Here is a 56,013-nt window from a genome sequence, read left to right as displayed (position 1 = left end):
CCGGAGGCCGTCGCGCTGCTGGACCGGTCGAGCCCGTCCTCGGTGGCGGCGCAGCTCAAGGCGCCCACGCTGGTGGTGCAGGGGCAGCAGGACTCGCTGTTCCCGCTCGACCAGGGCGACCGGATCGCCCGGGCGGTGGCGGCCAACGGCGCGCCCGTCGCGGTGGACTGGTTCGCGGGCGGGCACGACGGCGGGACGGACACCAGCGCGCGGGTGGACGACCGGGTGACCGCCTGGTTCGACCACTATCTGAAGGGGCGCGGGAACGACACCGGGCCGGCCTTCCGGGTGACCAGGAGCGGCGGTGTCGACTCGATCGGCTACCAGGCCGTGCTGCGCGAGGCGACCGCCGACCGGTACCCGGGGCTGGACGGGACGGCCACGCGCTCGATCGAGCTGACGGGCGGGGAGAAGGCCCTCGCCAACCCGCCCGGCGGCTCGCCGCCGGGGATCTCGACGGTGCCGGGGATCGGCGCGCTCAGCCAGGCCGCCTCGCTCGGGGTCGGACTGTCGCTGGACTTCCCGGGGCAGAACGCCGCCTTCGACTCCGCCCCGCTGGACCGGCCGCTGAACCTGACCGGCCAGCCGACGGTGCCCGTGAGGGTGACGGCGGACCGGCCGGACGCGGTGCTGTTCGCGAAGCTGTACGACGTCGGGCCGGACGGCAACGCGGTGCTGCCGGAGCAGCTCGCCGCTCCGCTGCGGGTGACCGGCGCGGACGCGGGGAAGACGGTGACGGTCGCGCTGCCCGTGGTGGACCACAGCTTCCCGGCCGGGCACCGGGTGCGGCTGGTGCTGGCCTCCTCCGACCTGGCGTACGCCTCGCCGGGCGAGCCGGCCACCTACCGGGTCGCACCGGCCGGGCCGCTCACCGTGCCGACCGTCGAGCAGCTGGTCACGGGGTCGGCGCCGCTGCCCGCGCGGACCTGGATGCTGCCGGTGGTGGCCGTGCTGGTGGCCGCCGGGCTGGTGCTGGTGCCGCTGGTACGGCGACGGCGCTCGGCCGCCGGCGGGCCCGGGTTCGATCCGGAGCTGGCCGGGGTGCCGTTGCAGATCAGCGGGCTGAGCAAGCGCTACAAGGGAGCCCAGGACCGCTACGCCGTACGGGAGTTGAGCTTCCGGGTGGAGCAGGGGCAGGTGCTCGGCCTGCTCGGGCCGAACGGTGCGGGCAAGACCACCACACTGCGGATGCTGATGGGCCTGATCAGGCCGGACGAGGGGGAGATCCGGCTCTTCGGGCACCTGGTGCGGCCCGGGACGCCGGTGCTGTCGAGGGTCGGGGCCTTCGTCGAGGGCGCGGGCTTCCTGCCGCACCTCACCGGGCGGGCCAACCTGCGGCTGTACTGGCAGGCGACCGGCCGACCGGAGGCCGACGCGCACTTCGACGAGGCGCTGGCCATCGCCGGGCTCGGGGAGGCGCTGGACCGCGCGGTGCGGACGTACTCGCAGGGCATGCGGCAGCGGCTCGCGATCGCGCAGGCGATGCTCGGGATGCCGGACCTGCTGATCCTGGACGAGCCGACCAACGGGCTGGACCCGCCGCAGATCCGCGAGATGCGCGAGGTGATGATCCGCTACGCGGCCGGAGGACGGACCGTCATCGTGTCGAGCCACCTGCTGTCCGAGGTCGAGCAGAGCTGTACGGACCTGGTGGTGATGGACCGCGGGCGGCTGGTGACGGCCGGGCCGGTCGGGGAGATCATCGGGGCCGGTGAGCTGCTGATGATCGGGCTCGCCGACTCGTACGACCCGGAGCCGGTGGTCCGGAAGGTGGGCGCGCTGGCCGGGGTCGCCTCGGCGGAGGCCGTCGAGGGCGGGCTGCTGGTCCGGCTGGACGGGCTCGCCGCGAGCGGGCTGCTGGCGGAGCTGGTGCGGCTGGAGGTGCCGGTGGAGAGCGCCGGGCCGCAGCGGCGGTTGGAGGACGCGTTCCTGTCGTTGATCGGAGGTGGTGCGGCGTGAGTTCGGTGACTTCGGCGACTTCGGCCGATCACGCGCAGGGGTACCGGGTGGGCCGGACGCTCCCGCTGCGCGTGGAGGCGATGCGGCAGCTGCGCAGGCGCCGCACGCTGGTGATCGGCGCGGTGCTGGCGACGATGCCGCTCATCATCCTGGCCGCGTTCCAGATCGGCGGCACCCCCAGCCGCCAGAACCGGACCACCTTCATCGAGTTGGCCACCGCCTCGGGGCCCAACTTCGCGGCCACCATGCTGTTCATGGGCACCGGTTTCATCCTGGTGATCCCGGTCGCGCTGTTCTGCGGGGACACCGTCGCCTCGGAGGCCAGCTGGTCCTCGCTGCGGTACCTGCTGGCCGCGCCGGTGCCGAGGGCGCGGCTGCTGGCCCGCAAGTTCGCGGTCGGGCTGGCGTTCTCGGCGGTGGCGGTGATCATGCTGCCGGCGATCGGGCTGGTCGTGGGGACGGCGGCGTACGGGTGGGGGGACCTCAAGCTGCCCGCCGGGATGAGCCTGTCGGCCGGGGAGGCGCTGCCCAGGCTCGCGATCGCGGTGGTGTTCGTGTTCCTGAGCGAGATCGTGATCGCGGCGCTGGCGTTCTGGCTGTCGACGGTGACGGACGCGCCGCTGGGGGCGGTCGGCGGGGCGGTGTTCGCGTCGATCCTCACCGGGGTGCTGGAGGCGGTCACGGCGCTCGGCGACCTGCGGGAGTGGCTGCCGGCGCACTGGCAGTACTCGTGGGCGGACGCCCTGCAGCCGCAGTTGGAGTGGGGCGGCATGCTGCAGGGCGTCTCGCTGTCGCTGTCGTACGCGGTGGTGCTGCTGGCGCTGGCGTTCCGCGGGTTCGCGCGCAAGGACGTGGTGTCCTAGGCGCGGGGACGTGGTGTTGTAGGGCCGTTCGTCAGGCCGGGTCCGTGACGTCGCGGCGGGTGGCGCGGACCACCAGGGCGCCGAGGACGGCGAGGGCCAGCAGGACGGCGGCGAAGACCGTGGCACCGTCGGTCAGGCCCACCGCGTCGCTGAGGTAGCCGGCCGAGACGGGCAGGAGGCCCGCCGGGAGGTAACCGCCCACGTTGAGCGCGGCGTTGGCCTCGGCGAGGCGCTGCGGCGGGACGCCCGCGTTGAGCAGCGACAGGCCGCCGAGCTGGCCCAGGCCCTGGCCGGCGCCGGCCAGCAGCGCGGCGGCGAGCAGGACCGCCACCGCCTCGACGTGCACGGCGAGGACCAGGGTGGCCATGCTCAGCGCGGTGCTCAGTGCGCCGAGCGTGAGGATGGTGCGGCGGCGCAGCCGCTGGACGGCGAACTGCACCCCGGTGGCGGTGAGGAACATCGCGAACGCCATGGCGCCGGCCAGGATCCGGTCGGTGGTGCCGAGCAGCCCGGACAGCAGTGAGGGGCCGAGCGAGAGCACGAACGAGGTGGCGGTGATGCCGGGCGCGAACACCGCGATGCCCAGGGCGAGTTGACGGCCGTTGCCGCGCGGGACGCCGGGCACCCGGACCCACGGTCCGTTGCCGCGCGTCTCGGGGCGGCGCGTCTCGGGGCGGCGCGTCTCGGGGCGGCGCACCTTCGGGCGGTGCACCGGCATCCGCAGGACGACCAGCAGCGCGGTGGCCAGCAGCACGGCCTCGACGAGGAAGACGGTGGCGGTCGGCGCGGGTGCCAGCTCGGAGAGCACCCCGGCGAGCAGCGGGCCGAGCCCGGCGCCGAAGACCATCGCGCAGGAGGCGAGCAGGGCGGCGGTCCGCCGACGCTCGGGCCCGGCGACGTCGGTGACCGCGGCCATCCCCGCCGAGACGACGGCGCCGACCGCGATGCCGGTGAACAGCCGCGCCACGATGAGCGCGGCCACGCTGGTGGCGGTCGCGAAGATCAGGCAGGCGGCGAGGGCGAGCGCCAGGGCGGGGAGCAGCACGGGCTTGCGGCCGAGCCGGTCGGAGACCACGCCGGAGACCAGCAGCGAGCCGATCAGGCCGACGATGTAGAAGGCGAACACCACGGTCAGGGTGCCCTTGGAGAAGCCGATGTCGTGCTGCCACAGGACGTAGAGGGGGGTGGCGGCGTTCGACAGCACGAAGACGGCGGTGACCGGCCAGGCGGCGAGCCAGACCCACCACAGCGGGGCGGGGCGGGCGGGGTTCCGCTCGACGGCCTGGACGGGCGCGGTCCGGGTTGCGGGCATGACGGTGTCTCCCGATCGGTGGGCGGGCTGGGCGGCTGTGCAGCAGTACGAGTTGAGTCGAACTTAGCATGCAGTACGATTTGACTCGTACAGCGCGAGCGCGTCAAGAGGGATCAGTCAGGAGGAGTCGTCGATGTCAGCGACCACGGGTGCCGCACCCGCCGTCAAGGTGCTCCCCGAGCCGCCCGGCCTGCCCGAACCGCTGCCCGAGCCGGGCGTCGACGAACTGCGCCTGGAGACCGTGCTGGGCGCGCTCAGCGACCCGCTGCGGCTGACGATCGTCCGCAAACTCCTCCTGGAGTCCGAGGACTTCGACCACACCTGCGGCTGGTTCGGCCTCGACCGCCCCAAGTCCTCGCTCACCCACCACTTCAAGGCGCTGCGCGAGGCGGGGATCACCCGGCAGCGGCAGTACGGGCTGGAGCGCCGCAGCCATGTGCGGGTCGAGGACCTCAACGCGCGGTTCCCCGGGCTGCTCGACCTGGTGGCGGCCTGGAGCCCGCAGGGCTGACCCCGCCGGGCCCCGGCCGGTGCTCCGGCGGGGGATGCGGGATCATGGGTGGGTAGCTGACCTCCCCGTCGAAGGACCCCCAACCGTGGCCCAGATCGTCCTCTTCCACTCCGCCCACGGCCTGAGCCCGGTCGTGCACGCCGCCGCCGACCGGCTGCGCGCCGCCGGGCACACCGTGCACACGCCGGACCTGTTCGAGGGAAAGACCTTCGACGACAACGAGGCCGCGCAGGCCTACCAGGAGGAGATCGGCGGCAGCGACGAACTGCTGCGCCGCGCGGTGACCGCCTCCGCCCCGCTCTCCGAGGGCGGGCTGGTGTACGCGGGCTTCTCGCTCGGCGGAGCGATCGCGCAGAACCTGGCCCTCGCGGACGAGAAGGCGCGCGGGCTGCTGCTCCTGCACGGGACCTCGGACCTGCGGGAGGACGCGGCGACCTCGATCCCGGTGCAGCTGCACATGGCGGAGCCGGACCCGTTCGAGCCGGAGGACTGGCTGAACGCCTGGTACCTGCGGATGCTGCGCGCCGGGGCGGACGTGGAGGTGCACCGGTACCAGGGGGCGGGGCACCTGTTCACGGACCCGGACCTCGCCGACTACGACGCGGAGGCGGCGGAGCGGGCCTGGGCGGCGGCGCTGGACTTCCTGGCCGAGCTGGAGGACTGACGACCGGCCTCCGGGGCGGGCGGGTGTCGGTGGCCGGGAACGGGCGTGGATATCATCCGACGATGCTGAAGCTTCGCGCCCGTACGGTGGTCTTCGATATTGACGGCACGCTCTGTTTCGACGGGCGGACGATCGACGAACGGATCCTGGCGGCGATCGGGGAGTGCGAACGGGCCGGGTTCCGGCCGGTGTTCGCGTCGGCCCGGCCGGTCCGGGACCTGCTGCCGGTGCTGGGCGGGGCGTTCCCCGAGGCGATGCTGATCGGCGGGAACGGCAGCCTGGTGTCGGCCGACGGGCGGGTGGAGGCCCGGGCCGCGTTCGGCGCCGCCGGATTCGGTGCGCTGATGGAGGCCGTCGGGCGGCACGGGGCGACGTACTTCGCGGACGGGCCCTGGGACTACGCGTACACCGGCCCGGCCGACCACCCGATCCGCGGCCGGGTGGACCAGGGCGGTCTGGCGCGTCGGGTGGAGCTGGCGGAACTGCCCGAGGTGGTGAAGTTCCTGGTCGTCGGGGCCTCGGACATGGCGGGGCTGGCCGAGGTCGGGCGGGGGCTCGGGCTGACCGTCAACCACCACCTGGACGAGGCGATCATCGACTTCGCGCCCGGGGCGACCAACAAGTGGGAGGCGCTGCGGTCGGTGGGGATCGAGGAGTACGTCGCCTTCGGCAACGACATCAACGACCTCGACCTGCTGCGCAACGCCGAGCACTCGGTGCGGGTCGGCGCGCACCCGGGGCTGGACGGGGTCGCGCGGGTGACCGTCGCGGCCGAGCCGGCGGCGGTGGCGGCGGAGATCGCCCGGGTGGCGGCGGCCTGACGGCTCCGGCGGCCCTCCGGCAGTTCTACGGCAGGTCTACGGCAGGTCTACGGGCGGGCGGGGTCGCGGCGGGGGAGGGTCTGGCTGTAGACGACGCTGGTGGTGGTGCTGCCGAAGCCGGCGAGTTCGTCGACGAGGACCTCCAGGTGCTCCATGGAGGTCGCGGCCAGCTTCAGGGTGTAGCAGTCGTCGCCGGTGGTGCGCAGGCACTCCAGGATCTCCCGCCGCTCGGCGAGCAGCTGGTGCAGCGGTTGGTGGCGGTTGCCCGGGTACTTGAGGCGGACGACGGCGAGCGCCGGGTAGCCGACCTTGGCCAGGTCGACGGTGGCGTGGTAGCCGGTGATGACGCCCAGCGACTCCAGGTTCCGCACCCGTTCGGTGGTGGCGGACGGGCTGAGGTTGATGCGGCGGCCCAGCTCGCTGAGGGAGATCCGGGCCTCCCGCTGGAGCTGCTCGATGATGGCCCAGTCGACGTCGTCGAGATTCGCGGTCATCGGAGGATATTACCGGGGATTTCGCGGGTGACGGGGGTCCCTGCCGGGAGGATCGGGTTCCGTGCGGCATGATCGCCGCAATAGCCTCGGGGCATGCAACTTGGCGTCAACGTACCGAACTTCGGGCCGGGCACCGACCCCGGCGTGCTGCGCGAGTGGGCGCGGGTGGTGAAGGGGCTCGGGTTCGACCTGCTGATGGTGTCGGACCACGTGGCCGTGACGGCGGATGTGGCCGAGCGGTACCCGGAGCCGTTCTACGACCCGTTCACCACGCTGTCCTGGCTGGCGGGGGCCGGCGAAGGGCGGCTCCGGCTGGGGACGACGGTGCTGGTGCTGCCGTACCGGCACCCGCTGCTGGTGGCGCGGATGGCGAGCAGCCTGCACCGGCTCAGCGGCGGGCGGTTCGTGCTCGGGGTGGGGGTCGGCTGGGCGCGGCAGGAGTTCGAGGCGCTCGGGGTGCCGTTCGCCGCGCGGGGGCGGCTGACCGACGAGTACCTGGGGGAGCTGCGGAAGGCCTGGGAGGGCTCTTCGGCGCCGCAGGTGTGGGTCGGCGGGCACAGCGGGGCGGCTCTGCGGCGGGCGGCCAGGTTCGGGGACGCCTGGCATCCGCTGCGGCTGCCGATGGCGCGGATGCGGGCGGCCCTGGCGGAGCACCGGCTGCCGGGGTTCGCGCCGCGGATCGCCTTGAAGGTGACCGACGCTCCGGTCGATGAGGGCGAACGCCCCGCCGGGGTGGGGGACCTGGCGCAGGTGACGGGTGATCTCCGGGAGCTGCGCGAGCTGGGGGCGGAGAGCGTGGTGCTGGATCCGTACCACGGGGATCCGGAGGAGACCCGGCGGCCCGAGGCGGCATGGCGGGCGCTTGAGCAGGTGGTTTCGGGATGGGGGGCGGAACGGTGATCACGGCTGTCGACGAGGCGCTGCTGCGGCGCGCGATCGGGATCGCGGCCCGCGCGGTGGAGGCCGGGGACGCGCCGTACGGGTCGCTGCTGGTAGGGCCGGGCGGGGACGTCCTGGCGGAGGCCCACAACACGGTGCGGCGGGACGCGGACATCACGGCGCACCCGGAGTTGAAGCTCGCCCGGTGGGCGGCGCGGGAGTTGGCCCCGGACGTGGCCGCCGGTACGACCGTGTACACCAGCTGCCAGCCCTGCGGCATGTGCGCGGGGGCGCTGGTCCGGTCGGGGATCGGGCGGGTGGTGTACGCGCTCGCGACCGAGCAACTGGTCGAGCTCAACCCGGAGTCGGGTGCCTGGCCGGTGGTGGCGCAGGACGGGCCGGCGCTGTTCGAGGAGGCCCGCAGGCCGATCGACGCGTACTACCGGGCGGGTTGACGGTGGCGGACGGGCCCGACGCGGGGTGGAGTCGGCAAGGGGCGGGTGCGAGAGGCCGCGGGATCGTGGGGCCGGACGGTCCGGGGTCAGTGTTGGCCCGGGCAGGGGAAGTCGGGGTCCATCGCGTGCAGGAGCCGCGCGGAGATTTCGCCCAACTGCTTGATCTGCTCCGGCTCCAGTACGTCCACCACGAGTGACCGCACGTTGTTCAGGTGGCCGGGCGCGGCCTCGACCACCTGCCGGTATCCGTCCTCGGTGAGGACGGCGTTGGTGTAGCGGCCGTCGTCCGGGCAGGGTTCGCGGCGCAGGTGGCCGCGCTTCTCCAGGCGTGTGACCACGTGGGACAGGCGGGACAGCGAGCCGTTGGCCAGGGCGGCGAGCACACTCATCCGCATCGTGCGCTCCGGGGCCTCGGAGAGCCCGGCCAGTACGAGGTACTCGAAGGTGGTCAGACCCGAGTCCTGGCGGAGCTGGGCGTCGAGGGCGGCGGGCATCTTGATGAGCAGCGCGCTGAACGCCTTCCAGGCCTCCAGCTCGGATGCGTTCAGCCAGCGGGGCTCACCGTTGTCCATGCCGACGACCCTACAGGATGACTTGACGCTTCAAGTCGTGGCTCGTAGCTTATTGAAGCTTCAAGTCATCGAGCCTCGATCGGAACCTCCGTGAACGTCTTCCTCTGGGTCGTCGCCGGCCTCCTCGCCGCCCTGTTCCTCGCCGCGGGCGCCGGCAAGTTGCTCCAGTCCAAGGAGAAGGTGATCGCCAGCACGGGCCCCTGGGCGGAGGACTTCTCGCCCGCCGCGATCAAGGGGATCGGGCTGGTCGAGGTCCTCGGCGCGGTGGGGCTCGTCCTGCCCGCCGCCGTGGACATCGCCGCCGGACTCGTCCCCGTCGCGGCCGTCGGGCTCGCCCTGACCATGGTGGGTGCGCTCGTCGTCCACGGCCGGCGGGGCGAGACCAAGAGCCTCGTGCCGAACACCGTCCTGCTGGTGCTGGCCGTCGTGGTGGCCTGGGGACGGTTCGGGCCGTACGCGTTCTGAGGCGCGGAGGTCGGGGGTCGCGGCTGCGCGGGAAGTCGGACAGGCCGACTTCCCGCGCAGCGGCGCTTCACGGCCCCTCGCTCGGGGAGGGCGCGGAGAGTGCGGCACGATGGGGTCCGTGGCAGAGCGGAGACACGAGTACGCGCCGGCGGGGACGCTTCCGGGGTTGTTGCAGCGCGGCCGGGGGCTGGGGGCGCGGATGGCGGCGGAGGATCCGGCGGGCGCCGCCGACCTCGTCTACGGGTGCATCCGCTGGGAGTGGCGGTGGGATTCGCAGACCGACGACCGGCACCTGTACCTGGCGAGGTTGATCAGGGACCTGGAGCTGCCGCTCGGGCCGGTGGTCGAGATGCTGGCCCTGGACGAGGACACCCGGCGCCGGGCCGCGTACGTGCTGGAGCTGCTGGTGCGCGGCGGCTCGGCCGAAGCCAGGGCCGCGCTGCCGGGATACGTCCCGGAGCCGGAGGAGGAGGCACCGCCCCGGCACCGCCCGAAGCCGTCGGACGAGAGTGACGTGCCGGCCCTGATCGCCGAGCTGGAGCAGCACTGGGTGGACCAGTCCTGGTGCGGGCCCGACAGGCTCGCCGGAGGGCTGGCGCGGTTCGGGGCGAAGGCGGCGGGCGCGGCCTCGCTGCTGCGGCGGTTCTGGTTGTGGACACCGCACTCGTACGAGCGGGCCGCGTACCTGGAGGCGCTCGCGGCGATGGGGGCGGCGGGGATGGCCGAGGCGTACACGGAGTCGCTGTGGGACTGCGAAGTGCGAGCGCGGCTGCTGGGGGTCGGGCACGCCCCTGATCGGGCCGAGGTGCGGGAGCGGCTGGCCCACCTGCGGGACGATCCGATGGAGGAACCCGGGGTCCGTACGGCCGCCGCGGCGCGACTCGCCGGGCTGGCCTGGGCACCCTCCGTACGGGCGAGGGAAGCCCCCCGGAGGGGGCTAGAGTAGACGCGTGAACGTGTGAGTGATGGTCCGGACCCCAAGAGGCGGTCCGGGCCACATCCATTTCCAGGGGTGACCCCTGTGACCTGCACGTTCGCCGGCCCACCAGACCAGCACCAGAGCCTCCGGAGGCCCCGCCTTGAGCGATCAGCCGTTCGCGCATCTGCACGTCCACACCGAGTACTCGATGCTGGACGGTGCCGCCCGGCTGAAGCAGATGTTCAAGGAGGTCGAGCGCCTGGGGCAGACCCACGTGGCGATGACCGACCACGGGAACATGTACGGCGCCGCCGAGTTCCACAAGCAGGCGACCGACGCCGGGATCACCCCGGTCATCGGCATCGAGGCGTACGTCGCGCCGGAGTCCCGCTCCAACACCAAGCGCATCCTGTGGGGCCAGCCGCACCAGAAGCGGGACGACGTCTCCGCGTCCGGCGCGTACACCCACAAGACCATCTGGGCCCGGAACAAGGAGGGCCTGCACAACCTCTTCAAGCTGACCTCGCGCTCGTACGCCGAGGGCTGGCTGGTGAAGTGGCCCCGGATGGACAAGGAGCTGATCTCCGACCTGGCCGGCGGTCTGATGGCCACCACCGGCTGCCCCTCCGGCGAGGTGCAGACCCGTCTGCGGCTCGGCCAGTTCGACGAGGCGGTCAAGTCCGCCGCCGACTACCAGGACATCTTCGGCAAGGAGAACTACTTCCTGGAGCTGATGGACCACGGCCTCGACATCGAGAAGCGGGTCCGCGACGGGCTGCTGGAGATCAGCAAGAAGCTGGGCATCCCCCCGGTGGTCACCAACGACTCGCACTACACCACCGAGGCCGACGCCGGCGCGCACGACCTCCTCCTCTGCGTGCAGACCGGCAAGAACCTCTCGGACCCGGACCGCTTCCGCTTCGACGGCACCGGCTACTACATCAAGTCCGCCGCCGAGATGTACGCGCTGGACTCCTCGGACGCCTGGCAGGAGGGCTGCCGCAACAGCCAGCTGCTCGTCGCCTCGCGGGTCGACACCGAGGGCATGTTCAAGTTCAAGAACCTGATGCCCCGCTTCCCGATCCCGGAGGGCTTCGAGTCCGAGGCGGACTTCTTCAAGTCCAAGGTCTGGGAGGGCATGGACTGGCGCTTCCCGGGGGGCTACGACGAGGAGCACAAGAAGCTCGCCGAGTACGAGATGGACACCATCATCCAGATGGGGTTCCCGGCGTACTTCCTCGTGGTCGCCGACTTCATCATGTGGGCCAAGAGCCAGGGCATCGCGGTGGGCCCCGGCCGTGGTTCGGCGGCCGGTTCGCTGGTCGCGTACGCGATGGGCATCACCGACCTCGACCCCATCCCGCACGGCCTGATCTTCGAGCGCTTCCTCAACCCCGAGCGCATCTCCATGCCCGATGTCGACATCGACTTCGACGAGCGCCGGCGCGGTGACGTGATCCGGTACGTGACGGAGAAGTGGGGGTCCGACAAGGTCGCCATGATCGTCACGTACGGCACCATCAAGGCGAAGGCCGCCATCAAGGACTCCTCCCGGGTCCTCGGCTACCCGTACGCGATGGGTGACCGGATCACCAAGGCGATGCCGCCGGACGTCATGGGCAAGGGCATTCCGCTCTCCGGCATCACCGACTCCTCCCACCCGCGCTACGGCGAGGCCGGCGAGATCCGCGGTCTGTACGAGACCGACCCGGACGTGAAGAAGGTCATCGACACCGCGCGCGGCATCGAGGGCCTGATCCGTCAGCCCGGTGTGCACGCGGCCGGCGTCATCATGTCCGCCGAGCCGCTGACCGACCACATCCCGGTCTGGACCCGGCACACCGACGGCGTCACCATCACGCAGTTCGACTATCCGACCTGTGAGGGCCTCGGCCTTCTCAAGATGGACTTCCTCGGCCTGCGCAACCTGACGATCATGGACGACGCCGTCAAGGCGATCGAGAAGAACAAGGGCGAGAAGATCGAGCTGCTCAAGCTGCCGCTCGACGACAAGCCGACCTACGAACTCCTCGCCCGCGGTGACACGCTCGGCGTCTTCCAGCTCGACGGCGGCCCCATGCGCTCGCTGCTGCGCCTGATGAAGCCCGACAACTTCGAAGACATTTCGGCCGTGCTGGCGCTCTACCGCCCGGGCCCGATGGGCGTCAACTCGCACACCAACTACGCCCTGCGCAAGAACGGGCAGCAGGAGATCACCCCGATCCACCCGGAGCTGGAGAAGCCCCTGGAGGAGGTGCTCCGGCCCACCTACGGCCTGATCGTGTACCAGGAGCAGGTGCAGAAGGCCGCGCAGATCCTCGCCGGCTACTCGCTCGGCCAGGCCGACCTGCTGCGCCGTGCCATGGGTAAGAAGAAGAAGGAGATCCTGGAGGCGGAGTTCGTCCCCTTCCAGAAGGGCTGCCGCGAGCGCGGCTACTCCGACGCGGCCATCCAGGCGGTGTGGGACGTCCTCGTCCCCTTCTCCGGCTACGCGTTCAACAAGGCGCACACCGCCGGGTACGGGCTGGTCTCGTACTGGACGGCGTACCTCAAGGCCAACTACCCGGCCGAGTACATGTCCGGCCTGCTCACCTCCGTCAAGGACGACAAGGACAAGTCCGCGGTCTACCTCAACGAGTGCCGCAAGATGGGCATCCAGGTGCTGCCGCCGGACGTCAACGAGTCGGACTCGGACTTCACCCCGCACGGTGACACCACCGTCCGCTTCGGCCTCACCGCCATCCGCAACGTCGGCGGGCCGGTGGTCGACTCGATGATCCGGACGCGGAAGACCAAGGGGAAGTTCAGCTCCTTCCCCGACTTCCTGGACAAGGTGGAGTCGGTGGTCTGCAACAAGCGGACCGTCGAATCGCTGATCAAGGCGGGCGCCTTCGACTCGCTCGGGCACACCCGCAAGGGCCTGAGCGCGCAGTTCGAGCCGATGATCGACAACGTGGTCGGCGTGAAGCGCAAGGAGGCCGAGGGGCAGTTCGACCTCTTCGGCGGCGACGCCACCGCCGACGAGCCCAGCTTCGGGCTGGACGTCGTCTTCTCCGAGGAGGAGTGGGAGAAGTCCTTCCTGCTCACCCAGGAGCGGGAGATGCTCGGCCTGTACGTCTCCTCGCACCCGCTGCACGGCATCGAGCACGTGCTCGCCGACAAGGCGGACTGCGCGGTGGCGGACCTCGCGGAGCGGCCGGACGGGACGATCGTCACCATCGGCGGCATCATCTCGGGCCTCCAGCGGAAGATGACCAAGCAGGGCAACGCCTGGGCGATCGCCACGGTCGAGGACCTGGCCGGGTCCATCGACTGCATGTTCTTCCCGGCGAGCTACCAGCTGGTGTCCTCGCAACTGGTCGAGGACGCCGTGGTGTTCGTGCGCGGCAAGCTGGACAAGCGGGAGGACGTGCCGCGGCTGATGGGGATGGAGCTGTCGGTTCCGGACCTGTCGAACGCGCACGCCGACGCGCCGATCATCATCAACATCCCGAGCGGCAAGGTCACCCCGCCGCTGGTGGCCCGGCTCGGCGAGGTGCTCGGCAGCCACCGGGGCACCACCGAGGTGCGGGTGCGGCTGGAGGGCCGGGGCAAGACGACGGTGCTGCGGCTGGACCGGCACCGGGTGAAGTCGGACCCGGCGCTGTTCGGGGACCTGAAGCAGCTGCTCGGGCCGAGCTGCCTGGTGGTCTAGTACGGGATTCCGGAGCCCGGAGCCCGGGCCGCCCTCGCGGCGCCCCGGGCTCCGCCGTCCTCAGGAACCGCCGCCCAGCCCCGGCGGGACGGCCGTGTGCAGCGCCGAGACGAAGGCCGAGATGGCCGGGTGGGAGCCCGCGCCGGCCCGGAACGCCGCGCGGGTGCGGCGGTACATGGGCAGCCGGGTGAGGACGACGCCGGGCGGGGGCTCGGCGGTGCCCAGGTGGGGGACCAGGGCGACGCCCTGGCCGGCCCCGACCAGGGCCAGCACGGTGGTGAAGTCGTCGATCTGGTGCCGGATCCGGGGCGCGAAGCCCGCCGACTCGCAGGCGCGGACGGCCATGGAGTGGCAGAGCGTCCCGGGCGGGGACATGATCCAGGGCGCGCCGCGCTGCTCGGCGACGGTACCCGGGTGGCGGGCGGCCAGGTACATCGGCTCGGTGAAGACCGGGCGGGTCACCGCGAGGCCCGGCTCCGGGTCGGCCGGGACGAGGTCGTACTCGTGCACCAGCGCGACGTCCAGCTCGCCCGCGCGCAGCGCCGCGCCGACGGCCGCGGGGTCCACCTCGGTGACCATCGGCTCCAGGCCCGGGTGCCAGGCGGCGAGCTCGGCGAGCGCCGCCGGGATGATCGCGCGGGCCGCCGAGGGATAGGTGCCGATCCGCAGCGGACCGGCCAATCCCCGCTTGGCGTGGGCGAGTTCGGCGCCCGCCTGCTCCAGCAGGGCGAGCACCGACTCGGCGTGGCGGACCAGGTTGCGCCCGGCCGGGGTGAGGGTGACCCGGCGGCCGGTGCGCTCCAGCAGCGGGACGCCCGCCTCCTTCTCCAGGGCGGACAGCTGCTGGGACACCGCCGAAGGGCTGAAGGACAGTGCCTCGGCGACGGCCGCGATGGTGCCGAGGTGGGCGAGTTCGCGCAGCAGGCGCAGGCGTCGGACGTCGAGCATCAGCTCAGCTTACGAGAAGCGTCACCAACGTGAACTGGACCTGGGCGATCAGCGGGCCGCAGGATCGTGGGCATGGAACTCAAGGGCATCCACGTCCCACTGATCACCCCTTTCGCGGCCGACGGCTCCGTCGCCCTCGACGCGCTGGAGAAGCTCGCGCACGAGGTGCTCGACGCCGGGGCCGCCGGACTGGTCGCGCTCGGCACCACCGGCGAGCCGGCCGCGCTGAGTGCCGAGGAGCGGGACGCGGTGGTCGAGGTCACCGCGGCCGCCTGCGCCGCGCGCGGGGCGCAGCTGACCGTCGGCGCGTCCGGTGGCGACACCCGGGCCGTCGGCGAGGCGCTGGCCGCGCTCGGCGCGCGGGTGCCGCAGGCGGCGGCGCTGGTCACCACCCCCGCGTTCGTCCGGGCCGGCGAGGCCGGGACGGTCGCGCACTTCCGGGCGCTCGCCGCGAGCAGCCCGCTGCCGCTGGTCGTCTACCACATCCCGTACCGCACCGGGCAGCAGCTCTCCACCGCGGCGCTGCGCGAGCTGGCCGCGATCGAGGGCGTGGTGGGCGTCAAGTACGCGACCGGCGGGCTGGACCAGACGGCCGCCGAGCTGTTCGCCGACACCCCTGAGGGCTTCGCGGTGCTGACCGGGGAGGACGCCTTCCTGTCGCCGATGCTGGCGATCGGCGCGGCCGGTGGCATCCTGGCCTCCGCGCACCTGGCGACCGCCCGGTTCGTCGAGCTGTACGAGGCCTGGCGGGCCGGGGACGTCGAGCGGGCGCGGGAGCTCGGGCACCGGCTGACGGCCCTGGCGCTGTCCGCGTTCACGGCGCCGAACCCGACGGTGACCAAGGGCGTGCTGCACGCCCAGGGCCGCATCCCCACCCCGGACGTCCGGTTGCCGCTGCTGCCGGCCGGGGCCACTGAGGTGGAAGCGGCGCTGGCGCTCGTAAGTGGTCTGGACCAGTAGACACTCTCGCACCAGCACTCTCACACCGTGGAATACCAGGTCGCCCCACCCGTGTGACAAGGCATGATGGGCAGAGTGCGGCTGTGAACAGCATCTTTCATGAGGAGTAGTCGGAGATGAAGATCGGCATTGTGGGTGCCACCGGCCAGGTCGGCGGCGTGGTCCGCGAGATCCTGGCGGAGCGGAACTTCCCGGTGGAGCAGCTGCGGCTGTTCGCCTCGGCCCGTTCGGCCGGGCGCACGCTGCCCTGGCAGGGCACCGAGGTCACCGTCGAGGACGCGGCCACGGCCGACTACACCGGCCTGGACATCGTGATCTTCTCGGCCGGTGGTTCCACCTCCAAGGCCCTGGCCCCCAAGGTCGCGGCCGCCGGCGCCGTGGTCATCGACAACTCCTCCGCCTGGCGCCGCGACCCCGAGGTCCCGCTGGTCGTCTCCGAGGTCAACCCCGAGGCCATCGCCGACCGCCCCAAGGGCATCATCGCGAACCCGAACTGCACCACCATGGCCGCCATGCCCGTGCTGCGCCCGCTGCACGAGGAGGCCGGTCTGGCCGCCCTGGTCGTCTCCACCTACCAGGCCGTCTCCGGCAGCGGTGTGGCCGGCGTGGCCGAACTCCAGGACCAGGCCGCCAAGGTCGTGGAAGGCGCCTCCGGGCTCGCCCACGACGGCGGGGCCGTCGAGTTCCCCGAGCCCAAGGTCTACAAGCGGCCGATCGCCTTCAACGTGGTGCCGCTGGCCGGCTCCATCGTGGAGGACGGCTCCAACGAGACCGACGAGGAGCAGAAGCTCCGCCACGAGAGCCGCAAGATCCTCGGCATCCCGGAGCTGAAGGTCGCCGGCACCTGCGTGCGCGTCCCGGTCTTCTCCGGCCACTCGCTGCAGATCAACGCCCGCTTCGAGCGCCCGATCAGCCCCGAGCGCGCCGCCGAGCTGCTCACCGCCGCCCCCGGCGTCGAGCTGTCCGAGATCCCCACCCCGCTCCAGGCGGCCGGCCGGGACCCGAGCTACGTCGGCCGGATCCGGGCCGACGAGACCGTGGACAACGGCCTGTCGCTGTTCGTCTCGAACGACAACCTGCGCAAGGGCGCCGCGCTCAACGCCGTCCAGCTGGCCGAGCTGGTCGCCGCGGAGCTCAAGGGCTGAGGCCCGACCTGACGCCGTCGTGACGTTTGACGGGCCCCGTCGTTGTACGGGGCCCGTCATCGCGTTTTCGTGCCCCGTTGGGGCGCCCGTTGCGGGACCGGGACGTCCGCCGAGGTTCGGCGCGCGAGCCAGGGGGAAAAGGTGACCCAACGATCGGGCGGCCACGGGGGCCCCTCACCCCACCACGCCCGGACGGCGGGGCGCTCCACCCACCCCGGCCGACCTGCGAGGGCGAGTGGAAAGAGGTGCGCAGATGGACCGCTGTGTCGTCCTGGTGGACGCCGGATACCTGCTGGGCGCCGCCGCCAGCCTGCTCGCGGGTGATCCGTCCCGCTCCCGGGTCACCGTGGACCACACCGCGCTGATCACCGCGCTGCGCGAACGCGCCGAGGCCGAGACCGGGCTGCCGCTGCTGCGGATCTACTGGTTCGACGCGGCCCCCGACCGGCGCCCGATGCCCGAACACCGCCGGCTGCGGGTGCTGCCCAGGGTCACCGTGCGGCTGGGCGCGCTGACCCGGGCCGAGGGGCGCTGGGTGCAGAAGGGCGTGGACGCCGCGATGCACGCCGAACTCTCCGAGCTCGCCCGCAACCGGGCCTGCGCGGACGTCGTACTGATCACCGGCGACGGCGACCTGCTGCCGGGGATGATGACCGCCAAGGAGCACGGGGTGGCCGTGCACCTGTGGGCGTTGCAGGCCGCCGACGGGGACTTCAACCAGTCCGAGGACCTGGTGGGGGAGGCCGACGAGCGGCGGGTGCTGGACCGGGAGTGGATCGAGGGGTCGTTCTCGCTGCGGGAGAGCTCCAGCGTGTTCCCGGTGCCGGGGTCGGGCGCGGCCCGGCAGGAGATCGCCAAGATCCTGTCCGCCCCGCCCGCGACGGCGCTGCCCACCGTGGTGCCGCCGGTGGTCCGGCCGGTGGCGGCCGAGGCGGCGCCCGAGGCCCCCGCGGTGAACGGGCGGCCGCAGCCGGCCGCGGCGCTGCGGGTCGTCCCCACCCCGAAGGACCTCGCCGGGCGGGTCTCCGCCGCCGCGTCGGCCGCCCCGGTGGCGAACGGGCACGCCAACGGGCACGCCAACGGACACCTGGCGGCCGGGCCGGTACTGAGGTGGTCCTCCGACCGGGGCTGGGTGGACCGGCCCGCGCCGGAGCTGCCCGTCACCGCCGGGGACGGCCTGCCGACGCTGGCCCAGCTGACCACCGCCGAGCAGCGCTGGGCCGACCGCGAGGAGGACATCACCTCGATCGGCGGCGACGCCCACGAGGTCGGGCAGGTCTTCGCCAGACGCTGGACCGACCGGCTGGGGGACGTGGAACGGCTCACCGTGCTCTGGCCCGACTACCCGCGCATCCCGCACCGGGTCGACGGCGAGCTGCTGCGCTACGCCGCCCGCTTCGGGCTGCTCGCGCACAAGGACGACCAGATCGACGAGCACGACCGCTACGCCATTCGGGCGGGCTTCTGGAAGGAACTCGCGGCCCGGGTGCCGGGCGGGTCGATGGTGGTGGACGACTAGGGAGCGTTGGGGTCCCCTACTCCGTTCCGGTGGTTTCCGGTGATCAGGCCCCCTTGTCCGGTTCGCCCGTGTGAGCGCGTAGAGTCGTCGGTCGTGAAAGAGACGGCCGGGCGAGAACCCCAGGACACCCTGCCGTGCGTCGCCGTGCGCGACCTGGTCAGGACCTACCGCACCGGACGCGGCGGCGCCGCCATCGCCGAGATCCGGGCCAACGACGGCATCAGCCTGACCGTCCGGCAGGGCGAGATCTTCGGGCTGCTCGGGCCGAACGGCGCCGGGAAGTCCACGCTGGTGCGCCAGCTCACCGGGCTGCTGCGGCCGGACTCGGGCTCGGTCGAACTGCTCGGGCACGACATCGTGCGGCACCCGGAGCGGGCCGCGCGGCTGCTCGGCTACCTGGGGCAGGACTCCACCGCCCTGGACGACCTGACCGTCGTCATGGCCGCCGAGACCACCGGACGGCTGCGCGGCCTCACCCGGGCGCAGGCCCGCGGCCGGGCGGCGGAGGTGCTGACGGAGCTCGGGCTGGAGCCGATCGCCCAGCGGCCGCTGGCCAAGCTGTCCGGCGGGCAGCGGCGGCTCGCGTGCTTCGCGGCCACCCTGGTGGGGGAACGGCCGCTGCTCGTCCTGGACGAGCCGACCACGGGCATGGACCCGGTGGCCCGGCGGGCCGTCTGGTCGGCCGTGGACCGGCGGCGGGCCGAGCACGGGACGACGGTGCTGCTGGTCACCCACAACGTGATCGAGGCGGAGACCGTCCTCGACCGGGTCGCCGTGGTGGACGAGGGCCGGGTGATCGCCTGCGACACGCCCGGCGGGCTCAAGGCCCTGGTCGACGGCGACGTCCGGCTCGACCTGGTGTGGCGGGACGAGGCGCCGCTCGGCGTGCCCGCCGTCGCCGAGCTGGCCGAACGGGCCGAGCGCACCGGGCGCCGCTGGACCGTCCGCACCACCCCCGAGCAGGCCCGCGAACTGGTCGCCGCCGTCACCACCGGCCCGGCCTTCGCCGCCCTCGACGACTTCACCCTCGCCACCCCGAGCCTTGAGGACGCCTACCTCAAGCTGGGCGGCCGCCACGGAGGACTCGCCAAGTGACCCTGCTCTCGGTGTCCCCGAGGACCGACCGGTCGACGGCCGGGGCCGCCCCGCTCGCCCCCGCCGCGCGGCTGCTGCCCGCGCTCGCCGCGGTGTACCGGGCGCAGCTCGCCCGGGCGAAGGTGGCACGGATCCCGCTGCTGTTCGTGGCGACCTTCCAGTCCATCGGCATCCTGGTGATGATGCGGGGCGTCGTGGACGCCGGGCAGACCTCGGCGGCGCGCTCGGTGGTCGCCGGGTCGAGCGTGCTGGTGGTGGCGTTCGTCGCCCTGAACCTGCTGGCGCAGTACTTCGGGAAGCTGCGGGCCACCGGCGGCCTGGACCACTACGCGACGCTGCCGGTGCCGGCCGCCTCGGTGGTGCTGGGCGCGGCCGCCGCGTACGCCTCGTTCACGCTGCCGGGGACGGTCGTCACGGCGGTCGTCGGGGCGGTGATGTTCGGGCTGCCGCTCGGGCAGCTGTGGGTGCTGCTGGCGGTCGTACCGCTGGCCGGGGCCGCGCTGTCCGGGCTGGGCGCGGCCTGCGGGCTGCTCGCGCCGCGGCAGGAGATCGCGACGATGCTGGGGCAGCTCGGCATGTCGGCGGCCCTGCTGCTGGGCGTCCTGCCGGTGGACCGCCTGCCGCAGCCGGTGCTGTGGCTGCGGGACCTCCTGCCCTCGACGTACGGGGTGGAGGCGTTCGCGCGGACCTTCGCGCCGTCGCCGGACTGGGGGATGGTGCTGGTGGACCTCGGGGTCTGCGCGGGGGTGGGCGTGGTGTCGCTCGCGCTGGCCACCTGGGCGTACCGGCGGGCGGTCTCCCGGTAGGGCCCGTCCAGCCCGGCCCGGGCCCGTCCCACCGTGTGGGTGGTGGGGCCGTTCGGACGGCCGTCGTGAAACGATGGGGCCTGTGACCGTACCGAACACACCTCCGGATCCCGCCCACGCCGATGTGCCGGCGGCGGTGCCGGGTGCCGCGCCCGATCCGTTCGCGCCGCCGCCCGCGGCCGAGGCGTCGCCCGCCCCTTCGGCGGGGCGGCTGCTGCCCGAGGTGCGGATCGGGGCGGGGGTCGTGGTCGTCTGTCTGGTGGCCGGCCTGGTGATGGCCGGGCTGTGGGCCTGGCTGTCGCCGAAGGTGCCGCTGGTCGTGGACGGGGACCGGATCCTCTACGCCGACCCCGAGGGCGAGCAGCGGGCCGGGGCCGACGCGGTGTTCGTGCTGATCGGGCTGGGCGCGGGCGTTCTGACCGCGCTCGGGGCCTTCCTGGTGACCAGGCGGCGCGGCGGCGGGATCTCGGTCGCGCTGGGGCTGACGGTCGGCGGACTGCTCGGGTCGATCGGCGCCTGGCGGATCGGGCGGTGGTTCGGGCCGAGCGACAACCTGATCGGGGAGGCCCGGCGGGTCGGCAACGGCGGGCACTTCGACGCGGGCATCGACCTGGGGGCGCTCGGCGCGCTGCTGGTGTGGCCGATGGCGGCGATGGTGGTGCTGCTCGCCCTGTCGGCGGCGTTCGGGAAGCGGGAGGAGGACCCGCCGCCGTACTGGGGGGCTCCGGTCGGGTTCCCGGCGGCCGGTCCGGCGGGGGTGGATCCGGGGCCGACTCCGGCTCCGACTCCGGCTCCGGGACCGGCTCCGGCTCCGACGCCGGGCGAGGGGCCGTACGGGGCTCCGGCGCAGGGCCCGGGGGACCGGGGACAGGGCTGAGAAGACGTGGACGAGGCGGAAGGCGGGCCGGGTGGCCGGCCTTCCGCCTCTCGCCGTTCCGGGCCGCCTCTCAGCGGGCGATGGGCGCCGTACGGGCCCCGGTGAGGGTGATGAGGTCCGCGGGGGCCAGCTCGACCTCCAGGCCCCGGCGGCCCGCCGAGACGAAGACGGTGGGGTGGCCGAGGGCGCTGGCGTCGACCACGGTGCGCAGCGGGCGGCGCTGGCCGAGCGGGGAGATGCCGCCGAGGACGTAGCCGCTGCTGCGCTCGGCGGCGGCCGGGTCGGCCATGGCGGCGCGCTTGCCGCCGACGGCGGCGGCCAGGGCCTTGAGGTCGAGCTGGCCGGCGACGGGGACCACGCCGACGGTCAGGGTGCCGTCCACGTCGGCGACCAGCGTCTTGAAGACGCGCTCGGCGGAGACCCCGAGGGCCTCGGCGGCCTCCCCGCCGTAGGAGGCGGCGGCCGGGTCGTGGTCGTAGGAGTGGACGGTGAAGGGGACGGCGGCGGTCTCCAGGGCGACGGTGGCCGGGGTGCCCTGGCCGCCCTTCTTCGGCTTCTTGGCCATGCGGGGGTCCTGGGTCAGTTGGGGCTGAAGGACTGGCGGGTGAGGTCGACCGCCGGGAGCGAGGGCAGCCAGCTGAGGACGCTGCTCTCGCGGCGCAGCAGGTCGAGCTCGGTGCGCAGCCGCTGGGCGGTGTCGGGGCAGGCCAGCAGCCGCTGCTTGACCGGGACCTCGAACACCGAGGCGGCGGCGACCAGGTAGGAGAGCACCTGGGGGTCGTCCGGGAGCTGCTGGCGGCCGACGGTGCTGGCCTCGCGGGCCCCGGCCAGGCGCTTCTGGTAGATCCGGAAGGCCCGCTCCACCTCGGCGGCGAGGGCGCCGGAGCCCTCGCCGGGGCGCTCCTCGATCGGCTCGATCTCGCCGGTCAGGTACGGGCCGGAGGTGTCCACCGAGCGCAGCCAGAACCGGGTGGTGCCGGTGACCAGGAGCTCGTAGCGGTCGTCGGGCCGCTTCTGGGCGGAGGAGACGTCGGCGACGCAGCCGATGTGGTACATCGCCTCCAGCGGGTCGCCGGTGGCGGTGCCGAGCCGGTCGAGCGGGCCGGCCGGGCCGTCGTCCGGTCTGACCGGGGAGACCTCGCGGCCGTCCTTGATCGCGAGCACGCCGAAGCGGCGCGGTGCGTCCTCGGGCTGTTCGAGCAGGTCGGCGACGAGACGGCGGTAGCGCTCCTCGAAGACGTTCAGGGGCAGCACGAGGCCCGGGTAGAGCACCGTGTTCAGCGGGAAGAGCGGCAACCGTTCTGTCACGGCGGACAGCGTAGTTCCCCGGGCCGGGGCCTTGTCGCGGGGTTGACGCCGTCAGACCCGTCAGCCCCGCTGGAGCAGCCTGGTGGCGCCCGCCACGACGGTGGAGGCGAGCAGCCAGCCGATCACCACCAGCCCGGCGGAGATCCACTGGGTGATCCCTCCCGGGTTCCAGGCGCCCTGGTTGAGGTCGACGATCGGCAGCAGCTGGTTGAGGGTGTAGAGCACCGGGTTCCAGTGCGGGCGCTCGTCGGCCTTGAGCGGATCCATCGGGTGGGTGGTGAACCAGAGGCTGCCGAGCGCCCAGGCGAGCAGCAGCCAGGCGCCGGCCCGGCCGGGGCGGTAGCCGTAGCCGACGCTGACGTCCTGGGCCAGGCCCCAGATCCGGGCGGGCAGCGGCAGGGTCTGGCGGCGGCGCCGCTGCTTGGCGTACAGCACCTCGCGGGCGTCGTCGTCGGCTCCGTCGCGGCGCATCGCGGCGGCGAGCTGCTCGTAGGACTCCGGCTGGAAGTCCACCGAGGAGCCCTCCAGCCAGGCGATCCGCTGGCGGACGGTGAACGGCTCGACCGGGCGCAGGTTCTCGTAGACGAAGCCGGTCAGGCCCAGGTGCTTGCCGCGCGGCCAGGAGTCCGGGCGGTCGACGAGGTTGCCGATCCGGGCGCGGGAGAGCGAGACCGTCCCGGTGGGCCGGACCCGGCAGGTGAAACGCAGCTCGGGGGTGTGGATGCGGCGCAGCGAGAGCTCGTCGTCACCCTCCAGGTGGAACTCCCCGGAGATCAGGCAGGCCGCGTCGAAGCGGGAGTCGGAGAGGCGCACCTGGCCGAAGGCGCGGAAGGGGGTGCTGGGGGCGCCGGGCGGGGGGCTCTGGCCGTAGCCGGAGCCGTAGTAGCCGCGGGAGCCGGACCAGCCGCCGTCGGCGGAGCTGGTCAGGTAGAGGGTGTGGCTGACGTTGAGCCGGACGCCGTTGAGGCAGGTGCGGCTGTTCTGCGGGTCGCAGTGCAGCTGGGCGCCGCGGAGCGAGAAGCGGCCGCCGATCCGGGCCGTGGCGACGCTCAACTCGCCGTGGGTTTCCAGGCGTTCGGCCTCGAAGTCCTGGTGGACGGTCATTCCGTCGGCGGAGATGGCGCGGCCGAAGCGGTCGCCGCCGACGACGGCCTGGTTGAGCAGCAGGTCGGTGCCGATCCTGGCGTCGGTGAGCCGGATGCCCTCGGGGATCCGGCAGCGGGCCAGGTGGAGGTCGCCGGTGGTGGAGAGCCGGGAGGCCTCGATCCGCGGGATCAGGCAGTCGATCATGCGCAGGGTGCTGGCCGAGGCCTCGGAGACGAGGATCTTGTGTTCGAAGCGGCAGCCGCGCAGTTCGACGTACCGTTCGATGTGGCCGCCGGCCAGGTTGAGCGCGCCGGTGACGGTCACCCCGCTCATCCGCAGCGAGGCGACCCGCCCGGCGACGGGCTCCGGGCCGGCCAGCAGCAGATGGGCGAGCACCTCGGCGCTGACCATCCGCTCGGGGCCCCAGGGGGCGTCCCCGAAGGGGTCGTCGGTGTTGGCTCGGCCACTCCGGCGGTCGAAGATCTCACCCTGGCGGAAGGCCTCCCAGAGCTCCCGTTCGGTGTCGGTCCAGCCTTCTGGAGCGGATTCCGCCATGTTTTCCCCCGTCCCCCGTTCGTCTCGCCTTTCGTATCACGGACTGAAATACGGGACCAGCGATTCCGGCCACTCCTTACACTGGGTGGCGTGATCTCTCGAATCGACCTCCGCGGCTCGCTCGACGACCCGCGTGACCTGCTGCCCCGTGCCGAGTTCGACGTCGCGGCCGCCCTGGAGAAGGTGCGGCCGATCGCGGAGGACGTACGCCATCGCGGGGTCGCGGCGCTGATCGAGATCACCGAGCGCTTCGACGGCGTCCGGCTGGAGTCCACCCGGGTGCCCGCCGAGCAGCTGACCGAGGCCCTGGAGACGCTGGACCCGAAGGTGCGGGCCGCGTTGGAGGAGTCGATCCGCCGGGCCCGCGCCGTGCACGCGGACCAGCGCCGCACCGGGCACACCACGCAGGTGGTGCCGGGCGGCACCGTCACCCAGCGCTGGGTGCCGGTCGAGCGGGTCGGGCTGTACGTGCCGGGCGGGCTGGCGGTCTACCCGTCCTCCGTGGTGATGAACGTGGTGCCGGCCCAGGAGGCGGGCGTGACGGGCATCGCGGTCACCTCCCCGCCGCAGAAAGAGTTCGGCGGGCGCGTCCACCCGACCATCCTGGCGGCCTGCGCGCTGCTCGGCGTGGACGAGGTCTACTCCGTCGGCGGCGCCCAGGCGGTCGCGATGTTCGCCCTGGGCACCGAGGAGTGCGCGCCGGTCAACATGGTCACCGGCCCCGGCAACATCTACGTGGCCGCCGCCAAGCGGCTGTTCGCCGGCCGGATCGGCATCGACTCCGAGGCCGGCCCGACCGAGATCGCGGTCCTGGCCGACGACAGCGCGCTGCCGAGCGACGTCGCCGCCGACCTGATCAGCCAGGCCGAGCACGGCCCGACCTCCGGCTCCGTGCTGGTCACCGACTCCCCGGCGCTCGCCGACGCGGTCGAGGCCGAGCTGGCCGTGCAGGTCGCCAGGACCAAGCACAGCGAGCGGGTGGCCGAGGCGCTGGGCGGCCGGCAGTCCGGCATCATCCTGGTCGACGACCTGGAGCAGGGCCTCGCCGTGGTCAACGCGTACGCGGCCGAGCACCTGGAGATCCAGACCCGCGAGCCGCACGCGGTCGCCGCCCGCGTCGTCAACGCCGGCGCGGTCTTCATCGGCCGCTGGACCCCGGTCTCGCTCGGCGACTACGCGGCCGGCTCCAACCACGTGCTGCCGACCGGCGGCTGCGCCTGCCACTCCTCCGGGCTGTCGGTGCAGACCTTCCTGCGCGGCGTCCAGGTCGTCGAGTACGACCGGGACGCGCTCGCGGACGTCGCCGCGCACGTGGTCAACCTGGCCAACGCCGAGGACCTCCCCGGGCACGGGGACGCCATCAAGGCCCGGTTCGATTGGACGGTGCCGGGAGCATGAGCATCCGCATCGACGACCTCCCCGTCCGCGACGAGCTGCGCGGCCAGTCCCCGTACGGCGCACCGCAGTTGGACGTTCCCGTACAGCTGAACACCAACGAGAACCCGTACCCGCTGCCCGAGGAGCTGGTCGCCCGGATCGCCGAGCGCGTCGCCGAGGCCGCCCGGAGCCTGAACCGCTACCCCGACCGGGACGCGGTGGAGCTGCGCGAGGGCCTGGCCGCCTACCTGACCCGCACCACCGGCTTCCCCGTCGTCCGCGAGCAGGTGTGGGCCGCCAACGGCTCCAACGAGGTGCTCCAGCAGCTCCTCCAGACCTTCGGCGGCCCCGGCCGCAGCGCGCTCGGCTTCGAGCCCTCGTACTCGATGCACGCGCTGATCTCCCGGGGCACCGGCACCGCCTGGATCTCCGGCCCGCGCAACGACGACTTCACCATCGACGTGGACGCCGCCGTCACCGCCATCGCCGAGCACCGGCCGAACGTGGTGTTCATCTGCTCGCCGAACAACCCGACCGGCACCGCCGTCGAGGCCGACACGGTGCTGCGGCTGTACGAGGCCGCGCAGGCCGCCCGGCCCAGCCTGGTGGTGGTGGACGAGGCGTACGTCGAGTTCTCGCACCGCGCCTCGCTGCTGCCGCTGATCGAGGGCCGGCCCAACCTGGTGGTCAGCCGCACCATGTCCAAGGCCTTCGGCGCCGCCGGGCTGCGCCTGGGCTACCTGGCCGCCGACGCGGCCGTGGTCGACGCCGTCCAGCTGGTGCGCCTGCCGTACCACCTGTCGGCCGTCACCCAGGCCACCGCGCTGGCCTGCCTGGAGCACACCGACACCCTGCTCGGGTACGTCGGACGGCTCAAGGAGGAGCGCGACCGGCTGGTGGACGCGCTGCGGGGCATGGGCCTGGAGGTGACCGACTCGGACGCCAACTTCGTCCAGTTCGGCCGCTTCGCCGACACCCACGCCGTCTGGCAGGCCATCCTCGACCAGGGCGTCCTGGTCCGTGACAACGGCGTCCCCGGGTGGCTGCGCGTCACCGCCGGCACGCCAGCCGAGAACGACGCCTTCCTGGACGCCGTCCGCAACGTGATCAAGGAGCTGTAACCCGTATGTCCCGCATCGGACGCGTCGAACGCACCACCAAGGAGACCTCCGTCCTGGTCGAGATAGACCTCGACGGCACCGGCCGGACCGACATCTCCACGGGCGTCGGGTTCTACGACCACATGCTCGACCAGCTCGGCCGCCACGGTCTGTTCGACCTCACCGTCAAGACCGACGGCGACCTGCACATCGACACCCACCACACCATCGAGGACACCGCCCTCGCGCTCGGCGCCGCCTTCAAGCAGGCGCTCGGCGACAAGGTGGGCATCTACCGCTTCGGCAACTGCACGGTGCCGCTCGACGAGTCGCTCGCCCAGGTCACCGTGGACCTCTCCGGCCGGCCCTACCTGGTGCACACCGAGCCCGAGGGCATCGCGCCGATGATCGGCAGCTACGACACCACGATGACCCGGCACATCCTGGAGTCCTTCGTGGCCCAGGCGCAGATCGCGCTGCACGTGCACGTCCCGTACGGGCGCAACGCGCACCACATCGTGGAGTGCCAGTTCAAGGCGCTGGCCCGGGCGCTGCGCTACGCCGCCGAGCGCGACCCGCGCGCGGCCGGAATCCTCCCGTCGACCAAGGGTGCGCTGTGAGCAAGTCCGCGTTGATCCTCGTCTTCGTCGGCCTCTTCCTGGCCGGCGGAGTGATCTCCTTCTGGAAGCAGAAGCTGCCGAAGGGCGTCATCCTGGTGCTGGCCTTCGGTTCCGTGATGTGCCTGGCCTCCGGCCTCATGCGCCTGTAGACCCGCCTGGCCCCGTAGAGAGACTGGACACCTGAACATGGGCAAGAACGTCGTCGTCCTCGACTACGGCTCCGGCAACCTCCGCTCCGCGCAGCGTGCCCTGGAGCGGACCGGGGCGGACGTCACGGTCAGCTCCGACTACGACACCGCGATGGCCGCGGACGGCCTGCTCGTCCCCGGCGTCGGCGCCTTCGAGGCCTGCATGCGCGGGCTGAAGTCGGTCCGCGGGGACTGGATCATCGGCCGCCGGCTCGCCGGGGGCCGCCCGGTCATGGGCATCTGCGTCGGCATGCAGATCCTCTTCGAGAAGGGCGTCGAGCACGGCGTCGAGACGGCCGGCTGCGACGAGTGGCCGGGTACCGTCGAGCCGCTGGACGCCCCGGTCGTCCCGCACATGGGCTGGAACACCGTGGACGTGCCCGAGGGCAGCCGGATGTTCGCCGGCCTGGACCCGGAGACCCGCTTCTACTTCGTGCACTCGTACGGGGTGCGGCACTGGGAGCTGGAGGCCCACAGCGCGCGGATCAACCCGCCGCTGGTCACCTGGGCCACGCACGGGCAGCCGTTCGTCGCCGCCGTCGAGAACGGCCCGCTGTGGGCCACCCAGTTCCACCCCGAGAAGTCCGGCGACGCCGGCGCCGCCCTGCTGACCAACTGGGTCAACACCCTCTGACCGTCTGAGAGTTGTTACTGATGAGCCTTGAGCTGCTGCCCGCCGTCGATGTCCGGGACGGCCAGGCCGTCCGCCTGGTCAAGGGCGCCTCCGGCACCGAGACCTCCTTCGGCGAGCCGCTCGCCGCCGCCCTCGCCTGGCAGAACGCCGGCGCCGAGTGGCTCCACCTGGTCGACCTCGACGCCGCCTTCGGAACCGGCTCCAACTACGAGCTGCTGCGCGAGGTCACCGGCCAGCTGGACATCAAGGTCGAGCTGTCCGGCGGCATCCGCGACGACGAGTCGCTCGCCCGGGCGCTCGCCACCGGCTGCACCCGGGTCAACCTCGGCACCGCCGCCCTGGAGGCCCCGGAGTGGGTCGCCAAGGCCATCGCCGAGCACGGCGACAAGATCGCCGTCGGCCTGGACGTCGTCGGCACCACCCTGCGCGGCCGCGGCTGGACCCGCGACGGCGGCCAGCTCTTCGACGTGCTGGCGCGACTGAACGCGGAGGGCTGCGCCCGCTACGTCGTCACCGACGTCAACCGCGACGGCACCCTGACCGGCCCCAACCTGCAGCTGCTGCGCGACGTCTGCGCCGCCACCGACCGCCCGGTCGTCGCCTCCGGCGGCGTCTCCTCGCTGGACGACCTGCGGGCCATCGCCACGCTCGTCGGCGAGGGTGTCGAGGGCGCCATCGTGGGCAAGGCACTCTACGAGCAGAAGTTCACCCTCGAAGAGGCCCTGGAGGCGGTTTCCGGATGACGGATGGTCGGATCGTACGCGGTCGGGTCGGTGGATTCTCCCCCTGGGAGGAGGAGTTCGGCTACTCCCGGGCGGTCGCCGCGGGCGACCACGTGCACGTGGCAGGCTCCACCGCCTGGGTGGACGGCCGGATCGAGCACGAGGGCGACCCGTACGGGCAGACCCTCGCCGCCTTCGGCGTCGGGCTCAGGGCCCTGGCCGCGTACGGTCTGACCGTGGACGACGTGGTCCGCACCCGGATGTACATCACCCACGTCCGCGACGCCGAGGAGGTGGGCCGCGCCCACCGCGAACTCTTCGACGCCGCACGCCCGGTGGCCACCATGGTGGTGGTCGAGGGACTGATCGACTCCCGGATGATGGTCGAGGTCGAGATCGACGCGTACCGTGCCGGGCTGGCAAAGACCCTGGAAGGCAAACAGCCATGACCCTCGCCGTACGTGTCATCCCCTGCCTGGACGTGGACGCCGGGCGGGTGGTCAAGGGCGTCAACTTCCAGAACCTGCGCGACGCCGGGGACCCGGTCGAGATGGCCAAGCTGTACGACGCCGAGGGCGCCGACGAGTTGACCTTCCTCGACATCACCGCCTCCTCCGGCGACCGCGAGACCACCTACGACGTCGTCCGCCGCACCGCCGAGCAGGTGTTCATCCCGCTGACCGTCGGCGGCGGCATCCGGGCCGTCGAGGACGTGAACAAGCTGCTGCGGGCCGGTGCCGACAAGGTCGGGGTCAACACCGCGGCCATCGCCCGGCCGGAGCTGATCCGCGAGATCGCCCAGCGGTTCGGGCGGCAGGTGCTGGTGCTGTCGGTCGACGCCCGGCGCTGCGCTCCCGGTACGGAGACCGAGTCCGGCTACGAGGTCACCACCTACGGCGGGCGGCAGGGCACCGGGCTGGACGCCGTCGAGTGGGCGGGCCGCGCGGCCGAGTTGGGGGCGGGGGAGATCCTGCTCAACTCGATGGACGCGGACGGCACCAAGGACGGCTACGACCTGGAGATGATCCGGGCCGTGCGCAAGGCCGTCTCCGTGCCGGTCATCGCCTCCGGCGGGGCGGGCAAGCTCGGCGACTTCGCCCCGGCCGTGGAGGCGGGCGCGGACGCGGTGCTCGCGGCCAGCGTGTTCCACTTCGGGGACCTGCGGATCGGCGAGGTCAAGAACGCGCTGCGGGAGGCCGGGCACCCGGTGCGGTGACGCCCTTCCCGTACGAGGGCCCGCTGCTTCCGCGGCGGGCCCTCTTCCCGTGGGTCAGGACTCGCTCGGCTCGCCCTTGATCAGGGCGAAGGGCGCGCCGTTCGGATCGGCCAGCCAGGCGAGCCGGCCGACGTTCTGCACGTCCGAGGCCGACATCAGCACCGAGCCGCCGGCCGCCGTCGCCTTGGTCACCAGCGCGTCCACGTCGGAGGCGGCGAAGTACGGCGTCCAGGCGGCGGGCTGCTCCTCCTGCATCGTCGGGGCGATCCCGCCGAAGCCGGTCTGCCGCTGGTCGCCCTCGGACGTGGAGACCACCCGGTAGCTCATGCCGGGGGACGGCTCGAAGTTCTCCACCCGCCAGCCGAACAGGCCCTGGTAGAAGGCCGAGGCGCCGTCCGGGTCGGGGGTGTGCAACTCGGCCCAGACCAGCGCGTTGTCCTCGGAGACGGCGTCCAGACCTCGGGTGTTGCCGGGCTGCCAGAGCGCGAAGCGGGCGCCCTGCGGGTCCGTGAGCTGGGCCATCCGGCCCTCCTCCATCACGTCCGTCGGCGGGACCGTGACCGCGCCGCCGGACTGCTCGGCGGCCTTCACGGTGGCGTCGACGTCGACGGTGAGGAAGTACGTCGTCCAGGTGGGGCGGTCGCCCTTGTCGATCGGGCCGATGGCGCCCGCGGTCCTGCCGTCCAACTGCACGAAGCCGTAGCCCATCGCCCCCGGGATGGGCAGGAACGTCCAGCCGAAGACCTTGCCGTAGAACTCGGCGGTGGCGGGGATGTCGGGGCTGCCCAGGTCGATCCAGCAGGGCGAGCCGGCGGGGAAGGCGGTGGTCAGCATGAGGTGCCCCTTCGACGGAGGGTGACCGGACTGCCCGGATCGAACCCCGGCCACCTGCGAGTCTGCACCCGGGCACCGACATCCGCAGCCGGGGCGGCCCCTGGGGGCGTTGCAGTTCCTTGCGCTGCCACCTCGATACGTCGAGGTGGCAGCGCAGGCGGTTCGCTCAGGGCAGCGGCAGGGCGTGGCGGAGGGCCTCGACGGCGTCCGGGGGGCCGTCCACGGTCAGGGTGGTGTGGGCGCCGCGGCCGTAGGCGAAGAGGATCAGGTCGCCGGGGGTGCCGGTGAGGTGGACGGTGGGGGCGTCGGCGGGGCCGACGGTGAGGGAGCGGCCGTCGGGGTGGGTGAGGGTGAGGCGGACGGGGGTGCGGCGGCGGGCTTCCATGCGGGCGATGAGGGGGAGGCGGCGCCAGAGGGCCTCGGCGCGGCCTTCCGGGACGGGCAGGGGGGTCCAGTCCTCGGTGGCCCGCAGGACGTCCTCGGCGTGGACGAAGTACTCGACGGTGTTGGCCGCCTCGTCCGCGCCGGGAAGGGCGAACGGGGAGTAGACCGGCGGACCGGCCCGGAAGAGCCGTACCAGTTCCTCGTAGGGGCGCGACGCGTAGTCGTCCTGCACCCGCTGGGTCCAGCCGGCCAGGGCGCCGACCTTGATGCCGGCCGCCGCGTCGGGGCGGCGCTCCCGGATCACCAGGTGGGCGGCGAGGTCCCGGGTCGTCCACCCGGCACAGAGCGTGGGGGCGTCCGGCCCGGCGGCTGTGAGGAGTTGGGCGAGGCGGTGGCGTTCGGCGAGGGCGTGGTTCGACATGGTGGAAGCCTAGGTCGTGTCTAGGGGTGGAGCTGGCCGGTGAGTTTGGGGGCGCCCTGCTTGTTGCCGGAGGTCAGGGTGCAGGAGTAGTCGCGCCAGCCCTGTTGGTAGTTGACCAGGGCGGGGCCGAACTGCCGTGGGTAGTAGGTCCTTCCGTCGGGCTGCCTGGCCTTGGCGGCGGCCTCGGCCTGCTTGCAGCCGTCCCGCATGGCGAGGGCGATGGGGAGTTCTCCGGTGAGTCCGTCGGCCAGTGTGAGGTCGGCGATCACCTCGCCGTCGTGTTCGCCGGCGCAGGGGCGTTCCTCGGCGCGGGTGATCACCGGGCTCAGCTGCGGGTGGTCGAAGCAGGTGCCCACCGGGAAGAAGGCGTACGGGGGTTGCGGCTTGGTGGGGGTGGGCGTGGGGGTGGGGGTCGGCGTCGGGGTGAGTGTGGGGGTGGGCGGTGGTGGCGGTGCGGCGGCCGGCTCGGGGGCGTCCTGCGGCCAGAGCAGCACGGTGGCGACCACCGCCAGGAGCAGGGCCAGGACGGCGGCGACGGCGATGACCATGCTGCGGGACGGGCGGGAGGCGGCGGCTTCGGGCGGCTGCTGCTCTGAGGTCATGGCCACGAGGATGGCCCACCCGGGCCCCGCCCGGCAGGCGGTTCGCGGAACTCGCCCCGAACGGTGCGTCCCCGTACGGTTCACCCCCTGGACGGGCGCCCGGGTGCCGCGGCCGGGCTGACACAATGGCCCCATGTCCACCACACCCGCCGCCCCCGGCACCACCGCCCTCGACCCCGCGATCGCCGCGCGCCTCAAGCGCACCGAGGACGGCCTGCTCCCGGCCGTCGCGCAGCAGTACGACACCGGCGAGGTGCTGATGCTCGGCTGGATGGACGACGAGGCGCTGCACCGCACGCTCACCACCGGCCGCTGCACCTACTGGAGCCGCAGCCGCCGCGAGTACTGGGTCAAGGGCGACACCTCGGGCCACGTGCAGGCGGTCAAGTCGGTGGCGCTCGACTGCGACGGCGACACCCTGCTGGTCAAGGTCGACCAGACCGGTGCGGCCTGCCACACCGGCGACCGCACCTGCTTCGACGCCGACGTGCTCCCGCTCTCCTGACCCCAGCCCACTAGAAGAACTCCAGAAGGTGCCGCCGCTCATGGACCTCGAAGCCTTCCGCAAGCTCGCCGTCGACACCCGGGTGATCCCGGTCACCCGCAGGCTCCTCGCGGACGGCCTCACCCCGATCGGCCTCTACCGCAGCCTCGCCGAGGAACGGCCCGGCACCTTCCTGCTGGAGTCCGCCGAGCAGGGCCGCTGGTCGCGCTACTCCTTCGTCGGCGTGCGCAGCGCCGCCGTGCTGACCGCCGACGAGAACGGCGGGGCCCGCTGGCTCGGCACCCCGCCGGTCGGCATCCCCACCAGCGGCGACCCGTTGCAGGTGCTGCGCGCCGCCCTGGAGGCGCTGCACACCCCGCGCCACGCCGACGACGGCCTGCCCCCGCTGACCGGCGGCCTGGTCGGCTACCTCGGCTACGACGTCGTCCGCCGGCTGGAGAAGCTGCCCGACCTCAACCCGGACGACCTCAAGCTGCCCGAGCTGACCATGCTGCTGGCCACCGACCTCGCGGTGCTCGACCACAACGACGGCACGGTGCTGCTGATCGCCAACGCCGTCAACCACAACGACCTGGCCAGCGGCGTGGACGAGGCCTGGGCGGACGCGGTGGCCCGCCTGGACGCGATGGAGGCCGACCTGCTCAAGCCGGTCGACCCGGGCCTGGCCACCTTCACCCCGGCCGGCCCGGGCGAGGTGCACTCGCCGTTCGGCGGGGAGCCGTACCGGGCGGCCGTGGAGGTCGTCAAGGAGCGGATCCGGGCCGGGGAGGCCTTCCAGGTCGTCCCCTCGCAGCGCTTCGAGGCGCCCTGCCCGGCCTCCGCGCTGGACGTCTACCGCGTGCTGCGCACCACCAACCCCAGCCCGTACATGTACCTGTTCCGCTTCCCCGGGCCGGACGGGGGCGCCGAGGGCGGCTTCGACGTGGTCGGCTCCAGCCCGGAGGCGCTGGTCAAGGTCGCCGACGGCGAGGCGATGCTGCACCCGATCGCCGGCACCCGGCACCGCGGCGCCACCCCGCACGAGGACGCGGCGCTGGCCGCCGAGCTGCTCGCCGACCCGAAGGAGCGGGCCGAGCACCTGATGCTGGTGGACCTCGGCCGCAACGACCTCGGGCGGGTCTGCGAGCCGGGCAGCGTCGAGGTGGTCGACTTCATGCAGATCGAGCGCTACAGCCACGTGATGCACATCGTCTCCACCGTCACCGGCAGGGTCGCCCCCGGGCGCAGCGCCTTCGACGTGCTGACCGCCTGCTTCCCGGCCGGCACGCTCTCCGGCGCGCCCAAGCCCCGGGCGATGCGGATCATCGAGGAGCTGGAGCCCACCCGGCGCGGCCTGTACGGCGGCTGCGTCGGCTATCTGGACTTCGCCGGGGACTCGGACACCGCGATCGCGATCCGCACCGCGGTGCTGCGCGACGGCACCGCGTTCGTGCAGGCGGGCGCGGGCGTGGTCGCCGACTCCGACCCGCACGGCGAGGACACCGAGTGCCGCAACAAGGCGGCCGCCGTGCTGCGGGCCGTCGCCACCGCCAATACGCTGCGGACGCCGGAACTGTCGTAGCGCGTGAGGAGGCGGCCGATGTCCGAGGTGCCGCACGACGAACTGCGGTGGGGGTTCGTGTTCGACGCCGCCGTCCAGCTCCGGGAGGAGCTGGCGGGGCACGGCCGGGTGCTGTCCCGGGTCCTGGTCGACTTCCCGGCCGCACCCGGCCCGCTCGCCCCCGACCTGGCGGTGCTGGCCCCCGGAGCCGTCCACGGCGCCCGGGGCCGGTACGGGGCCACCGCGGTCGAGGCGGTGCTGGAGCTGGCGCGGCCGGGCCTGGCGGAGGCCGGACGGGCGTACGCGCAGAGCGGCGTGCCGCTGTACGTGGTGGTCGACCCGGCGGCGCGGGCGTGCACCGTGCACACCGCGCCGTCCCCCGAAGGGGTGTACCGGGAGGCCGAGCGGGTGCCGTTCGGCAACGACCTGTTCCTGCCGCTCGGCGACCGCACGCTGGTGCTGAGGACCGACGACTTCCCCACCGGAGCGGCCGCCCCGGGCACGGCCTGACCAGCGGACGGGCCCCGGGCGGACACCCCGGGTACCGGCGGGGGTGTCGGCCGGGGGATAGTGGACGGGTGACCGCTGCAGACCAGACTCCTGCCCCCGCCGCCCCCAGCCGCCGCACCCTCGGCATGATGCTGCTGCTGACCGTGCTGAGCGCCGTGCTGGTGCTGACCGCGGCCGGGCGGGTCTGGGCCGAGGGCCGGGCCGGCACATTGGACGTGTCCGTCACCGGCGGCAAGATCTCCGAACTGCCCGGCGGGCTGGCCCTGGTGGGCCTGGCCGCGGCCGTCGCGGTGTTCGCGGTGCGCGGCGTCGGCCGGCTCGCCGTCGGCGCGCTGACGCTGCTGGCCGGGCTGGGCGCGGCCGCCGCCTCGGTGGCCGGGGCCTCGGACACCGCCGCGCTGGACTCCGCCGCCTCCGGCAAGCTCGCCCTGGCCGGCTCGACCGCCACCGGGGTCTCGCACACCGGCTGGCCGTGGGTCGCGCTGGTCGGCGGGCTGCTGCTGGCCCTGGCCGGGCTGATCACCCTGCGCTACGGCCGCGGCTGGCCGGCCATGGGCAGCCGCTACGAGGCGCCGACCCGCAAGGCCCCGGCGAGGACCGACACCCCGGGTGACCTGTGGAAGGCCCTGGACCGCGGTGAGGACCCGACGGCGGTCTGACCTCCCCCGCATGTGACGCGATAGACCCGCCACCCGCTTTGGGGCGCCGGTGTGTGGCCCGGCACAATGGAACCCGTCAACCCGCCGGCGGCCCCGTAGGCCCGGCCGGGCCCCGAGAGCCAAGGAGCACCATCGATGGCAGCAGCAGCACACGGCCACACCCCCGCCGCCTGGACCGGCGTGATCATCTCGTTCGTCGGCTTCGGCATCGCGGGTGTCGCGATGATCCTGCCGTCGGTGCTGCTGACCTGTGTCGGCCTGGCGGTCGTCCTGGCCGGCGGGGTCGTCGGCAAGGCCATGTCGATGGCCGGCATGGGCCAGCAGCCCAGCGCGAACGTCTACAAGTCGGTCGAGGAGCAGCGGGCGGCCCGCGAGGCGCTTGCCGCGGCCTGACAACACGCTTTTCGCACATTGGAACGGCGGGCGCGCCACGCCCGCCGTTTCGTTCTGTCCGGGCCCGGCACGGGCAGAATCGGGGCGTGAACGCCGCCCCCACCACCTCCGCCCCGCCGCCCGTAGTGCGCCGGCTGGGCCCGCCGCTGGCCGCGCTGGCGGCGGTGGCCGTCCCCACCGCGTACGTCGCCGTGGTGGACCCGAACGCTCCCGGGCACTACCCCGACTGCCCCTTCCTGACCGCCACCGGCTGGTGGTGCCCCGGCTGCGGGGGCCTGCGCTGCGTCCACGCGCTGGCCCACGGGGACCTCACCGGCGCCCTGCACGACAACGCGGTCGCCGTCCTGCTGTTCGGCGTCCTGGCGGTGCTCTGGCTGCGCTGGGGCTGGGCCGCGCTGACCGGAGGGCCGCCGCCGAGGGTCTCGGTCGGGGCCCGGCGCTGGGCGCTGATCGTCCTGCTGGTGCTGGTGTTCGCGGTGGTCCGCAACCTGCCGGTGGGGGCCGGTCTCGCGCCGCCGGTGGTCTGAGCCGGCCGGAGCCGGACCGCCGTGGATCCGGTGAATCCGCAGCTGGGAGCCGCCGCCGGGGCGTCCCGCTCCGCGAGACGCGAGCCGGGCGGATGCGCCGCGCGCCCCCGGGTGCCGATACCATCGAAGTGCCGACGGGCCCCCGCCCGTCCGGCTCGCGCCGGGAAACCAGCATCAAAAGGGGCTGGCGGACCGGCAGATCTAGAGATGGGGGCTCCCGAGTGAGTGTGCTCGACACGATCATCGAAGGGGTCCGTGAGGACCTCGCCGAGCGGCAGGCCCGGGTTTCCCTGGACGAGCTCAAGGAGCTCGCGGCCAAGGCCCCGGCGGCCAAGGACGGCGTCGCCGCCCTCAGGGGCGACGGGGTCCGGGTGATCTGCGAGGTGAAGCGCTCCAGCCCGTCCAAGGGTGCTCTGGCCGCGATCGCCGACCCGGCCGCCCTGGCCCGCGACTACGCGGCCGGCGGTGCCGCCGCGATCAGCGTGCTGACCGAGCAGCGCCGCTTCGGCGGGTCGCTCGCCGACCTGGACACCGTCCGGGCCGCGGTGGACACCCCGCTGCTGCGCAAGGACTTCATCGTCACCGCCTACCAGCTGTGGGAGGCCCGCGCGCACGGCGCCGACCTCGCCCTGCTGATCGTCGCCGCCCTCGACCAGCCGGCCCTGGTGTCGCTGATCGAGCGCGCCGAGTCGATCGGCCTCACGCCGCTGGTCGAGGTGCACGACGAGGAGGAGATCAAGCGCGCGGTGGACGCCGGGGCGCGGATCATCGGCGTCAACGCCCGCAACCTCAAGACCCTTGAGGTGGACCGCAACACCTTCGAGAACGTGGCCCACGCCATCCCGGACAGCGTCGTCAAGGTCGCCGAGTCCGGCGTGCGCGGACCGCTGGACGTCATCAGCTACGCCAACCTGGGCGCCGACGCGGTGCTGGTGGGCGAGTCCCTGGTGACCGGCCGGGACCCGCGTGCCGCGGTCGCCGACCTGGTCGCGGCCGGGGCCCACCCGGCCGTGCGGCACAAGGACTGACGCGGTCCGGATGAAGATCGCCACCCGACTCGCCCCCGGCTGCCGCCCGCGCGGCTGCCGCGCGCCCGCACGCCGGGTGCTGGGGCGTCGGGTGCGGTACGTGATCGGCTGCGAGCCGGGGCAGGTGCCGGGGCGGCGATGGCGCGTGACGCAGGGCTGAAACCAGCCGGCGTGCACGGCTGGACCCGGCCTGCCCGCAGGGCTGGGTCCGGTCGGCAGCCACGACCGGAAACCAGCCGATCGACGTCACCGCCATCCGATTCTCCGTCAAGGGAAACCACCATGTCCGAGAAGGACTACCTGCCCGGTGCCCAGGTGCCGGACGCCCGCGGCTACTTCGGCGCGTACGGCGGCCGCTTCATCCCCGAGGCGCTCGTCGCCGCGGTCGAGCAGGTCGCCGAGGAGTACGAGAAGGCCAAGGCCGACCCGGCCTTCGCCGCCGAGCTCGACGCGCTGCTCAAGGACTACACCGGCCGCCCGAGCCCGCTGACCGACGTGCACCGCTTCTCCGCAGAGGCGGGCGGGGCGCGCGTCCTGCTCAAGCGCGAGGACCTCAACCACACCGGCTCGCACAAGATCAACAACGTGCTGGGCCAGGCCCTGCTCACCAGGCGGATGGGCAAGACCCGGATCATCGCCGAGACCGGCGCCGGGCAGCACGGCGTGGCCACCGCCACCGCCTGCGCGCTGTTCGGCTTCGACTGCACCATCTACATGGGCGAGGTCGACACCCAGCGCCAGGCGCTCAACGTCGCCCGGATGCGGATGCTCGGCGCCGAGGTGGTGGCCGTCAAGTCCGGCAGCCGCACGCTCAAGGACGCCATCAACGAGGCGTTCCGGGACTGGGTCGCCAACGTCGACTCCACCCACTACCTGTTCGGCACCGTCGCCGGGCCGCACCCCTTCCCGATGATGGTCCGCGACTTCCACCGGATCATCGGCGTCGAGGCCCGGCAGCAGGTGCTCGACCGCACCGGGCGGCTGCCCGACGCGGTGGTCGCCTGCGTCGGCGGCGGCTCCAACGCGATGGGCATCTTCCACGAGTTCATCCCGGACGCCGGCGTGCGGCTGATCGGGTGCGAGGCGGCCGGAGAGGGCGCCGAGACGCCCAGGCACGCGGCCACCCTCACCAAGGGCGACCCCGGGGTGCTGCACGGCTCCCGCACCTACGTCCTGCAGGACGAGGACGGCCAGACCATCGAGTCGCACTCCATCTCGGCGGGCCTCGACTACCCGGGCGTCGGCCCGGAGCACGCCTGGCTGAAGGACACCGGGCGGGCCGAGTACCGGCCGGTCACCGACGACGCGGCGATGCAGGCACTGCGGCTGCTGTCCCGCACCGAGGGCATCATCCCGGCCATCGAGAGCGCGCACGCGCTCGCGGGGGCGTTGGAGCTGGGGCGCGAGCTCGGGCCGGAGGCGACCATCCTGGTCTCGCTCTCGGGGCGCGGGGACAAGGACATGCACACGGCGGCGGAGTACTTCGGGTTGTACGACGAGCCGGGTGCCGGCAACGCGTCCGGCGACAACACCGCCAACGGGGGTAAGTGATCATGACTTCGAAGCTCAGCAGTGTGCTGGCGGCCGCCAAGGCCGAGGGCCGTGCCGCGCTGATCGGCTACCTGCCGGCCGGCTTCCCGACCGTCGACGGCGGCATCCGCGCGATCAACGCGCTGATCGAGGGCGGCTGCGACGTGGTCGAGGTCGGCCTGCCGCACTCCGACCCGGTGCTGGACGGCGCCGTCATCCAGACCGCCGACGACATCGCGCTGCGCGGCGGCGTGCGGATCAAGGACGTGCTGCGCACCGTCCAGGAGGTCGCCACGGCGCACCCCGGGGCGGCGGTGCTGGTGATGACGTACTGGAACCCCGTGGACCGGTACGGCGTGGCGCGGTTCGCCGCCGACCTGGCCGCGGCGGGCGGGGCCGGGTGCATCCTGCCGGACCTGCCGGTGGAGGAGTCCGAGGAGTGGCGCAAGGCGGCGGGCGAGCACGGGCTGGACACCGTGTTCGTGGTCGCGCCGAGCAGCAAGGACGAGCGGCTGGCCGAGGTCACGGCGGCGGGCAGCGGGTTCGTGTACGCGGCCGCCGTGATGGGCGTGACCGGTACCCGCTCCGCGGTCGGCTCGATGGCCGAGGACCTGGTCGCCCGCACCCGGGCCACGACGGACCTGCCGGTCTGCGTCGGGCTCGGGGTCTCGAACGCCGAGCAGGCGGCGGAGGTCGCGCGGTTCGCGGACGGCGTCATCGTGGGGTCGGCCTTCGTGAAGCGGATCCTGGCGGCCGGGGACGACGAGGCGGCGGCGCTGGACGGCGTGCGGGAGCAGGCCCGGGAGCTGGCGGCCGGCGTCCGGCGGCGCTGACGCCCGGTAGACACACGGTGCCCGACGGCCCGTCACTCCCTCGGAGTGGCGGGCCGTCGGCGTCGGGGGAGCGCGCCTCGCTCCGCGCGCCCGCCCGCGTCCACGTCGGCGTGGCCCCGAACGGGTGAACAGCGGCGGGGAGTCGCACCACCCGGGGTTGACCGGCGTTGAGAGGAGGGACGAGTGCACGAACCAGGTGTACGGGGGTGCCGGGCGAGCGAAGGGGTGATCTGGTGGCTGGTCTCCAACGGGCCGTGCTGCTGCGGGCGGCGGCCGCCGCGCTGACCCTCGGCGCCGCGGTGGGCGCGCACACCGAGGTCGGGCAGGCGCTGGCCAGGCGGGGCGCCGAGCGGGCCGAGCGGGAGGCGGTCGCGTGCGCCGAGGCGGCGCGGTGGGACGCGGCGCAGCGGGAGGGGCACGTGGCGCTGTTCGATCCGGCCCGGCCCGCGGGGTGCCACTGAGGTACGGGTGTTCGACATGTTCGGACAGAGCGTCACTCATCCGGCGTAATTCCTGAATGTGGAGGAACCGCCCTTCCTTCCTTACGGTTCATCAGGAAGTGAACGAGTTTCCCAAGGGGGGTTCCCTGATGGCCGGCCCGGAAGCGCAGCCCGGCGAGGAGTCGGCGCCTCGGGCGGCTCCGGCGGCTCCGGCCTGGAGCGAGTGGGTCGGCCTCGTCGTGCGGCTCGGCCTCGCGGTGGTCTGGGGCTGGGCCGGGCTGGCCAAGATCTCCGATCCCGCGGAGGCCGCCCAGGCCGTCCGCGCGTACGAGATCCTGCCCGAGGGCCTGGTCAAGCCGGTCGGCTACGGGCTGCCCTTCCTGGAGCTGGCGCTCGCCCTGCTGTTGGTGATCGGGCTCGGCGTCCGGCTGGTCGCCGGGGTGTCCGCGCTGCTGCTGCTCACCTTCATCGCCGGGATCGGCTCGGCCTGGGCGCGGGGCATCTCGATCGACTGCGGCTGCTTCGGCGGCGGCGGGCACGTCGACGCCTCGCAGACCGAGTACCTGCAGGAGATCCTGCGCGACACCGGGTTCCTGCTGCTGGCCGGGTGGCTGCTGTGGCGGCCCCGGACCAGGCTCTCGGCGGACGGCTGGCTGGCGCGCTGACCGTACCCCCACCCCCCACCTCCCCGACGAAGGCCCCCGACCGTGGATGTCAACGCAATGAGCGAGAAGAACCGAGAAGAGAAGCGCGCCGCCCGGGAGCGGATGCTGGAGCAGCGGGCGGCCGATGAGGCCACCTCCAAGCGCAGGAAGAAACTGATCGTGGGCGGGGCCGTGCTCGCGGTCATCGCCGCCGCCGTGATCACCGGCGTCGTGGTGCAGAACCAGCGCTCCAAGCCGGAGACCCCGACCGCCGCCCCGGCCGGGACGATCGGTGACAAGAACCTGGTCATCCCCGTCGGCGCGGGCAACGCGCCCTCCGTCCTCACCGTCTACGAGGACCCGCGCTGCCCCGCCTGCGGCATGTTCGAGCGCGAGTTCTCGGCGACCATCGACCAGTTGGAGGACGCCGGGAAGATCTACACCAACTACCACCTCGTGTCGTTCATCGACCGGGCCGTACCGGGCAAGGGCTCCAAGACCGGCGCCAACGCGCTGGCCTGCGCCCAGGACGCCGGGCACTTCCGGGACTTCCACGACGTGCTGTACCGCAACCAGCCGGACGAGACCAGCGACGCCTTCGGCGACAAGTCGGTCCTGCTCAACCTGGCCAAGCAGGTCAACGGCCTGGACACGCCCGAGTTCCAGGCCTGCGTCAAGGACAACAAGTTCGGCGGATGGGTGTCCGCGGTGCAGCAGGACTTCGACAAGTCCAGCTACAAGTCGACCCCGACCGTGCTGCTCAACGGCCAGCCGATCTACCCGAAGAACGGCGACGAGGAGATCACCCCGGCGAACCTGGTGAAGTGGGTGGACGCCGCGAACCAGGGCAAGCAACTGGGCACGGCGGGCTCGCACGGGCAGACCCCGGCCCCGACCAGCACCGCCTCGGAGGCCAACAACCCGTCCCCGGCCGCCGGCTGAGCCCGGGGCCCGTCTTCGAACTCCCGTCCCCCTGAGTTCGGACCCCGCCCGCCGCCCCCTCCCCGTCCGGAGGGGGCGGCGGTGCCCGTTGTTCGGCTTCTGTGACCCCGGGGGTGTCCGACGGGGCCGTCAGACCCTGTAGCGTCGGAACCGCCATGGATATCGCCTACATTCCCAGCCCGTCGCGGGGCGTCCTGTACCTCGGACCGATCCCGCTGCGCGCCTACGCCTTCTGCATCATCCTCGGTGTCGTCGTGGCCGTCTGGCTCGGCAGCAAGCGCTGGGTCGCCCGGGGCGGTGCCAAGCACACCGTCGGCGACATCGCCGTCTGGGCGGTGCCGTTCGGCCTGGTCGGCGGCCGGCTCTACCACGTGATCACCGACGGTGGCCGGCTGTACTTCGGCCCGGGGCAGAACCCCTGGAACGCCCTCAAGATCTGGCAGGGCGGCCTGGGGATCTGGGGCGCGATCGCGCTGGGCGCGGTCGGCGCCTGGATCGGAGCCCGCCGCCGGGGTGTGCCGCTGCCCGCGTACGCCGACGCCATCGCGCCGGGCATCGCGCTCGCGCAGGCGATGGGCCGCTGGGGCAACTACTTCAACCAGGAGCTGTACGGCCGGCCGACCACGCTGCCGTGGGGCCTGGAGATCGACAAGACGCTGCCCAGCGGCGAGGTCGTGAAGGGCGTCTTCCACCCGACCTTCCTGTACGAGTCGCTCTGGTGCGTCGGGGTCGCGCTGCTGGTGATCTGGGCGGACCGCCGGTTCAAGCTCGGGCACGGCCGGGCCTTCGCGCTGTACGTGGCCGCGTACACGGTGGGCCGGTTCTGGACCGAGTGGCTGCGGATCGACGAGGCGCACGTCTACTTCGGCCTGCGGCTGAACGACTGGACCTCGATCCTGGTGTTCCTGGGCGCCGTGGCGTACCTCGTGATCGTCGGGAGGAAGCGGCCGGGCCGCGAGGACCCGGCGAGCATCGATCCGGCCGCGCACGCGGTGGCGGACGGAGGCGACGCCGAGGCGGAGGGGAAGGCCGACAAGGCCCCGGGCAAGGCGGACGAGCAGGCCGGGAAGGCCTCGGGCAAGGCGGACGCGAAGGCGGACGGAAAGGCCCCGGGCGGCGGGAAGCCGTCCCGCTCCACGGACGGCGGACCGGCCGTCGCCGTCGCCGACAAGACCGCCAAGGACGTCGAGAACCCGACCTGACCAGGGCGTTGTCCCGGCTGAGGCCACCCTTCGCGAGCTTGCGAAGGGTGGCCTCAGTGCCGTTCGGACAGCCTAACTTTGCTGGAAGTGCGCAGGTCAGGCGGGCTACGGTCGACCCAGACGACCGAGGACGAGGGGAAGAGGACGATGAGCGCGATCACGCTGGAGGCCGAGTCGGCGCACCACCCGCGGATACCGGCGGCGGGGCACCACCGGGATGTCAACGGCGGCTGGCTGCGGCCCGCGGTGTTCGGGGCGGTGGACGGCCTGGTGTCCAACTTCGCGCTGATGACCGGTGTGGTCGGCGGGGCGGCGTCCAGCGGCACGGTGATCCTGACCGGGCTGGCCGGGCTCGCCGCCGGCGCCTGCTCGATGGCGGCGGGGGAGTACACCTCGGTGGCCTCGCAGCGGGAGCTGGTGCAGGCCGAGATCGAGGCCGAGCGGCTGGAGCTGAGCCGCAACCCGCACGGCGAACTGGCCGAGCTCGCCCAGGTGTACATCGGGCGCGGGGTCGAGCCGGAGCTCGCCCACGAGGTGGCGCGGCAGCTGACCGCCGACCCGGAGGCGGCCCTGGAGGTGCACGCCCGCGAGGAGCTGGGCATCGATCCCAACGACCTGCCCTCGCCGCTGGTCGCGGCCGGCTCCTCGTTCCTGTGCTTCGCGCTCGGCGCGCTGCTGCCGCTGCTGCCGTACCTGCTCGGGGCGACCTCGCTGCTGCCCGCCGTGGTGCTGGCGGCGCTGGGGCTGTTCCTGTGCGGCGCGGTGGTGGCCCGGGTGACGGCGCGCACCTGGTGGTTCAGCGGGCTGCGGCAGCTGGTGCTGGGCGCGGCCGCGGCCGGGGTGACCTACCTGCTGGGCTGGCTGATCGGCGGGCACGTCGGCTAGCCGATAGCACTGCACGACGCTGCATGATTATGCCGGGCAATGCGTGACGTTCCACACACGGACGTCTCGCGGTGCCCGGCATAGTCTCATCATCCGGGCCTCGGAGCCGCGGATTCGCATCCGCGGACCGGGCTACCGGGATGGAATCGCAGGCGTCCGTGATCGGTTCGTGTGGCGGTGCGATTTCGCCCCTGTTTCAGGCCGTGGGCGGTTGGGCACAATCGATAGCACGTGCACTGTGGCACGTCCTCTTCACACATCCCCTGACCTGCGTGCCAGTCCCGCCATGTGGACGGGATATTCCGCTTCTCGGGATCGTGGGCATCATGTAACTTGCACGACACCGCACCATCGCATCAGGGCCAACGTCGTCCCTACTTGCACCAACTTGCCGAAAGACGACGACGGGAGAGCCGATGCTGTCTGCATCCATGCACTCCGCCAACGAGCCCCAGGCCGGCGCCGCCCGCCCGCCCTACGCGCTCGTGCCGGATGCGCGACCTGCTGCTCAGGGCCTGTACGACCCGCGGAACGAGCACGACGCCTGTGGCGTCGGTTTCGTCGCCACACTGACCGGCATCGCCGACCACACCATCGTCGAGCAGGCGTTGAACGTCCTGCGGAACCTGGAGCACCGCGGCGCCACCGGCGCCGAGCCGGACTCCGGCGACGGCGCGGGCATCCTCACCCAGATCCCGGACGCCTTCCTGCGCGGCCAGGTCGCCTTCGAGCTCCCCGCGGCCGGCTCCTACGCCGTCGGCATCGCCTTCCTGCCGGACGACGACGAGGCCGACGCCGCCGCCGTCGCGCGGATCGAGGCCATCGCGGCCGAGGAGGACCTGACCGTCCTCGGCTGGCGCGACGTCCCGGTCACCCCGGACCTGCTCGGCTCCACCGCGCGCAGCGTGATGCCGCGCTTCCGGCAGCTCTTCCTGAGCAGGGACGGCCTGGCCGGCGTCGAGCTGGACCGGACCGCCTTCGTCGCCCGCAAGCGCGCCGAGCGCGAGGCCGGCGTCTACTTCCCGTCGCTGTCCGCCCGCACCATCGTCTACAAGGGCATGCTGACCACCGGCCAGCTGGAGCCCTTCTTCCCCGACCTGTCGGACCGCGGCTACGCCTCCGCGATCGGCCTGGTGCACTCCCGGTTCTCCACCAACACCTTCCCGAGCTGGCCGCTCGCCCACCCGTACCGCTTCGTCGCCCACAACGGCGAGATCAACACGGTCAAGGGCAACCGCAACTGGATGCGGGCCCGCGAGTCGCAGCTCGCCACCGACCTGATTCCGGGCGACCTGTCGCGGATCTTCCCGATCTGCACCCCGGACCACTCCGACTCCGCCTCCTTCGACGAGGTCCTGGAGCTGCTCCACCTCGGCGGCCGCTCGCTGCCGCACTCGGTGCTGATGATGATCCCGGAGGCGTGGGAGAACCACGCCACCATGGACCCGGCCCGCCGCGCGTTCTACCGCTACCACTCCAACCTGATGGAGCCCTGGGACGGCCCGGCCTGCGTCACCTTCACCGACGGCACCCAGATCGGCGCCGTGCTCGACCGCAACGGCCTGCGCCCCGCCCGGTACTGGATCACCGAGGACGGCCTGGTCGTCCTCTCCTCCGAGGTCGGCGTGCTCGACATCGAGCAGGAGAAGGTCGCCAAGAAGGGCCGCCTGCAGCCCGGCCGGATGTTCCTGGTGGACACCGCCGAGGGCCGGATCGTCGAGGACGACGAGATCAAGTCCGCCCTGGCCGCCGAACACCCGTACCAGGAGTGGGTCGACGCCGGGCAGATCCAGCTCGCCAAGCTGCCCGAGCGCGAGCACATCGCGCACACCCACGCCTCCGTCACCCGCCGCCAGCAGACCTTCGGCTACACCGAGGAGGAGCTGCGCGTCATCCTCGCGCCGATGGCCCGCACCGGCGCCGAGGCGCTCGGCTCGATGGGCACCGACTCGCCGATCGCCGCGCTCAGCGAGAAGCCGCGCCTGCTGTTCGACTACTTCGTCCAGCTCTTCGCGCAGGTCACCAACCCGCCGCTGGACGCCATCCGCGAGGAGCTCGTCACCTCGCTGCTGTCCAACCTCGGCCCCGAGGGCAACCTGCTGGCCGCCGAGTCCGCCGCCTGCCGCTCGGTCGGCATCACCTTCCCGGTGATCGACAACGACGAGCTGGCCAAGCTGGTCCACATCAACCACGACGGCGACCAGCCCGGCCTCAAGGCCGTCACGCTCTCCGGCCTCTACAAGGTCTCCGGCGGCGGCGAGGGCCTGGCCGCGCGGCTGGCCGCGATCGCCGCCGAGGCCGACGCCGCGATCGCCGACGGCGCCCGGATCATCGTGCTCTCCGACCGGCACTCCGACGCCGAGCACGCCCCGATCCCCTCGCTGCTGCTCACCTCCGCCATCCACCACCACCTGATCCGCACCAAGCAGCGCACCCAGGTGTCGCTGCTGGTCGAGGCCGGCGACGTCCGCGAGGTGCACCACGTCGCGCTGCTGATCGGCTACGGCGCCGGGGCGGTCAACCCGTACCTGGCCATGGAGTCGGTCGAGGACCTCGTCGCTCAGGGCGTGTTCATCCAGGGCGTCGAGCGCGAGAAGGCGATCAAGAACCTGATCAAGGCGCTCGGCAAGGGCGTGCTCAAGGTGATGTCCAAGATGGGCATCTCCACCGTCGCCTCCTACCGCGGCGCCCAGGTCTTCGAGGCCATCGGCCTCTCCCGGGACCTGGTGGAGGGCTACTTCGCCGGCACCACCACCAAGCTCGGCGGCATCGGCCTGGACGAGATCGCCAGGGAGACCGCCGCCCGGCACGCCAAGGCGTACCCGGCCTCCGGCATCCCCGCCGCGCACCGCGCGCTGGAGATCGGCGGCGAGTACCAGTGGCGCCGCGAGGGCGAGCCGCACCTGTTCGACCCGGACACCGTCTTCCGGCTCCAGCACGCCACCCGCACCCGCCGGTACGACATCTTCAAGCAGTACACGGACCGGGTGAACGAGCAGTCCGAGCGCCTGATGACGCTGCGCGGCCTGTTCCAGCTCGACGGGCAGGGCCGTGAGCCCATCCCGGTCGAGGAGGTCGAGCCGGTCTCCGAGATCGTCAAGCGCTTCTCCACCGGCGCCATGTCGTACGGCTCCATCTCCCGCGAGGCGCACGAGACCCTCGCCATCGCGATGAACCGCCTCGGCGGCAAGTCCAACACCGGCGAGGGCGGCGAGGACCCGGACCGCCTGTACGACCCCGAGCGCCGCTCGGCGATCAAGCAGGTCGCCTCCGGCCGGTTCGGCGTCACCTCCGAGTACCTGGTCAACGCGGACGACATCCAGATCAAGATGGCCCAGGGCGCCAAGCCCGGCGAGGGCGGCCAGCTGCCCGGCCACAAGGTCTACCCGTGGGTCGCCAGGACCCGGCACTCCACCCCGGGCGTCGGCCTGATCTCCCCGCCGCCGCACCACGACATCTACTCGATCGAGGACCTGGCTCAGCTGATCCACGACCTCAAGAACGCCAACCCGGCCGCCCGCATCCACGTGAAGCTGGTCTCCGAGGTCGGCGTCGGCACGGTCGCGGCGGGCGTCTCCAAGGCCCACGCGGACGTCGTCCTGGTGTCCGGCCACGACGGCGGCACCGGCGCCTCGCCGCTCACCTCGCTCAAGCACGCCGGCGGCCCCTGGGAGCTCGGCCTCGCCGAGACCCAGCAGACCCTGCTGCTCAACGGGCTGCGCGACCGCATCGTCGTCCAGACCGACGGCCAGCTCAAGACCGGCCGCGACGTCGTCATCGCCGCCCTGCTCGGCGCCGAGGAGTTCGGCTTCGCGACCGCGCCGCTGGTCGTCTCCGGCTGCATCATGATGCGCGTCTGCCACCTGGACACCTGCCCGGTCGGCGTCGCCACCCAGAACCCGGTGCTGCGCGAGCGCTTCTCCGGCAAGCCCGAATTCGTGGTCAACTTCTTCGAGTTCATCGCCGAGGAGGTCCGGGAGATCCTGGCCTCGCTGGGCTTCCGCTCGATCGAGGAGGCCGTCGGCCGCGCCGAGCACATCAACGCCCAGGCCGCGATCGACCACTGGAAGGCCGCCGGGCTCGACCTGGCCCCGCTCTTCCACGTGCCCGCGCTGCCCGAGGGCGCCGCCCGGCACCGCACCACCGCCCAGGACCACGCGCTGGACAAGGCCCTGGACAACCAGCTGATCACCCTCGCCGAGGACGCGCTGGAGCGCGGCGAGACCGTCCGGATCCAGCTGCCGATCCGCAACGTCAACCGCACCGTCGGCACCATGCTCGGCCACGAGGTGACCAGGCGCTACCGCGGCGAGGGCCTGCCCGAGGGGACCATCGACGTCACCTTCACCGGCTCCGCCGGGCAGTCCTTCGGCGCCTTCGTGCCCCGCGGCGTGACGCTGCGGCTGGAGGGCGACGCGAACGACTACGTCGGCAAGGGCCTCTCCGGCGGCGTCGTCATCGTCCGCCCGGCCCGCGAGGCCGCGGCCATCGGCAACGACGCGCAGAACCACGTCATCGCCGGCAACACCATCGGCTACGGCGCCACCTCCGGCCGGATCCACCTGCGCGGCAAGGCCGGTGAGCGCTTCGCCGTCCGCAACTCCGGTGCCACACTGGTCGTCGAGGGCGTGGGCGACCACGGCCTGGAGTACATGACCGGCGGCCGGGTCGTCATCCTCGGCGAGACCGGACGCAACCTCGCGGCCGGCATGTCCGGCGGCATCGCCTACGTCCTGGACCTGCGCCCCGCGAACGTCAACGACGGCATGGTGGGCATCGAGGCCCCCACCGCCGAGGACCGCGACTGGCTGCGCGAGACCGTGCAGCAGCACTACGAGGAGACCGGCTCCACCGTCGCCGCCGAACTCCTGGCCGACTGGGGCAGCGGCGTCTCCCGCTTCTCCAAGATCATGCCCACCGACTACAAGGCAGTGCTCGCCGCCAAGGACGCCGCTGAGCGCGATGGCCTCTCCGAGGCCGAGACCACTCGCAAGATGATGGAGGCGGCACATGGCTGACCCCAAGGGCTTCCTGACCACGCCCAAGCAGCTGGCGGAGCGCCGCCCGGTCGACGTCCGGATCAAGGACTGGAACGAGGTCTACGTCGAGCGCAGCCTCCTGCCGATCATCACCAAGCAGGCCGGCCGCTGCATGGACTGCGGCATCCCGTTCTGCCACAACGGCTGCCCGCTCGGGAACCTCATCCCCGAGTGGAACGACCTCGCCTACCGGGACGACTGGACCGGCGCCATCGAGCGCCTCCACGCCACCAACAACTTCCCGGAGTTCACCGGGCGGCTCTGCCCGGCGCCCTGCGAGTCGGCCTGCGTGCTCGGCATCAACCAGGACGCGGTGACCATCAAGAACGTCGAGGTCACCATCATCGACAAGGCCTGGGACCGCGGCGGGGTCACCCCGCAGGTCCCGGAGCGGCTGTCCGGCAAGACCGTCGCGGTGATCGGCTCCGGCCCGGCCGGCCTCGCCGCCGCCCAGCAGCTCACCCGGGCCGGGCACACCGTGGTGGTGTACGAGCGGGCCGACCGCATCGGCGGACTGCTGCGCTACGGCATCCCCGAGTTCAAGATGGAGAAGCGCCACATCAACCGCCGCATCGAGCAGATGCGCGCGGAGGGCACCCGGTTCCGCACCGGCGTCCACGTCGGCGAGGACATCACCGGGCAGCAGCTGCGCGAGCGCTTCGACGCCGTCGTCGTCGCGGCCGGCGCCACCACCGCCCGCGACCTGCCGGTGCCCGGGCGCGAGCTCAAGGGCGTCCACCAGGCCATGGAGTACCTGCCGCTGGCCAACAAGGTGCAGGAGGGCGACCTCGTCGACTCGCCGATCAGCGCCAAGGGCAAGCACGTCGTCGTGATCGGCGGCGGCGACACCGGCGCGGACTGCGTCGGCACCGCCCACCGGCAGGGGGCCCTTTCGGTCACCCAGCTGGAGATCATGCCGCGGCCCGCCGAGGAGCGGCCCGGGCACCAGCCCTGGCCCACCATGCCGATGACCTACAAGGTCACCTCCGCGCACGAGGAGGGCGGCGAGCGGATCTACTCCGTCAGCACCGCCCGATTCGTCGGGGACGAGGACGGCAACGTCCAGGAACTGCACCTCGTCGAGGTCGAGTTCAAGGACGGCCGGTTCGAGCCCGTGCCGGGCACCGAGCGGGTCGTCCCGGCCCAGCTCGTCACCCTGGCCATGGGTTTCACCGGCACCGACGTCAGGAACGGCCTGATCGAGCAGCTCGGCGTCGACCTCGACGCGCGCGGTAACATTGCCCGCGACGGCCGGTTCGCCACCAATGTCGATGGCGTGTACGTCTGCGGAGACGCCGGCCGAGGCCAGTCGCTGATCGTCTGGGCCATCGCGGAGGGCCGCTCGGCCGCTGCCGCGGTGGACGGATACCTGGGCGGCAAGACCCCGCTTCCCGCCCCGATCCGGCCCACGGACCGCCCCCTGGTGGTCTGACGGTCCGACCGGCCCCCGAACCCCCGGCGCCGCATCGCCGGGAGCTCAACCCGCTGCCCCCGCCAGTGTCGCCGGGCCAACGCGGTCTCCTGGCGCCTGCCCTCTTCCCCGACCAGTTGGAGGGCGGGCGCCGTCGCGTTCCCATCCGCGACGCCCCGCGACGCCCCGTGCGCACCGACAGCGGGTTCACAGCGGACTCCCAGGCTTCCCAACCGGCCGGAACCCGCCCCCGGACGGACTGTTGTTCGTCGGTGCCAGGTGGCAGACTGCGGCCGACGGCCGGGGGGCTGCGCGAGTGCGGAGGTTGACTTCGATGGGCACGACTCAGGCAGGCGGGGGCGCCACCGTACGGCGTCTGCTGCTCGGCACCCAGCTGCGCAAACTCCGCGAGGCCAGAGGCGTCAGCCGCGAGGAGGCCGGCTACTCGATCCGCGCCTCCGAATCCAAGATCAGCCGGATGGAACTCGGCCGCGTCGGCTTCAAGGAGCGCGACGTCGCCGACCTGCTCACCCTCTACGGCGTCGACGCCGAGCAGGAGCGCGCCAACGTCCTCGGACTCGTCCGCGACGCCAACGCCACCTCCTGGTGGCACGAGTACGGCGACGTGCTGCCCACCTGGTTCCAGAACTACCTCGGACTGGAGGAGGCCGCCGCCGAGATCCGCAGCTACGAGATCCAGTTCGTCCACGGGCTGCTCCAGACCCCCGACTACGCCCGCGCCGTGATCACCGCCGGCTGCCAGGGTCACGGCATCGGCCCCGAGGAGATCGAACGCCGGGTCGAGGTCCGGCTCAAGCGCCAGGACCTGCTCACCACCGAGCACCCGCCCCGCCTGCTCGCCGTCCTGGACGAGGCCGCGCTGCGCCGCCCCTGGGGCGGTCCGGAGCTGATGCAGGCGCAGCTCGACCGGCTGCTGGAGCTCTCCGAGCTGCCGAACGTCCGGCTCCAGGTGATGCCGCTCGGCTCCGCCGGGCTGAGCGCCGAGAGCGGCGCGTTCAGCGTGCTGGGCTTCACCGAGGCCGACCTCGTCGACGTGGTCTACCTGGAGCAGTTCACCACCGCGCTCTACGTGGACAAGCCCGCGGAGGTCGCCGAGTACCGGCAGGCGATGGACGGGCTGGCCGCCGACAGCCTCAGCCCCGAGCGGACCCGCGAACTCCTGCACTCGGTGCGCCAAGAGCTCTGACACATCAGTACGATGAGGTCCCATCAGGTCGGGCATGAGAGGGAACAGATGTCGTACTTCTCCGAGTTGGCGCTGCAGTACATCGACGGCGAGTGGTGCGGCGGCAGCGGCTCCTGGGACATCGTCGACGTCGACCCCTTCACCGGTGACAAGCTCGCCACCATCACCGTGGCCACCGTCGCCGAGGTCGACCGCGCCTACCGCGCCGCCGAGCGCGCCCAGCGCGACTGGGCCGCCACCAACCCCTACCAGCGCCGCCTGGTGTTCGAGCGCGCGCTGCGGCTGGTCGAGGAGCGCGAGGGGGAGATCGTCCAGGCGATCATGGCCGAGCTCGGCGGCACCGCGCTCAAGGCGGGCTTCGAGCTGTCCCTGGTCAGGGACATGCTGCGGGAGTGCCTGCACCTCTCGGTGGCCTCCGAGGGCCGGCTGCTGGCCTCGCCCGCGCCGGGCAGGGAGAACCGGCTCTACCGGCTGCCGGTCGGCGTGGTGGGCGTGATCAGCCCGTTCAACTTCCCGCTGTTCCTGGCGCTCAAGGCCGTCGCCCCGGCGCTGGCGCTCGGCAACGGCGTCGTCCTCAAGCCGCACCAGGAGACCCCGATCGTCGGCGGCGCCCTGATCGCCAGGCTCTTCGAGGACGCGGGCCTGCCGCCCGGCCTGCTGAACGTCGTGATCACCGACATCGCGGAGATCGGCGACAGCTTCATCGAGCACCCGGTGCCCAAGGTGATCTCCTTCACCGGCTCCGACCAGGTCGGTCGGCACGTCGCCACGGTGGCCGCCGCGCACTTCAAGCGCACGGTGCTGGAGCTCGGCGGCAACAGCGCGCTGATCGTGCTGGACGACGCCGACGTGGACCACGCCGTGGACGCGGCCGTGTTCAGCCGCTTCGTCCACCAGGGGCAGGTCTGCATGGCCGCCAACCGGGTGCTGGTCGACCGCGGCGTCGAGGCCGAGTTCACCGAGAAGTTCGTCGCCAAGGTCGCCTCGCTGACCGTCGGCGACCCGAAGGACCCGGCCACCCACATCGGCCCGCTGATCAACCCCGTCCAGGCCGACGCCCTCTCCGGGCAGGTCGACCAGGCGATCGCCGCCGGCGCCACCGCGCTGCTGCGCGGCGAGACCACCGGCAGCCTGATGGCGCCGACCGTGCTCACCGGCCTGGCCGAGGACGCGCCCATCCTGCAGCGCGAACTCTTCGGCCCCGTCGTGCTGCTGGTGCCCTTCGACGGCGAGGACGAGGCCGTCCGGCTGGCCAACCACACCCCCTTCGGGCTCAGCGGCGCGGTGCACACCGCGGACGTCGAGCGCGGGGTGCGGGTCGCGCAGCGGATCGAGACCGGCATGATCCACGTCAACGGCGGGACCATCGCGGACGAGCCGGGCGTGCCCTTCGGCGGGGAGAAGAACTCGGGCGTCGGGCGGCTCAACGGGGAGTCCACGGTGGACGCCTTCACCACGCTCAAGTGGATCTCGGTGCAGCACAAGCGGGCGGCGTTCCCGTTCTAGGACCGTGGGTGCGGGCGGCCCGGGCCTGCTGAGCGTTCAGGCGGCCCGGGCCCGCCCAGGGTTCATGCGGCCCGGGCCTCCCGGCGGTAGCCGCCGGGGGCCTGGCCGAACTCCCGCTTGAACGCCTTGGCGAAGGCGTACTCCGAGCCGTACCCGGTCCGCGCCGCCACCGCCGTCAGCGGCGCCTCGGACTCGCGCAGCAGCCGGGCGGCCGTGGTCATCCGCCAGCGGGTCAGGTACGCCATCGGCGGCTCGCCCACCATCGAGGTGAAGCGGCGGGCGAAGGCGGCCCGGGACAGGCCCGCCCGCTCCGCCAGCGACTCCACCGTCCACGCGGTGGCCGGGGCCTCGTGGATCGCCGCCAGGGCGGGGGCCACGGCGGCGTCCCGCAGCGCCGCCGCCCAGCCCGCGGCGGTCGCGGTCGGCTGGTCCTCGAACCAGGCCCGCAGGACGTACAGCAGCAGCGAGTCGATCAGGGCCGGGACGATCCCGGCCGAGCCGATCCGCGGGTTCTCCAGCTCGGCGCCCAACAGCTGGACGGCGGCGGCCAGTTCGGGGTGGCGGCCGTGCCGGGTCGGCAGGTGGATCAGGGCCGGCAGCTGGCGGACCAGCGGGTGCGGACGGCCCTGGTCCAGGTGGTAGTTGCCGCACAGCAGACTGGTGCGGGCGCCGTCGCCGCCCAGCGACAGGGTGCCGATCGGCGAGCCGGGGGCGATCCGGCAGGCCCGCGCCTCCACCGGAGGGGTCTGCGGGTGGTCGGCCAGCACGTGGCTGTGGGCGTCCCGCAGGAACACCACGTCCCCGGGGCTGAGCGGGACGGGCGCGCCGCACACGGCCGGATCCACCGGGACGAGCCAGCAGGTGCCGTACAGCACCACGTGGAAGCCGGCCCCGAGCACCGGGGGCAGGCGCAGGGCCCAGGGCGCGCGGCCCTCGGTCCGGACGGACGCGGGGTGCGCCGTCCGCATCGAGGCCAGCGCCTCGGTCAGGATGTCCATGCCCGCCTCCTGCGGCCGTGGTCGGCGTGTTCTCAGTCGACGGTCAGCACGACCTTGCCCTGGACGGTACCGGAGCCCACCAGCTCGTGGGCCCTCCCGGCCTCGGCGAGCGGGAAGGCCTCGGCGACGTGCGGACGGATCCGGCCCTCGTCGACCAGGGCGGCGATCGCCTCCAGCGCCGCGTAGTCGGGCTCGACCGCGATGCCCACGAAGCGGCGCCCGGCGGCCTCGATCGCGGCGGCGAGCTCCTGGTCGCCGAACTCCATGATGCTGACCAGGACGCCGCCGGGCTTCAGCACCTTCAGCGAACGGGTGTTCTCCGAGGAGGAGTCGAGGACGATGTCGACGTCCGCGACGGCCTCGGTGTAGTCGGTGGTGCGGTAGTCGATCACCTCGTCGGCGCCGATCTCCTTGAGGTAGGCGTGCTTGGGCTCGCTGGCGAGGGCGATCACGTACGCGCCGCGGGCCTTGGCGATCTGCACGGCCAGGTGGCCGACACCGCCGGCCGCGCGGTGGATCAGCACCCGCTGCCCCTCGGCGACCCCGGCCATGTCCACCAGGCCCTGCCAGGCGGTCAGCGCGGCCAGCGGGAGGGCGGCGGCCTGGGCGTGGTCCAGCGTGGCGGGCTTGCGGGCCAGCTGCCGGGAGGGCGAGGCCACGTACTCGGCGTAGGCGCCGGCGGCGCGGGGGAAGAACGGCATCCCGTACACCTCCTCGCCCACCCGGTACCGGGCCCCCGGGGCGGCCTCCTCGACCACCCCGGAGACGTCCCAGCCCACGGTGAACGGCGGCTGGCCCAGCAGCGGGTACACCCCCGACCGCACGATCGTGTCCACCGGGTTCACCCCGGCGGCCCGCACCCGCACCAGCACCTCCCCGGCCAGCAGCTCCGGCCGCTCGACCTCGGCCAGCTCCATGACCTCCGGCCCGCCGAACTCCTTCTGCACGATCGCCCGCATCGCTCTCTCCCTCACCCGGTCAACACCGGCCCCCCGTGGGGCCGTTCGTGATGTCCTCAACGATAGGGAGATCGACTGAGCGGCTGAATATCCTCCAGTCTTCGCCGGATGTCCGATCGTCTCGCCGGACGAGCGGCTCAGACCGGGTAGCGGAGAAGCGCGTCGGTGGCGAGTTCGAAGTCGAAGGGGGCCGGGATCGGCACGCGGTCGCCGAACCTGCCGATCCACCGCTGGTGGTAGCCGCTGCCGGAGGGCTCCGAGTAGAGGGTGATGTCGCCCTCGCGCGGGTCGATCAGCAGGTACAGCGGGATGCCCATCAGCGGATAGTCGCGGACCTTGCCGACCAGGTCGTTCTCCGGGTTCGACGGCGAGACGATCTCCACCGCGATGGCCGCCTGCTCGGCGGGCACCTCGTTGCCGCCGAGCTCGACGGCCGAGAGCGGGATGTAGGTCAGGTCGGGGTTGCGCAGCTTGCCGACGTTCGGGGAGGCGAGGTCGGTGTTCTCGCTCGGCATCAGGTCGGCGGGCCTGTGAGCCTCGAACTGGCGGCGGAGCGAAAGGAGGTTGAACTGGTGGAGCGTGCTCGGGGTCGCCGTGATGACGACCGTGTCGCCGGACACCTCGACCTTCCAGCCCGATGGCGGGGCCAGAGTGCGAGCGTACGAGAGGATTCGGTGGTTCGACTCGACCATGCGGAGCATGGTCCCACCGTTCCGGAACGGCGAGGTGCCGCCGGGTCGTGGGACCCGGCGGCACCTCGGCGGGATGCGACTAGAACACCGGCTGGCCGGCGCGGACGAGGCGCCAGGAGTTGGTGAAGAAGTCGGCGGGGTCGATGACGCCCTTGGCCTTGACCCAGGCGATCATGGTGTTGCGGATCTCGTCGGAGTTCGACCAGACCAGCTTGGCGTTCGCGACGTGCGGGAAGTTGCCGCCGCCGTTGGCGCGGTAGTTGTTGACGGCGAGGACGAACTGGGCGGCCGGGTCGATCGGCTTGCCCTGGAAGGTGAGGTTGAGGATCCGCTGGCCCTTGGGCTGGGCGATGTCGATGTCGTAGCTCAGGCCGTAGACCGAGTCGTAGTTGTAGTCCGGGGTGCTCTCGGCGCCGGTCATGGCGTCCTTGTCGACCGCGGCGCCCGGGGCGAGCTGGTAGTAGTACTTCGCCGAGAACTCCAGGTAGTCCTTGAGCTGGGCGCCCGTCAGGATGCGGGCCTCCAGGGTGTTCTCGTAGATGTACAGGCCGGCCGCGT

57 protein-coding genes (2 of these 57 running past the window's edge) are annotated in these 56,013 nt (G+C 72.8%); 43 read left to right on the top strand and 14 right to left on the bottom strand.

Going from position 1 to position 56,013, the window contains the following annotated elements; translation table 11 throughout:
• Positions 1-1,959 carry the 3' portion of an alpha/beta fold hydrolase gene (locus RZ50_RS11985; RefSeq protein ID WP_196950553.1) on the top strand. Its footprint begins 822 nt before the window's first position, so 1,959 of the gene's 2,781 nt are visible here — the last part of the coding sequence; the start codon falls outside the window, past its left edge; it ends in the stop codon at positions 1,957-1,959.
• Entirely contained in the window at positions 1,956-2,822 is an 867-nt protein-coding gene (locus RZ50_RS11980) for an ABC transporter permease (protein ID WP_374199912.1), read from the top strand. Before RZ50_RS11985 ends, RZ50_RS11980 begins: the two co-directional genes overlap by 4 nt.
• 31 nt (positions 2,823-2,853) lie before the next feature.
• On the opposite strand, the gene RZ50_RS11975 is transcribed toward RZ50_RS11980, so the two are convergent.
• Positions 2,854-4,134 (bottom strand): MFS transporter, encoded by a 1,281-nt coding sequence (locus tag RZ50_RS11975; protein WP_196950552.1) that lies wholly within the window; start codon positions 4,132-4,134, stop codon positions 2,854-2,856.
• 133 nt (positions 4,135-4,267) lie between these two features.
• On the opposite strand from RZ50_RS11975, the gene RZ50_RS11970 reads away from it, so the two are divergent.
• From RZ50_RS11970 to RZ50_RS29875, 3 genes are all read left to right on the top strand, one after another.
• Entirely contained in the window at positions 4,268-4,645 is a 378-nt protein-coding gene (locus RZ50_RS11970) for a helix-turn-helix transcriptional regulator (RefSeq protein ID WP_196950551.1), read from the top strand.
• A 34-nt stretch (positions 4,646-4,679) separates the two neighbouring features.
• On the top strand, positions 4,680-5,309 hold the full coding sequence (locus RZ50_RS11965; RefSeq protein ID WP_196950550.1) for a dienelactone hydrolase family protein: 630 nt from the start codon (positions 4,680-4,682) through the stop codon (positions 5,307-5,309).
• A 62-nt stretch (positions 5,310-5,371) separates the two neighbouring features.
• The gene (locus RZ50_RS29875; RefSeq protein WP_196950549.1) at positions 5,372-6,130 is read left to right on the top strand and encodes an HAD hydrolase family protein; all 759 of its coding nucleotides are present in this window, start codon (positions 5,372-5,374) and stop codon (positions 6,128-6,130) included.
• A 47-nt stretch (positions 6,131-6,177) separates the two neighbouring features.
• Here the strand turns inward: RZ50_RS29875 and RZ50_RS11955 are convergent, their stop codons facing one another.
• Positions 6,178-6,624 (bottom strand): Lrp/AsnC family transcriptional regulator, encoded by a 447-nt coding sequence (locus RZ50_RS11955; protein ID WP_196950548.1) that lies wholly within the window; start codon positions 6,622-6,624, stop codon positions 6,178-6,180.
• 93 nt (positions 6,625-6,717) lie between these two features.
• Between RZ50_RS11955 and RZ50_RS11950 the strand changes: the two genes are divergently transcribed.
• Together RZ50_RS11950 and RZ50_RS11945 are read left to right on the top strand one after the other, a co-directional pair.
• Complete coding sequence (locus tag RZ50_RS11950; RefSeq protein WP_196950547.1) at positions 6,718-7,524, top strand: LLM class flavin-dependent oxidoreductase; 807 nt, start codon at positions 6,718-6,720, stop codon at positions 7,522-7,524.
• Positions 7,521-7,958 (top strand): nucleoside deaminase, encoded by a 438-nt coding sequence (locus RZ50_RS11945; RefSeq protein ID WP_196950546.1) that lies wholly within the window; start codon positions 7,521-7,523, stop codon positions 7,956-7,958. Before RZ50_RS11950 ends, RZ50_RS11945 begins: the two co-directional genes overlap by 4 nt.
• An 86-nt stretch (positions 7,959-8,044) precedes the next feature.
• Here the strand turns inward: RZ50_RS11945 and RZ50_RS11940 are convergent, their stop codons facing one another.
• Entirely contained in the window at positions 8,045-8,530 is a 486-nt protein-coding gene (locus RZ50_RS11940; protein ID WP_196950545.1) for a MarR family winged helix-turn-helix transcriptional regulator, read from the bottom strand.
• Between the two features lie 90 nt (positions 8,531-8,620).
• Here RZ50_RS11940 and RZ50_RS11935 point away from each other — a divergent pair, with 90 nt between their 5' ends.
• The 3 genes from RZ50_RS11935 (at position 8,621) to dnaE (ending at position 13,608) form a co-directional block, all read left to right on the top strand.
• Complete coding sequence (locus RZ50_RS11935; RefSeq protein ID WP_196950544.1) at positions 8,621-8,995, top strand: DoxX family protein; 375 nt, start codon at positions 8,621-8,623, stop codon at positions 8,993-8,995.
• A gap of 118 nt (positions 8,996-9,113) precedes the next feature.
• Positions 9,114-9,941 carry a hypothetical protein gene (locus RZ50_RS11930; protein ID WP_196950543.1) on the top strand — a complete coding sequence of 276 codons (828 nt, stop codon included), beginning with the start codon at positions 9,114-9,116 and terminating at the stop codon, positions 9,939-9,941.
• A gap of 133 nt (positions 9,942-10,074) precedes the next feature.
• Positions 10,075-13,608 (top strand): DNA polymerase III subunit alpha, encoded by a 3,534-nt coding sequence (gene dnaE / locus RZ50_RS11925; RefSeq protein ID WP_196950542.1) that lies wholly within the window; start codon positions 10,075-10,077, stop codon positions 13,606-13,608.
• Positions 13,609-13,668: 60 nt separating this feature from the next.
• Here dnaE and RZ50_RS11920 read toward each other — a convergent pair whose 3' ends face one another.
• On the bottom strand, positions 13,669-14,556 hold the full coding sequence (locus RZ50_RS11920) for a LysR family transcriptional regulator (RefSeq protein ID WP_196950541.1): 888 nt from the start codon (positions 14,554-14,556) through the stop codon (positions 13,669-13,671).
• Positions 14,557-14,628: 72 nt separating this feature from the next.
• Here RZ50_RS11920 and RZ50_RS11915 point away from each other — a divergent pair, with 72 nt between their 5' ends.
• The 6 genes from RZ50_RS11915 to RZ50_RS11890 all read left to right on the top strand — a co-directional run bounded on the left by RZ50_RS11915 (position 14,629) and on the right by RZ50_RS11890 (position 20,958).
• Positions 14,629-15,516: a dihydrodipicolinate synthase family protein gene (locus tag RZ50_RS11915; protein ID WP_196950540.1), complete on the top strand. Its 888-nt coding sequence runs from the start codon at positions 14,629-14,631 to the stop codon at positions 15,514-15,516.
• A 116-nt stretch (positions 15,517-15,632) separates the two neighbouring features.
• Positions 15,633-16,661: an aspartate-semialdehyde dehydrogenase gene (locus RZ50_RS11910; RefSeq protein WP_196950539.1), complete on the top strand. Its 1,029-nt coding sequence runs from the start codon at positions 15,633-15,635 to the stop codon at positions 16,659-16,661.
• A gap of 253 nt (positions 16,662-16,914) precedes the next feature.
• Entirely contained in the window at positions 16,915-18,180 is a 1,266-nt protein-coding gene (locus tag RZ50_RS11905) for an NYN domain-containing protein (protein WP_196950538.1), read from the top strand.
• Positions 18,181-18,273: 93 nt separating this feature from the next.
• Positions 18,274-19,275, top strand: a complete 1,002-nt coding sequence (locus RZ50_RS11900; RefSeq protein WP_308271597.1) for an ABC transporter ATP-binding protein — start codon at positions 18,274-18,276, stop codon at positions 19,273-19,275.
• The gene (locus RZ50_RS11895) at positions 19,272-20,081 is read left to right on the top strand and encodes an ABC transporter permease (RefSeq protein ID WP_196950537.1); all 810 of its coding nucleotides are present in this window, start codon (positions 19,272-19,274) and stop codon (positions 20,079-20,081) included. Before RZ50_RS11900 ends, RZ50_RS11895 begins: the two co-directional genes overlap by 4 nt.
• Positions 20,082-20,163: 82 nt before the next feature.
• Entirely contained in the window at positions 20,164-20,958 is a 795-nt protein-coding gene (locus RZ50_RS11890) for a hypothetical protein (protein ID WP_196950536.1), read from the top strand.
• Between the two features lie 70 nt (positions 20,959-21,028).
• Here the strand turns inward: RZ50_RS11890 and ybaK are convergent, their stop codons facing one another.
• From ybaK to RZ50_RS11875, 3 genes are read right to left on the bottom strand one after another with little or no spacing between them, the layout of a single operon-like run.
• Complete coding sequence (gene ybaK, locus RZ50_RS11885) at positions 21,029-21,523, bottom strand: Cys-tRNA(Pro) deacylase (protein ID WP_196950535.1); 495 nt, start codon at positions 21,521-21,523, stop codon at positions 21,029-21,031.
• Positions 21,524-21,537: 14 nt separating this feature from the next.
• Entirely contained in the window at positions 21,538-22,266 is a 729-nt protein-coding gene (locus RZ50_RS11880; RefSeq protein ID WP_308271596.1) for an LON peptidase substrate-binding domain-containing protein, read from the bottom strand.
• Positions 22,267-22,326: 60 nt separating this feature from the next.
• Entirely contained in the window at positions 22,327-23,907 is a 1,581-nt protein-coding gene (locus tag RZ50_RS11875; RefSeq protein WP_196950534.1) for an oxidoreductase, read from the bottom strand.
• 90 nt (positions 23,908-23,997) lie between these two features.
• Between RZ50_RS11875 and hisD the strand changes: the two genes are divergently transcribed.
• From hisD to hisF, 8 genes are read left to right on the top strand one after another with little or no spacing between them, the layout of a single operon-like run.
• Positions 23,998-25,305, top strand: coding sequence for a histidinol dehydrogenase (gene hisD, locus RZ50_RS11870; RefSeq protein WP_196950533.1), 1,308 nt, complete (start codon positions 23,998-24,000; stop codon positions 25,303-25,305).
• Positions 25,302-26,405: a histidinol-phosphate transaminase gene (locus RZ50_RS11865; RefSeq protein ID WP_196950532.1), complete on the top strand. Its 1,104-nt coding sequence runs from the start codon at positions 25,302-25,304 to the stop codon at positions 26,403-26,405. Before hisD ends, RZ50_RS11865 begins: the two co-directional genes overlap by 4 nt.
• A 5-nt stretch (positions 26,406-26,410) precedes the next feature.
• Positions 26,411-27,004, top strand: a complete 594-nt coding sequence (hisB, locus tag RZ50_RS11860; RefSeq protein WP_049650368.1) for an imidazoleglycerol-phosphate dehydratase HisB — start codon at positions 26,411-26,413, stop codon at positions 27,002-27,004.
• Positions 27,001-27,153, top strand: coding sequence for a hypothetical protein (locus tag RZ50_RS11855; RefSeq protein WP_196950531.1), 153 nt, complete (start codon positions 27,001-27,003; stop codon positions 27,151-27,153). Before hisB ends, RZ50_RS11855 begins: the two co-directional genes overlap by 4 nt.
• Positions 27,154-27,190: 37 nt before the next feature.
• The gene (hisH, locus tag RZ50_RS11850; RefSeq protein ID WP_196950530.1) at positions 27,191-27,826 is read left to right on the top strand and encodes an imidazole glycerol phosphate synthase subunit HisH; all 636 of its coding nucleotides are present in this window, start codon (positions 27,191-27,193) and stop codon (positions 27,824-27,826) included.
• Between the two features lie 17 nt (positions 27,827-27,843).
• Positions 27,844-28,569, top strand: coding sequence for a bifunctional 1-(5-phosphoribosyl)-5-((5-phosphoribosylamino)methylideneamino)imidazole-4-carboxamide isomerase/phosphoribosylanthranilate isomerase PriA (gene priA, locus RZ50_RS11845; protein WP_196950574.1), 726 nt, complete (start codon positions 27,844-27,846; stop codon positions 28,567-28,569).
• Positions 28,566-28,997 (top strand): RidA family protein, encoded by a 432-nt coding sequence (locus RZ50_RS11840; protein ID WP_196950529.1) that lies wholly within the window; start codon positions 28,566-28,568, stop codon positions 28,995-28,997. The genes priA and RZ50_RS11840 overlap by 4 nt, the downstream gene beginning before the upstream one ends.
• Positions 28,994-29,764, top strand: a complete 771-nt coding sequence (gene hisF, locus RZ50_RS11835) for an imidazole glycerol phosphate synthase subunit HisF (RefSeq protein ID WP_196950528.1) — start codon at positions 28,994-28,996, stop codon at positions 29,762-29,764. Before RZ50_RS11840 ends, hisF begins: the two co-directional genes overlap by 4 nt.
• A 54-nt stretch (positions 29,765-29,818) precedes the next feature.
• On the opposite strand, the gene RZ50_RS11830 is transcribed toward hisF, so the two are convergent.
• From RZ50_RS11830 to RZ50_RS11820, 3 genes are all read right to left on the bottom strand, one after another.
• Positions 29,819-30,598 (bottom strand): VOC family protein, encoded by a 780-nt coding sequence (locus RZ50_RS11830; RefSeq protein ID WP_196950527.1) that lies wholly within the window; start codon positions 30,596-30,598, stop codon positions 29,819-29,821.
• A gap of 166 nt (positions 30,599-30,764) precedes the next feature.
• Positions 30,765-31,403, bottom strand: coding sequence for a TIGR03085 family metal-binding protein (locus RZ50_RS11825; protein WP_196950526.1), 639 nt, complete (start codon positions 31,401-31,403; stop codon positions 30,765-30,767).
• A 20-nt stretch (positions 31,404-31,423) separates the two neighbouring features.
• Positions 31,424-32,005: a hypothetical protein gene (locus RZ50_RS11820; protein ID WP_196950525.1), complete on the bottom strand. Its 582-nt coding sequence runs from the start codon at positions 32,003-32,005 to the stop codon at positions 31,424-31,426.
• Between the two features lie 133 nt (positions 32,006-32,138).
• Between RZ50_RS11820 and hisI the strand changes: the two genes are divergently transcribed.
• The 19 genes from hisI to RZ50_RS11725 all read left to right on the top strand — a co-directional run bounded on the left by hisI (position 32,139) and on the right by RZ50_RS11725 (position 52,806).
• Entirely contained in the window at positions 32,139-32,510 is a 372-nt protein-coding gene (hisI, locus tag RZ50_RS11815) for a phosphoribosyl-AMP cyclohydrolase (protein WP_196950524.1), read from the top strand.
• Between the two features lie 40 nt (positions 32,511-32,550).
• Positions 32,551-34,071, top strand: coding sequence for an anthranilate synthase component I (locus tag RZ50_RS11810; RefSeq protein ID WP_217680510.1), 1,521 nt, complete (start codon positions 32,551-32,553; stop codon positions 34,069-34,071).
• Between the two features lie 18 nt (positions 34,072-34,089).
• Positions 34,090-34,560, top strand: a complete 471-nt coding sequence (locus RZ50_RS11805) for a Uma2 family endonuclease (RefSeq protein WP_196950522.1) — start codon at positions 34,090-34,092, stop codon at positions 34,558-34,560.
• Between the two features lie 68 nt (positions 34,561-34,628).
• Complete coding sequence (locus RZ50_RS11800) at positions 34,629-35,219, top strand: TIGR02234 family membrane protein (RefSeq protein ID WP_308271595.1); 591 nt, start codon at positions 34,629-34,631, stop codon at positions 35,217-35,219.
• 135 nt (positions 35,220-35,354) lie between these two features.
• Positions 35,355-35,612 (top strand): HGxxPAAW family protein, encoded by a 258-nt coding sequence (locus tag RZ50_RS11795; RefSeq protein ID WP_196950521.1) that lies wholly within the window; start codon positions 35,355-35,357, stop codon positions 35,610-35,612.
• A gap of 86 nt (positions 35,613-35,698) precedes the next feature.
• Positions 35,699-36,139: a DUF2752 domain-containing protein gene (locus RZ50_RS11790; RefSeq protein ID WP_308271594.1), complete on the top strand. Its 441-nt coding sequence runs from the start codon at positions 35,699-35,701 to the stop codon at positions 36,137-36,139.
• A gap of 221 nt (positions 36,140-36,360) precedes the next feature.
• Complete coding sequence (trpC, locus tag RZ50_RS11785; protein ID WP_196950520.1) at positions 36,361-37,167, top strand: indole-3-glycerol phosphate synthase TrpC; 807 nt, start codon at positions 36,361-36,363, stop codon at positions 37,165-37,167.
• Positions 37,106-37,327 carry a tryptophan biosynthesis modulator TrpM gene (gene trpM, locus RZ50_RS11780; RefSeq protein WP_374199911.1) on the top strand — a complete coding sequence of 74 codons (222 nt, stop codon included), beginning with the start codon at positions 37,106-37,108 and terminating at the stop codon, positions 37,325-37,327. Before trpC ends, trpM begins: the two co-directional genes overlap by 62 nt.
• A 122-nt stretch (positions 37,328-37,449) precedes the next feature.
• Entirely contained in the window at positions 37,450-38,718 is a 1,269-nt protein-coding gene (gene trpB / locus RZ50_RS11775) for a tryptophan synthase subunit beta (RefSeq protein ID WP_196950519.1), read from the top strand.
• A gap of 2 nt (positions 38,719-38,720) precedes the next feature.
• On the top strand, positions 38,721-39,530 hold the full coding sequence (gene trpA, locus RZ50_RS11770; protein ID WP_196950518.1) for a tryptophan synthase subunit alpha: 810 nt from the start codon (positions 38,721-38,723) through the stop codon (positions 39,528-39,530).
• A gap of 233 nt (positions 39,531-39,763) precedes the next feature.
• Positions 39,764-39,991 carry a hypothetical protein gene (locus tag RZ50_RS11765; protein WP_196950517.1) on the top strand — a complete coding sequence of 76 codons (228 nt, stop codon included), beginning with the start codon at positions 39,764-39,766 and terminating at the stop codon, positions 39,989-39,991.
• A 128-nt stretch (positions 39,992-40,119) separates the two neighbouring features.
• Positions 40,120-40,635 carry a MauE/DoxX family redox-associated membrane protein gene (locus RZ50_RS11760; RefSeq protein WP_196950516.1) on the top strand — a complete coding sequence of 172 codons (516 nt, stop codon included), beginning with the start codon at positions 40,120-40,122 and terminating at the stop codon, positions 40,633-40,635.
• A 57-nt stretch (positions 40,636-40,692) separates the two neighbouring features.
• Positions 40,693-41,556 carry a thioredoxin domain-containing protein gene (locus tag RZ50_RS11755; RefSeq protein WP_196950515.1) on the top strand — a complete coding sequence of 288 codons (864 nt, stop codon included), beginning with the start codon at positions 40,693-40,695 and terminating at the stop codon, positions 41,554-41,556.
• 155 nt (positions 41,557-41,711) lie between these two features.
• Positions 41,712-42,758: a prolipoprotein diacylglyceryl transferase gene (gene lgt, locus RZ50_RS11750; RefSeq protein ID WP_196950514.1), complete on the top strand. Its 1,047-nt coding sequence runs from the start codon at positions 41,712-41,714 to the stop codon at positions 42,756-42,758.
• Between the two features lie 147 nt (positions 42,759-42,905).
• On the top strand, positions 42,906-43,643 hold the full coding sequence (locus RZ50_RS11745) for a VIT1/CCC1 transporter family protein (protein WP_196950513.1): 738 nt from the start codon (positions 42,906-42,908) through the stop codon (positions 43,641-43,643).
• 431 nt (positions 43,644-44,074) lie between these two features.
• Positions 44,075-48,661, top strand: a complete 4,587-nt coding sequence (gene gltB / locus RZ50_RS11740; protein ID WP_196950571.1) for a glutamate synthase large subunit — start codon at positions 44,075-44,077, stop codon at positions 48,659-48,661.
• Positions 48,654-50,114, top strand: coding sequence for a glutamate synthase subunit beta (locus RZ50_RS11735; RefSeq protein ID WP_196950512.1), 1,461 nt, complete (start codon positions 48,654-48,656; stop codon positions 50,112-50,114). Before gltB ends, RZ50_RS11735 begins: the two co-directional genes overlap by 8 nt.
• 313 nt (positions 50,115-50,427) lie before the next feature.
• Positions 50,428-51,300, top strand: coding sequence for a helix-turn-helix transcriptional regulator (locus RZ50_RS11730; RefSeq protein ID WP_196950511.1), 873 nt, complete (start codon positions 50,428-50,430; stop codon positions 51,298-51,300).
• Between the two features lie 48 nt (positions 51,301-51,348).
• A complete protein-coding gene (locus RZ50_RS11725; RefSeq protein ID WP_196950510.1) occupies positions 51,349-52,806 on the top strand; it encodes an aldehyde dehydrogenase family protein in 1,458 nt (485 codons plus the stop codon).
• Positions 52,807-52,868: 62 nt separating this feature from the next.
• On the opposite strand, the gene RZ50_RS11720 is transcribed toward RZ50_RS11725, so the two are convergent.
• The 4 genes from RZ50_RS11720 to RZ50_RS11705 all read right to left on the bottom strand — a co-directional run.
• Complete coding sequence (locus RZ50_RS11720) at positions 52,869-53,804, bottom strand: AraC family transcriptional regulator (RefSeq protein WP_196950509.1); 936 nt, start codon at positions 53,802-53,804, stop codon at positions 52,869-52,871.
• Positions 53,805-53,836: 32 nt separating this feature from the next.
• Entirely contained in the window at positions 53,837-54,763 is a 927-nt protein-coding gene (locus tag RZ50_RS11715) for an NADP-dependent oxidoreductase (protein WP_196950508.1), read from the bottom strand.
• A 137-nt stretch (positions 54,764-54,900) separates the two neighbouring features.
• Positions 54,901-55,455, bottom strand: coding sequence for a Uma2 family endonuclease (locus RZ50_RS11710; protein WP_254802454.1), 555 nt, complete (start codon positions 55,453-55,455; stop codon positions 54,901-54,903).
• Between the two features lie 79 nt (positions 55,456-55,534).
• Positions 55,535-56,013 carry the 3' portion of a bifunctional UDP-sugar hydrolase/5'-nucleotidase gene (locus tag RZ50_RS11705; protein WP_217680507.1) on the bottom strand. The gene runs 1,366 nt beyond the window's last position, so only the last 479 of its 1,845 coding nucleotides appear in the window; its start codon lies beyond the right edge, outside the window; its stop codon occupies positions 55,535-55,537.

Origin of the sequence: Kitasatospora sp. SUK 42 (assembly GCF_015776785.2) — a bacterium.
Lineage (GTDB): Bacteria > Actinomycetota > Actinomycetes > Streptomycetales > Streptomycetaceae > Kitasatospora.
This window is presented reverse-complemented; position numbering and strand designations above follow the sequence as displayed.

Bases quoted from the DNA above. Each gene is read 5' to 3' on its own strand.
- RZ50_RS11975 (WP_196950552.1), bottom strand. From the start codon at position 4,134: ATGCCCGCAACCCGGACCGCGCCCGTCCAGGCCGTCGAGCGGAACCCC.
- RZ50_RS11970 (WP_196950551.1), top strand. From the start codon at position 4,268: ATGTCAGCGACCACGGGTGCCGCACCCGCCGTCAAGGTGCTCCCCGAG.
- RZ50_RS11965 (WP_196950550.1), top strand. From the start codon at position 4,680: ATGCGGGATCATGGGTGGGTAGCTGACCTCCCCGTCGAAGGACCCCCA.
- RZ50_RS29875 (WP_196950549.1), top strand. From the start codon at position 5,372: ATGCTGAAGCTTCGCGCCCGTACGGTGGTCTTCGATATTGACGGCACG.
- RZ50_RS11955 (WP_196950548.1), bottom strand. From the start codon at position 6,624: ATGACCGCGAATCTCGACGACGTCGACTGGGCCATCATCGAGCAGCTC.
- RZ50_RS11950 (WP_196950547.1), top strand. From the start codon at position 6,718: ATGCAACTTGGCGTCAACGTACCGAACTTCGGGCCGGGCACCGACCCC.
- RZ50_RS11940 (WP_196950545.1), bottom strand. From the start codon at position 8,530: ATGGACAACGGTGAGCCCCGCTGGCTGAACGCATCCGAGCTGGAGGCC.
- RZ50_RS11920 (WP_196950541.1), bottom strand. From the start codon at position 14,556: ATGCTCGACGTCCGACGCCTGCGCCTGCTGCGCGAACTCGCCCACCTC.
- RZ50_RS11915 (WP_196950540.1), top strand. From the start codon at position 14,629: ATGGAACTCAAGGGCATCCACGTCCCACTGATCACCCCTTTCGCGGCC.
- RZ50_RS11910 (WP_196950539.1), top strand. From the start codon at position 15,633: ATGAAGATCGGCATTGTGGGTGCCACCGGCCAGGTCGGCGGCGTGGTC.
- RZ50_RS11905 (WP_196950538.1), top strand. From the start codon at position 16,915: ATGGACCGCTGTGTCGTCCTGGTGGACGCCGGATACCTGCTGGGCGCC.
- ybaK (WP_196950535.1), bottom strand. From the start codon at position 21,523: ATGGCCAAGAAGCCGAAGAAGGGCGGCCAGGGCACCCCGGCCACCGTC.
- RZ50_RS11875 (WP_196950534.1), bottom strand. From the start codon at position 23,907: ATGGCGGAATCCGCTCCAGAAGGCTGGACCGACACCGAACGGGAGCTC.
- RZ50_RS11865 (WP_196950532.1), top strand. From the start codon at position 25,302: ATGAGCATCCGCATCGACGACCTCCCCGTCCGCGACGAGCTGCGCGGC.
- hisB (WP_049650368.1), top strand. From the start codon at position 26,411: ATGTCCCGCATCGGACGCGTCGAACGCACCACCAAGGAGACCTCCGTC.
- hisH (WP_196950530.1), top strand. From the start codon at position 27,191: ATGGGCAAGAACGTCGTCGTCCTCGACTACGGCTCCGGCAACCTCCGC.
- RZ50_RS11840 (WP_196950529.1), top strand. From the start codon at position 28,566: ATGACGGATGGTCGGATCGTACGCGGTCGGGTCGGTGGATTCTCCCCC.
- hisF (WP_196950528.1), top strand. From the start codon at position 28,994: ATGACCCTCGCCGTACGTGTCATCCCCTGCCTGGACGTGGACGCCGGG.
- RZ50_RS11830 (WP_196950527.1), bottom strand. From the start codon at position 30,598: ATGCTGACCACCGCCTTCCCCGCCGGCTCGCCCTGCTGGATCGACCTG.
- RZ50_RS11825 (WP_196950526.1), bottom strand. From the start codon at position 31,403: ATGTCGAACCACGCCCTCGCCGAACGCCACCGCCTCGCCCAACTCCTC.
- RZ50_RS11820 (WP_196950525.1), bottom strand. From the start codon at position 32,005: ATGACCTCAGAGCAGCAGCCGCCCGAAGCCGCCGCCTCCCGCCCGTCC.
- hisI (WP_196950524.1), top strand. From the start codon at position 32,139: ATGTCCACCACACCCGCCGCCCCCGGCACCACCGCCCTCGACCCCGCG.
- RZ50_RS11810 (WP_217680510.1), top strand. From the start codon at position 32,551: ATGGACCTCGAAGCCTTCCGCAAGCTCGCCGTCGACACCCGGGTGATC.
- RZ50_RS11805 (WP_196950522.1), top strand. From the start codon at position 34,090: ATGTCCGAGGTGCCGCACGACGAACTGCGGTGGGGGTTCGTGTTCGAC.
- RZ50_RS11795 (WP_196950521.1), top strand. From the start codon at position 35,355: ATGGCAGCAGCAGCACACGGCCACACCCCCGCCGCCTGGACCGGCGTG.
- trpB (WP_196950519.1), top strand. From the start codon at position 37,450: ATGTCCGAGAAGGACTACCTGCCCGGTGCCCAGGTGCCGGACGCCCGC.
- trpA (WP_196950518.1), top strand. From the start codon at position 38,721: ATGACTTCGAAGCTCAGCAGTGTGCTGGCGGCCGCCAAGGCCGAGGGC.
- RZ50_RS11760 (WP_196950516.1), top strand. From the start codon at position 40,120: ATGGCCGGCCCGGAAGCGCAGCCCGGCGAGGAGTCGGCGCCTCGGGCG.
- RZ50_RS11755 (WP_196950515.1), top strand. From the start codon at position 40,693: ATGAGCGAGAAGAACCGAGAAGAGAAGCGCGCCGCCCGGGAGCGGATG.
- lgt (WP_196950514.1), top strand. From the start codon at position 41,712: ATGGATATCGCCTACATTCCCAGCCCGTCGCGGGGCGTCCTGTACCTC.
- RZ50_RS11745 (WP_196950513.1), top strand. From the start codon at position 42,906: ATGAGCGCGATCACGCTGGAGGCCGAGTCGGCGCACCACCCGCGGATA.
- gltB (WP_196950571.1), top strand. From the start codon at position 44,075: ATGCACTCCGCCAACGAGCCCCAGGCCGGCGCCGCCCGCCCGCCCTAC.
- RZ50_RS11735 (WP_196950512.1), top strand. From the start codon at position 48,654: ATGGCTGACCCCAAGGGCTTCCTGACCACGCCCAAGCAGCTGGCGGAG.
- RZ50_RS11730 (WP_196950511.1), top strand. From the start codon at position 50,428: ATGGGCACGACTCAGGCAGGCGGGGGCGCCACCGTACGGCGTCTGCTG.
- RZ50_RS11725 (WP_196950510.1), top strand. From the start codon at position 51,349: ATGTCGTACTTCTCCGAGTTGGCGCTGCAGTACATCGACGGCGAGTGG.
- RZ50_RS11720 (WP_196950509.1), bottom strand. From the start codon at position 53,804: ATGGACATCCTGACCGAGGCGCTGGCCTCGATGCGGACGGCGCACCCC.
- RZ50_RS11715 (WP_196950508.1), bottom strand. From the start codon at position 54,763: ATGCGGGCGATCGTGCAGAAGGAGTTCGGCGGGCCGGAGGTCATGGAG.
- RZ50_RS11710 (WP_254802454.1), bottom strand. From the start codon at position 55,455: ATGGTCGAGTCGAACCACCGAATCCTCTCGTACGCTCGCACTCTGGCC.